Here is a 57,671-nt window from a genome sequence, read left to right on the forward strand (position 1 = left end):
ATGGATGAAAATTTAATGATGATATGGCAGAAATGCCTTCAGTTTATGCGGGATAATTTAAACGCTGCTGAAGATAATTCTGATCTGAAAAAACTTGAAAAATCTTTCGATATGTTATTTGATAAGGTTCAGCCAATTTCATTGGTGGCGAATAACCTTACACTGATCGTACCGAGTGATTTTTACAAGGAATACATTGAGGACAATTACCTGTCCCTGCTTTCTGCTGCCCTGAAGAAAAATATTGGAAAAGGAGTAAAACTATGGTATTCAGTAATGGAAAACAGACCGAAAGGTCAGGAAAAACCAGTTACCATGAACATCAAGGGACAAAGCGTTCCTACTCCTAAAACTCAGGAAACAATGCCACAAGGATTTTCAGCAAATATTGTAAACCCTTTTGTGGTCCCTGGAATAAGAAAAGTAAATATAGACTCTAATCTGAAACCGGATTATTCTTTTGATAGTTATGTAGAAGGAGAAAGCAATAAATTTGCTGCTACTGTAGCAAGATCTATCGCTAAAAGACCAGGAGCAACTGCTTTCAACCCATTATTTCTTTATGGAGGGTATGGAGTAGGGAAAACCCACTTAGGCCAGGCTGTTGGTCTTGAGGTGAAAAATCAGTTTCCGGATAAAGTTGTTCTTTACCTGTCTTCTGAAAAATTTATCCAGCAGTTTATTTCTGCTGCCAAAGCACATAAACAGACAGAATTTGCAAATTTCTACCAGATGGTAGATGTTCTGATCATTGACGATATCCAGTTCCTGTCCGGTAAATCTGCCACGCAGGACAGCTTCTTCCATATATTTGACCACCTTCACCAGAACGGAAAACAAATTATTCTTACTTCAGATAAAGCTCCGGCTGATATCATGGATATTCAGGACAGAATCGTTTCCCGTTTCAAATGGGGACTTTCTGCAGAGATTAAATCTCCTGATTTGTCTACAAGAAGACAGATCATTGAAGATAAATTAAGCAGAGACGGAATCGTTCTTCCGGGAGATATGCTTGATTTCCTTGCCGCTGAAGCAAAAACAAATGTAAGAGAGCTGATCGGGGTAATCAATTCCGTGATTGCTTATTCTACAGTATATAAGAGAGATCTGAGTCTTGAATTGCTGAAAGAAACAATCAACAGAATCGCTGCTAATCAGAAGAAAGTCATTAACATTCCTTATATTCAGGAAGTGGTATGTGACTATTTCGGAATCAAAAAAGAACAGCTTCTTTCTAAAACAAGAAAAAGAGAGATTGCTTTGCCAAGACAGCTGGCGATGTACTTCTCAAAAGAATTTACCAATTCTACTTTCACTAAGATCGGAGAAGAAATGGGCGGAAAAGATCATTCAACGGTAATGTATGCTTGTGACACGATCAAGGATGTATCAAAAATTGATAAAGAAGTTAAGAAATACGTAAAAGATCTTACAGAAAGAATCAAGCAGTAAAAAATAACTGAATTAAAAATAATAAAAATGAAGAATAGTTTTATTCTTCATTTTTTATTTAGTTTTGTTAAAAGAGGAATTTAGAATTTCTTTTTCATTTTTTAATTAAAGAATATATGAATATTTTGATGGTTTGCCTGGGGAATATCTGCAGAAGTCCTTTGGCAGAAGGAATTATGAAAGAAAAGCTCGGGAATGGGGTAATTGATTCCGCAGGAACAATATCACTTCACGAAGGAGAGCATCCTGATAAAAGGGCTGTTAAAACAGCGGCCAGTCATGGAATTGATATCTCAAAACAGAAGTCCAGGCCCATTACCAACGCAGATTTTGAAAACTTTGACAAGATCTACTGTATGGATATTGATGTGTATGAAGACGTAATTTCAAAAGCAGGAAATGAAGAGCAACGCCAAAAAGTTTCTCTGTTTCTGGAAGCTTTAGGTGACCACAAAAATGCAGAAGTTCCAGATCCTTACTGGGGCGGAATGGATGATTTTGAAAACGTTTTCCAGCTTTTGGATAAAGGATGTGACGCCATCTTAAAACAGATGAAATAAAAGGGGGAAATTGTATCTGTTGCTTAATATTGAACCACTATTTTTTTATTCCCTCACTTAAAAAACGAACTATAAAACAATAAAATGCTTTTTTTACTCCCAGCCTACCTTTCGGAAAATACTTCTATCACTCATTTCTCACCTGTGATAAAAGAATATATCATGCAAACCGATTATTTCTTTGTAGAAAATGAAAAAACAGCCAGAAAAGTCGTTAAATTCTTTGCTCCTGAAAAGAAACAGTCAGATCTGAAACTGTTTTTACTGGATAAGTACACCGAAAATGCAGATATTAAAGAAGCGCAAAATCTGATGTTGAAAGGACAGGATTTCGGGTTACTTTCCGAAGCCGGATTACCTTGTATTGCCGATCCGGGAAACCTGATCGTAAAATGGTGCCACGAGAAAAATATCAGAATAATTCCTATTTCCGGACCTTCATCTATTATCCTTGCGCTGATTTCAAGTGGATTCAACGGGCAGGAATTTACCTTCCACGGTTATCTGCCGATTGATAAAAGTGAAAAGAAAAAACAGATTCTTCATCTGGAAAGCCTGGTGCAGAAAACAGGGTATTCGCAGATCTTTATGGAAACCCCATACAGAAATAACCAGCTTTTTGAAGACCTGACAAAATTCCTTTCCCCCAATACCAAACTCTGTATTGCAGCCAATATCAATGATCCTGAACATGAATTTATTCAGACCAAAACCATAGCCAACTGGAAGAAAGCCCTGCCAGAACTGCATAAAGTTCCGGCTGTTTTTGTTCTCGGAAAATGATTTATGCTGTATGAAGTATAAGATGAAAGTTTGGTTTGAGATATAATCTGATGTGTTGCATGAAGTTGAAAATCTTTGACTTTTTGGCATCGTGATCTGAAAAACTTAGTTATCTTAGTTAAAAGGCTAACGCTCAAATTTCAAACCTCAAATCTCAAATCATTCAAAGCATGAATAACGTACAAAATTTACATACAGAGGAAGAAGATGCTGTACCATTTGGTACTTTGATTGCCAATGATGTTGCAGATCAGCTGCAGAACGGTCATTTTTTAGGTTATCGTCACCGTGATTACTGCGGAATGGGAATGCAGTCAGATGAAAACCAAAGGTTTTTCTACGGAGAAATATATGATGGTGATCTTAATAACCCGAAAATATTTGAAAATAGGGATCTGTTTGTTTCCTGGCTTTCCATGCAGTCCACAGCTTCATTGGCTCGGCTGGATGATGAAGAGTTTTATAAAGGGAATCAGGTAATCACAAGAAAACGCCTGTTGGAGTTCATTCAATAAAAATATATAACAATCTCTGCTATGGAAAAACTGACTACTTCAATGATTCTGCTAAGTGTTGCACTTTTCATGATTTCCTGCAGTCCTGATGCCGCAAAAAAGACAAAATCAGCAATATCCAATGATGTAAAGAAAACAGAACCTCTTTGCTGGAAGGATATCAGGGCCGGAGAACTTCCCCCGGCAGGTGCTTATGATGCCATCGACAGTCTCGTGAAAAAATGGGATCTATGTTACGAAAGGATAGAAACCGGATGCGATATAACCGACAGCACCCGGAAAATTCAAAAAGAAGCAGACCGTACCAATGAAGTCTATTTCAAAAGTCTTGAGAAAAAACTGGGCAAGAACTGGAAACAGCATTTTGATAAGGAACTGCGTGTATCAGACAGCATCAACTGGATAAAAATCAGTGAGCACATCAGGAGTATGAATGAATGATATCGTTAAAGTTAGTTTATCTTTATTGCTGCTTTTTAAAAACAGAATCTGCATGATTTATTTTTTTCTTCGTGCTTTCCATTTTCTCCAGAGAAATACTACTAAAGGAATAAACAAAAGGAAAGGCCAGAAAGAAACAATCCCCAGGAGGAAGCCTACAAAACTGTTCCAGCCTTCTGTAAGAGAATCGGAAAACCTGCTTCCAAATCCTATTTTTGAAGTGGTGGAGCTCCTTGCCTTTTCCTTATACAGAGAGAGCTCCAAAGTGCTGTAATTGACCCGGTCGTCAATAAAACGCAGTGTGCCTTCAGCCACATCAATTTCATCTTCCAGCCCACGGATTTTCTCCTGAATTTCAAGTATGTCTTTTGTAGTGGATGCATTTCTGAGCAGATCACGGTACTTTTCAAGATAGATTTTTTTATTGGCCAGTTTTATTGAAACATCAGTATATTCCTCAGTAACATCATTGGAGGAAATATTTTTAGACAGGATAGATCCCACACCGTCCGAGAAAGAATTGATAAGCTTATCAAAATTCTGATGGGGAACACGGATCATCATAGACAGGTTTTCGTCCGTATCGGTATTCCGAAACTGTTCCTGTTGAATATAGGCGTTACTTTTCTTTAGGATCTCTGCAGTTTGGTTTTGTGCTTTTTTCAGGTCACCTACTTGAATGGTCATTTTCCCGTTTTTAATGATCTTTTTAGAGATCGTATCTGTTTTATGATGGCTTAATGGTGGAGCAGGCATATTTTCGTCTGAATCTGTTTTCGCAGAAATAGTAAGATGATTGGTCATTTCTTTTTCCAGAGGAGGATCTGCCATTGTGACTGCTTGGGGATCAGATTGGCTGCAACTCATTAATATAATACTTAATGATAATGCTGAAAATATTTTTTTCATGGTTAAGTTTTTATGAATATTAACAAAAATCATACTTAAATGCTTTTTTTTATTGTAAGATGTTATTGTTTTTATAGAAATTGTTGCGTAATATGTATTGCGTGGTTGAGGTAAAAAATCTGCGCAATCCACGAGAAAAATAAAAAACACACCAATACTGTTTTCGTAAACGCAAAACCTGATTTATAGGCATTACTGATTAAATGATTAAAGAAACGCGACTTCATCATTCATGAAGCTTGCTGCTAAATGTCCGCTTCATGGAATCAATAGAGTTGATCCTACGTTTTGCGTGGTAAGTTTGCAATATATTGGTTACATTTGTGCTATGTCTGCACTAGAAAAATTCGGGGTTGAAATTTTTACCCAGCATAATATTTTCGAGAGAATTTCTGCGGATAAGCCTTTCCGTCCGGAAAATCCTGCCTTTATCTTTATCAAATCAGGATCTATAAAACTACGTCAGCATTTCAGTGACCTGGAGCTTTCTGCGAATATGTTTATGGTAACTGATCCACAGACTATTTATGAAATGGTTTCCGTGAGTGATGATTTCCAGTCCAGGATGGTTTCCTATAAAAGAGAATTTATTTCGGCATTATCATTGAAATTCAACAGACTGATCACCTACCGTTATTTCAGACAGCAGATGAATAAAGGAGTTCCTTTTCCGGAGGATGAAATGGAAGTGGTCTGGAAAAGTGTTAATTTCCTGAAATATATTTTAGATTCCGAAACGGAAATGCTGTATAAAAAAGAGATGGTGGAACATCTGTTCTCTGTTTTTTGCTACCAGATGGCCGGTATTATTTCTAAAGAAGACAACTATTCCATGAACCAGATGTCCAGGCAGGAGGAAATTGTTTTTGTTTTTCTTACCGATCTTGCAGAACATCATCTTACCGAAAGAACCGTGGAATTCTATGCCGAGCGCCAGTCGATTACAACCAGACATCTTTCATCAGTGGTAAAATCCATTACCGGAAAATCAGCAAGCCAGATCATTGCTTTGATCGTAATGAATGAGGCGAAAGTACTTTTAAACTCTTCCAAAAAACCGGTTTCTGAGGTGTCGTCTATTCTCGGATTCAGTGATCAGTACTCGTTTTCGCACTTTTTTAAAAAGCATATGGAAGTGAGCCCAAGCCAGTACAGACATCAGTTTGAAAATTAAAATCTTACATTTGAACATCTTTTTCCAATAATCAAACATTTGTTTGAATTATGAACTGCTGTAACTTTGTTCCCGTAAAACAAGGTACAATGACAAAGAATGTAAAAACGGCACTATCATTCGTGATAGCTCTATTCCCTGCGCTGTTTTTTTCACAACAGACGCGGGAAATGACGGCAGATGAAGTCGCCGAAATGGCAGTACAAAACCATCAGCAGTTAAAAGTTTCCGCTCAGAATATAGACATTGCCAAACAGAATACTAATGTGGCAAAGCTTCAAAAGCTTCCTACCGTTACGGCTTCTACGAGCCAGTTCTATTTAGGAAATGCGGTAGCTATTGATAAAGACTTTTCAAATTCCACCAAAGTTCCGATGCCTCACTACGGAAGTTCCTATGCGGTACAGGCTACCCAGCTGATCTTTAAAGGTGGATTGGTAACTAAATCTATTGAGGTAGCAGGTCTCCGTGAGCAGCTTTCTGAACTGGATCTGGAAAAAAACAGACAGGATGTGAAATTTCTCGTGATTTCCAATTATCTGGATGTGTATAAGATTATGAACCAGGAATCCGTATTTCAGAACAACAAAAAACTGGCTCAGGAACGTCTCAAAAATATTCAGAAATTCTATCAGCAGGGAATGGTAACCCGAAACGAGGTGATCCGTGGCGAATTGGCCATCAAAAACCTTGATCAGGGAATCCTTACGCTGGGCAATAACAGAAAAATCCTGAATTATAATCTAAATATTGCATTAGGACTTCCGTCTGACACAGAGATCATCCCCGTGGAAAGCTTAACGGATAAAGAATCGGGAATAGGAATGGATTACTACCTGAATCTAGCCCATGAAAGCAATCCCCAGCTTAAATCTGCCCAAAAGAATATTGATCTTGTCAGCAAAAATATTGAAATTATCAAAACAGATCAAATGCCGACCCTTGCCGGATTTGGAGGCTATACGCTGCAACGTCCAATCACCACAAGAAACCCAGTTCTGGATATGTATTCCGGAGGATGGCAGGCAGGAGTTTCTTTAAGCTATAATATCGATAACCTTTACAGAACAAAAGAAAAAGTGAAACTCGGTGAGCTTCAGAAAACCCAGGCCGGAGATGCAATGACCCTGGTACAGCAGAATGTGGATATGGCGATAAATGCAGCTTATGTGAAATACCAGGAAGCTATTCAGCAGGCGGAAATCCTTAACGATTCTAAAAGACTTGCAGAAGAAAACTATAAGATTACAGAAGCAAAATATCTGAACCAGCTGGCAGTACAGGCCGAAATGATTGATGCCCAGAACCAGAAACTTCAGTCTGAGCTGGATTATGCCAATGGAGAGATCAATGTACTTTATCAGTATTATAATCTTATCAAAGCTTCGGGAACACTTTAATCTTTTAAAACTGAAAAACAAAACAATGGAAAACAAGGAACAAACTACTCAAAATACACAGGCAGCTCCGGCACAATCGGCTGCTTCCGATAAAAAGAAAAAGAATAAAACCAATAAAATCCGCGCTATTATTTCGAATATTATCGTTTTTCTGGTGATAGGATTCGGGTTGTACTGGCTGGTACGTGAATATTTCCACATTGGAGATAAAACCTATACAGAGGCAGCTCAGGTGGAAGAGTTTATAAACCCTATCAATACCAGAGTTTCTGCTTATATCAAAGAAATAAAATTCATCGAACATCAAAGAGTAAAAAAAGGTGATACGCTGGTTATTCTGGACAAAAACGAAATTCTGACCCAGCTTGGGCAAGCAGAAGCAGCTTACCAGAATGCAATGGCACAAAGATCAGCAACAAGTTCATCCGTTAATACGGTTTCTAACAATGTTAATGTGATGGAATCCAATATTGCAGGTGCAAAAGCAAGATTATGGAATGCAGAGCAGAACCTGAACCGATATAAAAACCTTCTCGCTGCTGAGGCTGTAACAAGACAGCAGTATGACCAGGTAAAAACAGAATATGATGCCCAGAAAGCAGCTTACGAAACGCTGGTTAATCAAAAGCAGTCTGCCAATCTTTCTACAACAGAGGTAAAAAGCCGTCTGGGGATTAATGATGCAGAGATCAAAAGAACAAAATCAGCCTTGGATATGGCGAAAATCAACCTTTCCTATACCGTCATTACAGCTCCTTATGACGGAGTAATGGGAAGAAGAACAATTGCCGAGGGACAATTAATTCAACCCGGCCAACAGGTAGCCACGATCGTTCTGAACGGTCAGAAATGGGTAACCGCTAATTTCCTTGAAAGACAGATGCCGAACATAAAAATCGGAGAGAAAATGATGATGACTGCTGATGCTTTAGGCGGAAAACAATTTGAAGGTATAGTAACTGCGGTTTCAGCGGCTACCGGATCCAGATATTCGAGCGTTCCGACTGATAACTCTACCGGAAACTTCATCAAAGTACAGCAGAGAATTCCTGTAAGAATAGAATTTACGTCTTCCAATAAAAAAGAAGATCTGGATAAACTGAGCGCAGGGATGAACATGAACGTAAATATTAATAAAGACTAGAAGATGCAGGATATCAGATTCCAGACATGATGCGGTGCGAAATGCTAACGCTGAATATTGAAAGTCTGTCATCTGATATCTGAAATCAATGATCTAAAAAGTATGTACAACAAAGGACTATATAACGACTGGGTACCGAAACCCGTACAGCTGCTGCTGATCGTACTGCTTCTTGCAGTGGTGATGCCTCTTGGCGGTGTGTACACAGGGAATATCAGCTATCTGGTGAGCGGTACCGGAGCTCTTACAGAATATTTTATGTGGGCCAACTATGCGACCACAATCGGTATGGGAGCCTGTATGCCTATTGTTCTCAGAATGAAGATGAGATTCAAGGTGAGAGATAAAATGGTGCTCCTCTTGGTGCTTTTAGGGCTTATGAGCTATATCAATGCAACGACTTTACAGCCTATGATCTTTGTATTTACGTCTTTACTGATTGGATTTATGAAGATGATGGTCACCATAGAACTATTCTTGCCGTTGATGATGATGATTGGAAACCGTGGAATGTTTTACGGAGTATTCTATACATTTGTTCTGATCATGAACCAGGTAGCAGTTTATTATGCCGCAGAATTCTCCCTTTTGTATAACTGGCAGCAGTTTTATTTACTGACATCGGTTTTATGCTTTATATTGGCACTTATTCACTGGATTTTTATGCATAATAAATATTTCGCATTGAAAGTTCCTCTGCATTATATCGACTGGCTGAGTATTTTACTGTTCATCTCCACCTTTATGTTTTCGGCCTATGTATACTCTTTCGGGAGACAGCAGGACTGGCTGAATTCAAAAAATATCATTAATGCCAGTATAGCTGCTTTTGTAAGCTTTGCATTGCTGGCCATCCGTCAGTCAACGCTGAAACGGCCTTACCTGTCCTTTAAAATATTCACCAAAAATAATGTACAGCATGGTTTATTTATGTTGTTCTGGCTGGGAATGTTTTTAGGAACGGCATCTCTTCAGAATACTTTTGCGGTAGGAGTTTTAGGATATGATCAGCTCACGAATGCCAGACTCAGCATGCTGATGGTTCCGGGCATTATTCTAGCAGGCGCAATTGCTATATTCTGGTTCAAAAAAGAAAAACCGTTAAAAATGTACATTTTTTCAGGGTTTGCTGCGATGATAGGATATGCTATAATTATGTACTTTTCTATGGTATTAGAATTCAGTTATGACAACTGGTATCTTCCGATGTTCTTAAAAGGTTATGGAATGTGCTCATTATTTATTTCCGTTTGGTTCTATACGTTGGATAAACTTGAAATGGATGAAATGCTGGCCGCTATCGGATTGGTGCTGGTTTGGAGAACTTTCCTGGCGGTAGGTATTTTTTCAACCTTATATTCATGGTTTCAGTACAGATTTCAGGTGGCAGCTGTAGGAGATCTCGCGGTATATATGGATGGGATGACGGTGACCCCTCAGAATGTTGCAGCCAATATGAAGGGCATTCAGCTGAATGCCATTATTATTGCCACTAAAAAGATCTTCGGATATATTATCCTGACAGGTTTTGGGGTGTTGTTGTATGTAATTACCCATCATTTCGGGGCAAAACGTTTCCAGTATATGAGATTTGTGAGAGTTATCGGAGGTAAATCTGTCATTGCCAGAAGAAGACTAAAAGAAAGAAAAAAAATGTTAGAAGAAATAAAAGACGCAGCAGGACCTGCGGTTTAAAGATACCTTGTTTTTCACCAGTAAGATCCCGGACTTTGTTCAAAAGTCGGGATCTTACGTTTTTTATGAATGAGGTATTTTTAAGATCTGCATAATCTGCCAGATCAGCGAGCGAAAATATAAAAGGATTATGTATTGAAGTTGAGTTTTACCACACAAAATTTTCATTTCTAAAACTGCTGATTTTAATGTTTCATATAAATTTTAAACAGACTCTAAGGATGAACAATACCCTCTGGAAAATATGAAAAATTTCATACTGAATTGTTTTTATTTAGAAAGAATAAAAATTAAATTTGACGCATTATAAAACTTGAAATAAAAGAATGAAAAAGCAGTATGCGTTAATAGGATTATTAGCTTCGGGAATGATGTTTTCCCAGACCGTTAATGACTCTATAGCCTCTAAAGGTATTGATGATGTGGTGATTGTAGCCTCCCGAAAACCTACAAAAATCTCTGATATTCCGGGAACCGTTTGGGTGGTACAGAAAGAAAAAATTCAGGAGCAGGCCAAAAGCGGAGTTCCTATCAAAGAAATGCTTTCTATCCTGATTCCGAGTATGGATATTGGTCCTCAGGGAAGAACCAATTACGGACAGAATATGAGAGGACGCTCTGCGTTGGTTATGATAGACGGGGTTTCCCTGAACAGTATCCGCGCAATCAGCAGACAATTGGACGCTATTGACCCATTTAATATTGAAAGAATAGAAGTTCTTTCCGGAGCAAGCTCTATCTATGGAGGAAATGCTACAGGAGGAATTATCAATATCATCACCAAAGCTCCCTCTAAAAACGGAATTAGCGGAGAAACGGAAGTAGGGGTAAGAACCGGATTTATGGGGAAAGATGATCATGATTTCCGTGCGGCACAATCTATTGCAGGAAAAGGAGAGAAACTTTTCGGAAGGCTGGGAATCGCTTACCAGCAGAATGGAGGGGTGTACGGAGCAGACCAGAATCAGGTGATTACCGATATTACGCAAACCGATCTTCAGTATAACCAGTCCATTGATATTCTTGCTACAGGAGGTTATAAATTTAACAACAAGCATAAAATTACAGCGTCACTTCAGTATTATAATTCTAAATTTAATGGTGACAGAAGTCTTTATTTAGGACAGAGTCTGAGCGCTTTTACCACAAAAAATGCGTCCTTACTGGAAATGCGTGACGGTTTTTCATCAGACAAAAATGTAGGAACAGAACGTTTTATGGGAACCTTGGCTTATAATGCTAACGGTATTTTAGGTGGACAGGATCTTTATGTACAGCTGGCGGCAAGAGGAGAGAAGCTTGGGTTCTATCCTTTCCCGGGAACAGTAGCACTTCAAAGTGGGCCGATTGCCTATATGTCTTCTTCACAGCAGGATACGTATTATTCAGGGATCAAGGCATTATTGTCAAAATCCTGGAGAACCTTGAACGTAACGTATGGAGTAGATGTAGATCTGGAGAAATTCGAAGGAACACAATCTGTTTATGATCTGGCCAAAACCATGTCGAGCGGTGGTTTAATCAACGAAACAAAATACAGTCTGGGAAGATATCCTACCAATCATTCGCAGAGCTATGCAGGATATGTTCAGGCAAAATATGATATCCTTCCAAAACTTCAGATCAATGCGGGAATCCGTTACCAGAATATCAAAGTAAAAGTAGATGATTTCGTAGGTTCCGTACAGCAGACTCAGGTGGCTATGGGCTACGGAAATTCAGCATCTGCCATTCCGGGTGGTGAGAGTTCATATAATGTAACCCTGGCGAATGCAGGTCTGTTATATAAATTCAATGAGCAGCACCAGGCATGGGGAACATTTTCACAGGGAGTAAGCCTTGCAGACCCTTCCAAGTATTATGGAATCGGAACGTATAAACTGGTCAATAACAACTGGGACGTAGTTTCCAGTATCAATGTAAAGCAACAGCCTCTTCAGGCGATTAAAACCAATCAGTTTGAAGTAGGGTATCGTATGAACAAAGGCGGATTCAGAGGGCAGATCGCAGGTTTCCTGAGTAATTCTGATAAAACAGTGACGGTTGACAGAAAGACATTCCAGATCCTTGTTAATGATCTTAAGCTGAGAAATATGGGAATAGAAGCAGAAGTTTCCTATTCTATGAATAATGGAGTTTATTTCGGGGCCAGCGGCCTTTTAATCAAATCGGAAGTAGATAATCAGGGCGAATGGCAGAAGCAGGAAATTTATAATGCTTCCCCTTCAAAACTGGTCACTTATATAGGTTATAATGTTAAAAACTGGTCATTCAGATTCCAGTCGCTGCAAAACTTCAAGCTGACGGATGATCTGAAAAATGAAATTGACGGTTATAATACTTCAGACCTTATGGTAGGATACCGTTTCCCTTGGGGTAAATTCAATCTGGGAATCCAGAATGTATTCAATACAGATTATCAGACGATATGGAGCAAGCGTTCCCAGGTGTTGTATTCTACGTACGGACTTCCTGAGCTTTTTAATTATAAAGGAAGAGGAAGAACATTCAACCTTTCCTATACCTTTAATTTTTAGAAATTTAAATTAAGCTTCTTAGCCTTGATTTAAATTCATCAAATATGAATACAAATCCGGTTTCTGTGATCATCGGAAACCGGATTTTAACTTTTAAAATTTCAGTTATGGCTAAAATTCAAACAGGTCGCATTGTTGTAGAAATGACCAGAAAAGAGTATATCACAGACCATTTTATCAGGGTTTATCTGTATTCTCCGGATGTCCATCTGTTTAAGAATACTACGATTGGTGATAACAATAAGATTGCTGTTCCGCCGGCTGGTTTAAACGAAATCCATTTCCCGGAACTGGATGAGAGCAGACAATGGGTCTATCCGCCTAAAGAAGTTGCTCCTGCAGTGAGAACCTACACCCACAGCGGAATTGATCTCGAGAAAAATGAGCTGATCATTGATTTTGTGGATCATGGCGACGGCGGCCCTGCATCGAAATGGGCCCGTGAGGCAGAAGCCGGCTCAAAGCTGGGAATCATGATGAGAACAGAAGAAAAAGAGCTCTGCCCCAAAGCGGAATGGTATCTTCTGGTGGGTGACGCAACAGCGATTCCTGTTCTGAGTGCTATTCTGAACACCCTGCCGGAAACAGCGAAAGGCGTCTGTATCCTTGAAGTTCACGGAAAAGAGGATGAGCAGATCATTCAGACAAAAGCCGATATTGAATTCATATGGTTACACAACACAGAACCTCATAGCAGCAGCCAGATGGCCGATACCGTAAAAAGTATTGCCATTCCTGAAACTACAAAGTTTGGATACATAGCCACGGAATTTTCAAGTGTTAAAGAAATCCGTACCTATCTCAGAAAAGAAAAAAACTGGACTGCAAAGGAACTGAATGCTTATTCTTACTGGAAAGCAGGCGTTGCAGAAAATGAATCAGAGAAAGACAGACATAAGGAGAAAGATTCAATGGGATAGATGAATAGTGAATTTTGCTTTGCAATGAATGGTGAATTGCTGATGTTAAATTATTAGAACTGACCAATTGCTCATTACCCATTACTTATTTATCAATTACTCATTTCCAATAAACCCGTATCTTTGCCACTTTGAAAACGACTATGAAAGATTTAATGGGTAAAGCGGTCTGGGATTATTTTCATAATGAAGATCCCGAGGATCTGCAGACAGAAACATCAATTTCGGAACTGGATGAGCTCCCGGTAGCTTATCTTTTCAGGGATTTTGAGGTGATGAATGACATTGAGCAGAAAGCTTTGAAGCTGGCGGAAGGAAAAGTTCTGGATATTGGAGCTGGAGCAGGATCACACGCTCTTTATCTTCAGAATCTGAGAAACCTTGATGTGCTGGCATTGGATATTTCACCAAAATCTATTGAAGTTTGTAAACTGAGAGGTATAAAAAAAGCGGTTTGTGAAAATATGGTGGAGCTTTCCGGGGAAACATTTGATACAATTCTGATGCTGATGAACGGAACCGGAATTTTTGAAAGTCTCGCAAAAATTGACACGTATCTTCAGAAGCTCCATTCTCTACTGAATGAAAACGGGCAGATCCTGATTGACAGCACAGATATTCTTTATATGTTTGACCGTGATGAAGATGGCGGAGTATATATTCCGGCAGAAGGTTATTATGGCGAATTAGGATATACGGTTCATTACAAAGGAGAATCCGAAAACCCGATCACCTGGTTGTATCTTGATTTTAATACCCTTAAAAATGCTGCTGAGCATAATGGTTTTAGGATTGAAAAGGTATTGAAAGATGAAGATTCTTATCTGGCAAAGCTGACAAAAAATTAGAATACTGTTTTCAGCAGATATACATAAAAAAGACACATGAAAATCAAATTTCATGTGTCTTTATTTTTTATCTTAAATATTGATTATCCTATTTCAATACCGTTCTCTACATTGCTGTCATCCGGTGTTACAAAAGATAACTTTCCATCCGGTTTGGTCGTCAGTAACAACATTCCCTGAGACTCAATTCCTCTGATTTTTCTCGGAGCAAGGTTCAGAAGAATCATCACCTGTTTCCCGATTACTTCTTCAGGAGTAAAGCTTTCCGCGATCCCGGAAACTACCGTTCTTACATCCACACCTGTATCTACCGTCAGTTTTAAAAGTTTGTCTGCTTTTTCTACTTTTTCAGCTTCAAGGATGGTTGCTGTTCTCAGATCAATTTTGGTAAAATCATCAAATGTGATTTCTTCTTTCATAGGATTCGCGTTAGGGTTGGTCTTTTTATTGTTTTGTTTCGTTTGTTCCAGCTTTTGGATCTGGGCTTCAATCACATTGTCTTCAATTTTTGAGAAAAGAAGAGAAGCTTCGTTAATTTTGTGGCCAGTTTCTATTAAAACAGATGTGTTTTCAACATCACTCCAGCTAACCTGTTCAACATTGAACATCGTTAATAGCTTTTCAGAGCTGAAAGGCATGAACGGCTCACATAACTGTGCCAAAGCAACAGCGATTTGTGCTCCGACAAATAAAGATTGTGCTGCCTTTTCAGGGCTATCCTTAATTGTTTTCCATGGTTCTTCAGTCTGAAGGTACTGGTTTCCAAAACGGGCAAGATTCATTAAAGCAGATAATGCATTTCTGAACTCATAGTTTTCAAGGAATCCTGAAATCTCTCTGGCCGCTTTATTGATTTCCTGTAATTCAGGACTGTTTATATCGCCTTGCGGAACAACTCCATCATAATATTTATGAATCAAAACGGCAACTCTGTTAATAAAGTTTCCGAAAATTCCTACCAGTTCAGAATTATTCTTCGTCTGGAAATCTTTCCATGTGAAGTTATTATCTTTAGTTTCAGGAGCTGATGAAAGAAGGGCATACCTTAGCACATCCTGCTGTCCCGGGAAATCTTCTACATATTCATGAGCCCATACTGCCCAGTTTCTTGATGTGGAGATTTTATCGTTCTCAAGATTTAAGAATTCAAAAGCAGGAACATTTTTCGGCATAATGTAATCACCATGAGCCTTCATCATAGAAGGGAAGATGATGCAGTGGAAAACAATATTGTCTTTTCCAATGAAGTGAACCAGGTCACTGTTTTCACTCTGCCAGTAATCTTTCCAGTCTTTTCCGTTCTTTTCAGCCCATTCCTGGGTGAATGAAATATACCCGATAGGCGCATCAAACCATACATAAAGAACTTTTCCTTCAGCATTCGGAAGCGGTACCGGAACTCCCCAATTGAGGTCTCTGGTCATCGCACGGGGCTTTAAACCATCATTTAACCATGATTTTACCTGACCGTAAACATTAGGTTTCCAATCATCTTTGTGGCCTTCAATAATCCATTCATTCAGGAAATCTTCATATTCATTTAAAGGAAGATACCAGTTCTTGGTTTCTTTAAGAACCGGGATGTTTCCGCTTAACATTGATTTCGGATTGATGAGTTCTGAGGGTGAAAGGGTAGAACCACATTTTTCACACTGGTCTCCATAGGCATTTTCATTACCACAGTTCGGACATGTTCCTACAATATAACGGTCTGCAAGGAATTCTCCTGCCTGCTCATCAAAATACTGCTCAGAAATTTCTTCCGTGAATTTGCCTTTTTCATAAAGCACCTTGAAAAAATCTTGGCTGGTTTCATAGTGCTTTTTAGACGTTGTTCTGGAATATTCATCAAATGAGATCCCAAGATCTGAAAACGATTTTTTGATGATCTCATGATATTTGTCTACAATATCCTGAGGGGTTACTCCTTCTTTTTTGGCTCTGATGGTAATAGGAATACCGTGTTCATCCGACCCGCAGATAAACGCTACCTCTTTTCCTGATCTTCTCTGAAATCTTGCGTAGACATCCGCAGGAATATATACACCTGCCAAATGTCCTATATGAACCGGTCCGTTTGCATAGGGCAAAGCTGCCGTAATCATCTTCCTGTTTGACATTTATAGTAAAATTTTAACTGCAAAGATAAGGATTATCTCATGAATTCTGTTGAAGCTTCTATAATAATCCTTTTTTTGAGGTTTTGAAGGCGGAGTATGTTACATTTAGTTAAACAATTGTTTAACTTTTTGTTAATGAACGAAATATGTTATGCTACGCATAGAACGATATAAATAAATGAAATTCAGATTTTTAATTTGAAAACGACGGGTAATTTACATAAAATTATCTAAAATTCACATAAAATTATGGTAATTCTATTTTTTTTATAAATTGCAAGACTGGTTTGCCAGGCTTATTAGAAAAACGAAACTAAAAAAAAACGATATTGTGAGAAATTTTACAACGGTATTAAAAATAGCGCCCGCTTTTTTATTGGCCAGTACAATAATGCACGCGCAGGCACAAGACTCTCTGCCTAAGGAGAAAAAAATTGAAGAAGTTGTATTGATCGGATATGGTAAGCAGAAGAAAACAGATTTGACAGGGTCTATAACAGCTTTGTCTTCTGCAGACTTCAATAAAGGAGCGGTAACTACAGCTGAAGGTCTTATTAACGGACGATCTTCAGGTTTGGTGATTACACAATCAGGAACTCCCGGAAATGAAGCTACCATAAGAATTAGGGGAGGATCATCCTTAAACGCAAGTAATGACCCATTGTTGGTTGTAGATGGCTTACCATTGGATGGAGTATCTTTATCAACAATTAACCCGAATGATATTGAATCATTTTCAATTCTGAAAGATGCTGCATCTACAGCTATCTATGGGTCCAGAGGATCTAATGGGGTAATTCTCATCACTACAAAAAAAGGTGGCAAAAAACTTAGGGTTTCATTAAATGCTTTTACAACAGTAAATACGCTGGCTAAAAAAATTAAAGTATATTCTGGAGATGAATTCAGAAGTATTATTAACCAGTATGTTCCTGAAAAATCTAACCTTTTAGGTTCTGCAAATACTGATTGGCAAAATGAGATTTTCAGAACATCCGTTACTTCGGATATTAATGCTTCAGTTTCAGGAAGTTTATTTGGTAAGGTCCCTGCCCGTTTTTCCGTAGATAATATGGATAATTCAGGATTATTAATAACTTCAAGGTATAGAAGGTCAACAGCAAACATTGCACTAAGTCCGAGCTTCTTTGATGATCATTTAAAGTTCAATATTACAGGAACATATTCTTATACTTTCCAGAATAAAGGAAATGAAGATGCCATAAAAAATGCAATGTATTTTGATCCTACAAAACCAGTATACGATCCAAATTCACCATTCGGAGGTTACACCGAATGGACCCGGTATGATATGGAGAATGGTCAACAGGTTCTTAAATCTTATGGAGTTTCCAACCCGGTGAGTATGCTTAGGAATAAAAGTGATGTTCAGAACTTCAAAAGATTTTTCGGAAATATCAATATGGATTATAAATTCCACTTCCTTCCCGATTTAAGATTGATTGTAAATGCGGGATTGGATAGTAAGGAACTGGATGGTCATATTACAACCAACAAATATTCCAGAAACGGATATTATTCTGTTAAGAATGTATTCGGGTTTTATGGGGAGGATTCTTACACTGATGAAAGTATTCTTAATAAAAATGCTAATATTCAGTTGAATTATACTAAGACTTTCGGGAAGTTTAATCTTGAAGCAATGGGCGGATATGAATACCAAAACTATCATAAAGTAAGTTCTGCATCAGGAAATACTTTATTATACGGATTGGATCCAGATAACAACTTTTATAATCCGGATTCTAAACCGGATGTAAATTTACAGGCTTTCTTTGGAAGATTAAACTTAGGATTTGCTAATAAATATTTGCTAACCATCAACTATAGAAAAGATGGATCTTCCCGATTCAGTAAAGATAACAGATGGGGTGATTTTGGTGGAGTAGCTGCAGCCTGGAAAATTTCAGAAGAAAATTTCTTAAAAGGAAACAGCTCTATTTCAGATTTAAAATTACGAGCCAGTGTAGGAAAAACAGGACAGCAGGATATTGGCGTCTACAGATATGATTATTTTAAAACATACAATGTCTCATCAACCCTTTACTATCAGTTCGGGAACCAGTTCTATGAAATTGCAAAAGCAAACGGATACAATCAAAACCTTAAATGGGAAGAAAGTTTGAAATATAACTTAGGATTAGATTTTGGATTTTTAAATAACAGAATTAAAGGTACCTTAGACTTTTATCTTGCAGATACAAAAGACCTGTTATCAATTGTTCCTGAGGGACCTTTGGAGAATTTAAGAATTATTGGACCTAAGAACATAGGTAAACTTCAATCTAAAGGAATAGATCTGGGATTAGATGTAAAAGCCATCAGAAATGAAAACTTTACATTGAACTTTAACTATAATGTATCATACAATAAAGTTCAGATCAAAGAACTTGAAGTTAATGGGATTGATAAAGGAGGAGTTGGTTTAGGAGGATTTGTTCAGACTTTCAGAGAAGGATATTCCCCATACGCTTTCTGGGTATACCAACAGATTTATGATGGTAACGGAAGGCCAATTGAAGGAGCTTATGTAGATAGAAATGGAGATGGAGTAATTACTTCTGCTGATAAGTATAACTATAAAAAACCACAGGCGGATGTAACAATGGGGCTAATGACTAATGCTACTTTCGGTAAGAACTGGGATTTCTCTATGGGATGGAGGGCCAGCATAGGAAACTATGTTTATGACCAGATTTCTTCGGATAGAGCTCATTTGGGTAACATCAATAATACGGTAGATAATACGATCAATAATGCTCCTGTTGATTTTAGTTCAACACACTTCCTGACAGCAAACAAAATGTCTGATTACTATGTTAAAAACGGTAGTTTCTTAAAACTTGATAACGTTACACTAGGGTATACATTCAATAAATTCATTGGAAATTCTTCTTTGAGAGTGTATGGAGCTGCACAGAATGTCCTTATTATTACCAAATACAAAAATTTAGATCCGGAGGTATTCAATAATGGAATTGATAATTCAATTTATCCGAGAGCAAGAATGTTCACTTTAGGTATTAATGCTAACTTTTAATCCGTTTTTACAATGAAACTTAACAGAATAAAAATAATAAAATTAAGAAATATAGCCATTGCGGGTATTTTTCTTTTTACTACCTCATCATGTTTAAATGATCTTAATGTTGAAGTTAATGATGATGAGCTATATACATCGGAGCAATTCTATGCTAACCCTGCATCTTACAAACAATTTCTTGCAAAAATATATGCTGGATTGGCTGTAACCGGACAAAAAGCGGGAAATGGAGAGTCAGACTTGGGAGCTGAAGATGATGGAGGTCCAAATGAAGGGTTTTCCCAATATTTAAGAGCATATTGGCAGCTGCAGGAATTAACGACGGATGAAGCAATTATTGCTTGGGGAGAAAGTGATAACCCAACAATCAGAGATCTTAACTTCAATACATGGAATGCTGATAATGTCTTTAATGAAGCCTTTTTTGCCAGAATCTTTTTTCAGATAGGATTAGTGAATGAATATTTAAGAGAAACTACTGATGAAAAGCTTAACTCAAGAGGAGTTGCAGATAATTTGAAAGCACAAATCAAAACCTTCAGAGCTGAAGCAAGATTTTTAAGAGCTTTATCCTATTATCATGCGATAGATATTTATGGGAAAATGCCTTTTGCTACAGAAAATGATGCATTGCTCACCAAGCCGGTTATGCAGTCAAGAGATTTCATGTTCAACTATGTAATTAATGAACTTAATGAAATTGAAGGAGAATTACCAGCTCCCCGAATGAATGAATATGGAAGAGCTGATAAAGCAGCAGTCTGGATGCTAAAAGCTAAGCTATATCTTAATGCAAAAGTTTACATAGGTGCAGATAAAAGTACAGAAGCATTAGCAGAAGTTGAAAAAGTAACCGGATCTACTTATAAAATTGCTATGATCCCATATGCTAACTTATTCAAAGCAGATAACCATATCAATGGGGCACAGGATGAAATTATTTTTCCTATAGCTTTTGATGGAGTTAAAACAAGAACCTATGGTGGAACTACTTTTCTTGTTCATGCAAACTGTACCAATGAAGTTGGCGCAACCCTGGGGATCGATTTTGGATGGCAGGGATATAGAGTAAGACAAGAGTTTATGCAGTCGGTAGGTAATAGTGACCCTAGAGTTATGAAGGTTCCTGGAAACAATGATCCAGCCTCTATTACAGATTATTTAAAATTTGATCAGGGGACAAAACTTATTAAATTTTCTAATAAAACCTCAACTGGATCCAACGGAAGTGATGCCAACTTTGTGGATTCCGACTTCCCGCTATTCAGAATGGCAGATGCTTATCTGATGTATGCGGAACTTGCTGTAGTAAATGGAAAAGGTAATGTAGGTACTGCATTAAATTATATTAATGCACTTAGAACAAGAGCTGGAGCTCCAACTGTTCAGCAATCTGCCTTGACACCGGATTTTATATTGAATGAAAGAGCAAGAGAATTATATTGGGAAGGCTACAGACGCCAGGACTTAATTCGATTTGGAAAATTCCTTTCAGGATATACATGGCAATGGAAAGGAGGAGGTATGAATGGGTCTGACTTAACAAATAATAAATTGCTTTTCCCAATACCAAATAAATATCTTAATCTAAATAGCAATTTATCTCAAAATCCTGGGTACTAATATAAAATAACAAAAATGAAAAATTTCTTTAAAATATTCATAGCTCTTGTTATAGGAGTTTTCGCTGTATCTTGCGAAAAAGATGAAGACCAGGCTGTTTTGGGTGAAGGTACGAAGCCTTCTTTAACAGCTGATGCAACTGTGTTGGTTCTTGAGAAAGATCATGAAAATGATAAGGCCGTAAAATTTGAATGGGTTAATCCTAAATTCAATATTCAGGTTGCCTTTAATAATTCCCTTGAATTTGCTAAAGCAGGCACAAACTTTCAAAGTGTGAAAACTGTAGATGTATCTGCTCCCGATCTTAAAGTAACCTACACTGTACGGGATTTAAATAAAATAATTCTGGACGCAGGATTTCTTGCGAATGTAGCTAATCAGATTGAAGTAAGATTAAAATCTAAAATAGGGAATATTACGTTGTATTCTGAACCGGTTTCGATGACGGTAACACCGTATTTGGTAGAACTTCCGTCTTTCTATCTGGTAGGAGAAGCTTCTGCTGTGGGCTGGAATGCTTCAACAGCTCAGCTTCTTTATAAAAATGAGAACTTTTCAACCATCTATACATATTTGGAGAATGGTAAATCATTCAGATTTTTAGGACAGCAGGACTGGAACCCATTGAACTATAGTATGGACACTGCTGGAATGAATGATACCTATAAATATTTCAAAACATGGTCTTCAAATTTAGCTGCTGCACCAGCTGAAAATATTCAGTTTACCGGAGCTACAGGAATGTATAAGGTTGTTATAGATGCAGATCCTGCTCAGAAATCTATTACGGTATCCCCTTCAGCAATTAATACTTGGAATCCTGCCAATTTATATATGGTAGGAACAATAAACGGATGGAATGCCGGAGGAGCTATTGCCATGACCAATTTAGGAAATGGAAAATTTGAACATACCATTGCTCTTCCTGCCGGATCACAATTTAAGTTTTTAGGCCAGCAAAGCTGGGGAGATCTTGATTGGGGAAATATTTCAGCTGATGGAAATACAGGATATCTTGCGCCAAAAGGAAGTAATGGAAATATCACTTTTGACGGAACAGGAGGAAATTATAAAATTACTGTAGACGTGAAGCTGGGTGTTTACAAAATTCAGCCATTATAATAATTTAAGATGAAATAGTATAGTAAAGTGCTGTCTTCACGGCAGCACTTTATTTTTTTTAAGTTTATAAATAGTCATTATGAAGAAAATTACTGTTGGAGCTCTTTTGCTCTCCATGATGTTTGTAGGGGTAAAAGCCCAATCTTTAAAATCTCCGGATGGAAAATTTGAAATGAATTTCCAGCTGAAAGAAGGAGTGCCTTACTATAACCTGAAATACAACGGGGCTGTAGTAGTAGAAGATTCTAAATTAGGATTACGATTATTTAAAGACACAGCCATAAAATTCGCTTCTGAAATTGCCAAACCGGAAGATGCAAAATTCGATCTGAATAACGGTTTTGCGAAGGTAGATGAAAAAAGAGACTCCAAAAACGAAACCTGGCAGCCGGTTTTAGGAGAAAAGAAAAATTATATCAATCATTACAATGAACTGGCGGTTACGTTGAATCAGACGTCTACCGACAGAAGCATTGTAGTAAAGTTCAGACTGTTCAATGATGGGCTTGGATTCAGATATGAATTCCCGCAGCAGAAAAATCTGAACTATTTCGTGATCAGAGAAGAAGATTCCGAGATCGATTTCCCTACAGATATGAAAGCCTGGTGGATGGTTGCTGACTATGATTCTCAGGAATATCAGTATCAGGAAACAAAAGTATCTGAAATTCCTTCAAAATGGGCTCAGGCGGCAGATGCCAATGCATCCCAGAAGTTAGTCAAAAATGCTGTTCAGTCTCCGTTAATGCTTAAAAAAGAAGGCAAAGAACCTCTTTATCTAAACGTTGCTGAAGCTGCTGTATTGGATTATCCAGCTTCTCACCTTGAAGTAGATGCACAGAATTTTAAATTCAAAACCCATCTTACTGCCGACAGACAAGGCGCAAAAGGATATATTCAGACCCCTTCCGTTACCCCATGGAGAACGATTATCGTTTCCCCTAAAGCAGAAGAGGTAATGGATTCCAAAATGATCTTCAACCTGAACGAGCCGACCAAATATACCGATACCTCTTACATTCACCCTACCAAATACATGGGAGTATGGTGGGAAATGATTATTGGTAAATCTCAGTGGGCTTATTCTACAGCAGAAAACGTTCATTTGGATAAAACGGACTTTAAAAAGCTTACTCCGAACGGAAAACACGCCGCTAACAATACCAAAGTAAAGGAATATATTGATTTTGCAGCAGAAAATGGTTTTCAGGGACTTTTAATTGAAGGCTGGAACATCGGATGGGAAGACTGGTTCGGACATTCAAAAGAATTCGTTTTTGATTTCATTACCCCTTACCCGGATTTCGACATCAAAATGCTGAACGATTATGCTCATTCCAAAGGAATTAAACTGATCATGCACCATGAAACTTCAGGTTCTGCAACGAATTATGAAAGATGGTCCGATAAAGCATTCCAGTTAATGAACAAATACGGATATGATGCCGTGAAAACAGGATACGTAGGGGATATCATTCCAAGAGGAGAACATCATTATTCACAATGGACGATCAACCATTACTACAGAATTGCTGAAAAAGCAAACGAGTACAAAATCATGGTGAATTCTCACGAATCCGTACGTCCAACAGGAGAAAGCCGTACCTATCCAAACTATATTTCCGCAGAAGCAGCCAGAGGAACAGAATATGAAGCATTCGGAGGAAACAAGCCGGATCACCAGACCGTTCTTCCCTTTACAAGATGGATGGGAGGATCTATGGATTATACCCCGGGAATTTTCCAGACCAAACTGGATTATTATTTCCCTGGAGATAAACGTTTCGTAAAAACAACATTGGTAAAACAACTTGCTCTTTATGTAACCATGTATATGCCTCTTCAGATGGCTGCCGACCTTCCTGAAAACTATAAAAAGCACATGGATGCCTTCCAGTTTATCAAAGATGTGGCTGCTGATTGGGACGATACCAAGATCTTATCTGCAGAGCCGGGAGATTACGTAATCACCGCCAGAAAAGCCAAAGGAACGGAAAACTGGTTTGTAGGAGGGATTACCGATGAGAACAAACGTGAATACACGGTAGATTTCTCTTTCCTTGACAAGGGCAAAAAATATGAGGCTACAATTTATGAAGATGGAAAAGATGCGGATTATATAGACAACCCTCAAAGCTATAACATCTATAAAAAACAGATCACAAGCAAATCAAAAATTAATTTCAAAATGGCAAGAAGCGGAGGTTTCGCAATCTCTCTTAAGCCTGTAAATTAAATTTAAAATTCATATGTTTGTTATGCCCCGGCTCATTATACATTGGGAAATGGGCCGGGGTATTTATTTTAATTACTAATAACCGAATGAAAAAAAGTCTTTTGCTGATCCTTTTGCTCAGCTGTTGTTCCGTTTTTGGCCAGGAAAGAAAAAATATCGCTGCATTTGAATTGGCTGGGCATTCAGAAGCCCTGTTTTCCGCTAATTATGAGAGATTATTCTATCTGAGTGAAAGAAATAATCTTCTTTACTCTTTAAGGGCAGGAATAGGAAGAAGTCCCGGCCATGACGTGCATGGGGAACATTTTAAGGGAGTAACTACAGTACCTGTTGTGCTCAGTGTATTGTATGGAGAAAAGCATTTTCTGCAAATGGGTGTGGGATATACAGCTTTATTCAGTGAAGACTTTATTGATACCTCATTAAATCCGAATGTGGTATACAAGAAATTTCAGTCGGATGTTTCTTTAAGTCTCGGATACAGGCTTATGCTGGATACAGGATTGATATGTCAGGCTTATCCGATGATTGTTTTTAAAGATAATCCGCAAAAGAAATTTGCTTTTTCATTTGGGGTAGGAATAGGCTATTCCTTTTGATCTTTTATTTAATGATAAAGTTGTTTAAACTTTTACAGATGAGTCATACAAAATAAGGGATATGAAAATAAATCTGCTCAATCTGCCAGATCCGCGAGAAAATAAAAATTCGTGCAGCCGGGGCCATATAAATGATACAACAACCTGAATGGCTTATTGTTTAAAGAAAAATTAATATTAAATTGAATCCTCTTATGAAAAAAATATACATTGTTTCCGCACTTACCATTGCTGTTGCAGCATTTTCACAAAAACCGCTTGAAAAAGTAGAGCCTGCTTTCTGGTGGAAAGGAATGAAAAATCCTGAACTTCAGATCCTGGTATATGGAAAAGACATCGCTAAACATCAGATTGAATTGTCAGATGGTGTGCAGGTGAAAGATATTCAGAAGACTGACAATCCTAACTATGCCTTCGTTACCGTCAATACCAATGAAATTAATGTTCCGAAATTCACCCTCAATGTCAAAAACGGGAAACAGAATCTGGGTTCATACACTTATGAACTCAAACAGAGAAATCCCGGATCAGCAGACCGTGAATCCTTTACCTCAAAAGATGTAATGTATCTTATCATGCCTGACCGTTTTGCTAATGGTGATGAAACAAATGATTTTCAAGCGGATCTGACAGAAAAAGCAGACCGGAAACTTCCCAACGGAAGACATGGCGGCGACTTAAAAGGGATCATCAAAAATATTGATTATATCCAAAATCTTGGTGCTACAGCAGTATGGCTTACTCCTGTAAATGAAGATAACGAAAAAGTATATTCTTACCACGGATACGCTCAGACCGATCTGTATAAAATAGACGGAAGATTCGGGACCAACGAAGAATACAGAGAACTTTCCCGTGAACTGAATAAAAGGAAAATGATGTTGGTCATGGATTATGTTACCAATCACTGGGGGGTGTCCCATTGGATGATCAAAGATATGCCTTCCAAAGACTGGATCCACTGGTTTACCGATGGAGAAAACGGATTCAAACGTTCCAATTATAAAACAACTACGCAGTTTGATACCAATGCATCAGAAATTGATAAAAAATACGCTCTGGACGGCTGGTTTGACAAAACAATGCCGGATCTCAACCAGAAAAATCCTTTGGTACTAAAATATTTAACCCAGAACGCCATCTGGTGGATTGAATATGCTGAATTAGGAGGCTTCCGGGTAGATACCTATCCGTACAACGATAAAGAAGCAATGGCTGCATGGGCAAAAGCAATTACCGATGAATATCCTAAATTCAACATTGTAGGGGAATCATGGCTTTACACTGCTGGCCAGATCTCAGCATGGCAGAAGAATTCTAAAACAGGAGAAGCGGCGGGGTACAACTCCAATCTGCCTTCCGTTATGGATTTTATGCTTTTTAGTGATATGCCGAAAGCTTTTAACGAAAAAGAAAGCTGGGACAGCGGAATGATAAAGCTCTACAATTCCTTTACCAGCGATTTTTTATATCCTGATATCAACAATATCTTAGTCTTCTTTGAAAACCACGATACCGAACGTTGGAACGAGATTTTCAAAGGCGATCCTAAAATATACAAGATGGCGCTAGCTCTGATTTCTACCGCTCGTGGAATTCCACAGATCTATTACGGCTCAGAAATAGGAATGCGCGGAAACAAGAAAAAAGGAGGAGATGCTGACATCCGCAGAGACTTTCCGGGTGGCTGGAAATCTGATAAGCAGAATGCGTTCAATCCATCAGAACAGACCTCTGAACAAAAAGAGTTTTATCAGTTTACCCAGAAATTATTAAACTGGAGAAAAGGAAAAGAAGTCATCCACACCGGGAAAACTAAAAATTACGTTCCTAAAGATGGCGTTTTTACCTATTTCAGATATAATGATAAGGAAAGCGTAATGGTTATGATCAATAACAGTAAAAAAGAACAGGTCGTAGACTTAAGATATTTTGAAGAGTCCCTCAAAGGATTTTCCAAAGGGAAAGAAATTATTTCAGGAATGGAGCTGAGTTTAAAGCACACCACAACAATTCCTGCCAGAACTTCGTTTATTATTGAACTTGAAAAATAAATAATACCTATGAAAAAATTAATAGCAGCTTATACATTAATCCTTTTTTTATTTGGATTTTCGATGCTTTCGGCACAATCTGGTAAAACATTTGAGAAAGAAAAATCAGAGATCAGTACGATGCTTGATGGTTTTAACACCGCTGCTGCAAAATCTGATTTCAACACCTATTTCAATTATTTTGCCGATGAATCTACCTTTATCGGAACCGATGCTACCGAAGTCTGGGATAAAAAAGCCTTCATGGTTTGGGCAAAACCTTATTTTGACAAAAAGAAAACCTGGAACTTTACAGCTCTGAAAAGAAACATCTATTTCAGCAAAGACGGAAAGCTGGCATGGTTTGATGAATTGCTCAATACCCAGATGAAGATCTGCAGAGGATCTGGAGTGGTAGAAAAAATTAATGGCAGCTGGAAAGTAAAGCAATATGTACTTTCCATGACGGTCCCAAACGATGTAGTAGATAAAGTAGTTGCTGAAAAAACAGCTATTGAAGATCTGTTGATACAAGAATTAAAGAAATAAAGATGAAGGCTTCTAATACTGTTTCAAAAAAAATAAAACCCAATCTTTCCATGCTCCAGATCATCAATATGAGCATGGGATTTCTGGGAATCCAGATGGCATTCGGGCTGCAGAACGGTAATGCAAGCCGTATTCTGGCCAATCTGGGAGCAGATGTTCATGAATTATCATGGTTCTGGCTGGTAGCTCCAATTACAGGCCTTATTGTTCAGCCGATTATCGGGCATATGGGAGATAATACCTGGAGCCCGCTGGGAAGAAGAAAACCTTACTTTTTAATTGGAGCCATTCTTTGCGCCATAGGATTGGTATTGCTTCCCAATGCAGCATCTGTAACCACTATGTTTGCCGCCAGTGCACTTTTACTGGCTGTGGTTTTCCTTGCCATGATGGATGCTTCCGTCAATATTGCTATGGAACCTTTCAGAGCGTTGGTAGGAGATATGCTGCCAAAACACCAGGGAACTGTTGGATTTTCGGTGCAGACTATTCTGATAGGATTTGGTGCCGTACTCGGTTCCTATCTGCCGGATTGGCTGACTAAACTTGGAGTTTCCAATGTAGCTCCCGAAGGTTTTGTCGCTGATAATGTAATTTATTCCTTTTATGTAGGGGCGGTATTGCTTCTCATATCTATTCTGTATACCATTGTCACCACCAGAGAATATTCTCCGCAGGAATTCGCAGAATTTGAAGAAGAAGGTACAGAAACAGAGAAAGTACATTCTAAGTTTTCAGATATCTTTAAGGATTTTGCAGCTATCCCTGCGCAGATGAAAAAGCTTGGGATCGTTCAGTTTTTCTCATGGTTTGCCCTGTTCACCATGTGGGTATTTACCACGAGTGCCCTGGCAACCCATCATTTGGGGCTTTCTCCTGAAGATACGCATTCCAAAGCATTCAATGATGCCGGAGACCTTACCGGAAAATTATTCGGGATGTACAATCTATGGGCTATTCCATTTGCATTTTTACTGACCCCTATCGCAAAATGGATTGGTAAAAAACAAACCCATGCTTTAGCTTTATTATGCGGAGGATTAGGATTGATCTCAATGTATTTCATTAAAAATGTAGATCATCTGTGGATCTCCATGATTGGATTAGGATTTGCCTGGGCAAGTATCCTGGCGATGCCCTATGCGATGCTGATCGAAGTGATTCCGCAAAAGAAAATGGGGGTTTATATGGGGATCTTTAACTTCTTTATCGTTATACCGCAGATCATCAACGGATTATTGGGAGGTCCTATTGTAAGCGGTATCTTTGGAAAACAGGCAATGGATTATGTTGTTGTAGGGGGGGTATGCATGCTTATCGGTGCCTTGGTCACTATGATTTTTGTTAAATCAGAAGATGAAACCCCAAAGGAAATACAGGAAGAAATCCAACAGGTACATTTTTAAGAAGTCACAGGTTCAATAAATAATGAAACTGAAAAATGGGATTACAAAAACCACCTGCCATTTAAAAAAATGTAGACTTTATTCAATAGAAGCGGGCTTCAGCCCGCTTTGTTTTATTTAAACCAAAAAAGAACAAGAAGATCAACAGGAAAAAAAACAGATTGAATTGAAAAACGACATTATAAAAACCGTCTATCATTTAAAAGAATGCAGACTTTATTCAATAGAAGCGCGCTTCAGCCCGCCTCAAATTTAATCCCATCCCCCCTTCATCTCCTTTCTTAACCTACATCAACAATTTTCAATTCCCATATCCCGTACATTTGTACCATAAATAATCACAGAATGAAAACAGTATATCATAAAGCAGATTCAAGAGGCCATGCCGACCACGGATGGCTGAACAGTTACCACACATTCAGTTTTGCTAACTATCAGAACAAAGACCGAATGAATTTTGGGGTATTAAGAGTATTGAATGACGATACCGTTACACAAGGAATGGGATTCGGAACACACCCTCACAGGGATATGGAAATTATTTCAATTCCTCTGGAAGGAGATCTGGAACACAAAGATTCAATGGGAACTACGGCGGTTATTAAAAAAGGCGAGATTCAGGTGATGAGTGCCGGAACCGGAGTAATGCACAGTGAATACAACAAAAATAAAGATGTTCCGGTGAAATTTTTACAGATCTGGGTTTTTCCGAAAGAACTGAACGTGGAACCTAGATACGACCAGAAAAGCATCAAAGAGGGAGAAAAGATCAACGGATTCCAGCAAATCTTATCACCTAATAAAAATGATGACGGAGTATGGATTCATCAGGATGCATGGTTTAATATCGCCAACTTTAAAAAAGGAAACGGTAAAAACTATATGCTCAACAAAAAAGGAAATGGGGTTTATGCTTTCGTTTTAAAAGGGAGTGCCAAAGTAGGAGACAGGGTTCTCAATGAAAGAGACGGGCTTGGAATCTGGGATACCCAGAGTTTCAATATCGAAGCAACGGAAGATACTGAAATCCTGTTGATGGAAGTACCGATGGAGCTGCCGTCTTACTTAAAATAAACGTAATAATTACGGATCTTTTTCCAGGATAAATCTGTCTTGGAAAAAGGTCCATAATCATAAAAACTTCGCGATATTTGCGATACAATAATACATACCTTAAAAATATAGACAATAATGAAAGTTTTAGCAATAGCAGGAAGCAATTCAGAGGCTTCAATGAACAGACAGCTGGTAGCCTATGCAGCATCCATGTTTGAAAATGCAGAAGTAGAAGTAATAGACCTTAACCCTTTTGAAATGCCGATTTATAAGCATGAAAGAGAATTAGCGGGTGGTGTACCTCAGGAAGCTCATGATTTTGCATCGAAAATTGACGGAGCTAATTTACTTTTAGTAGCATTGCCGGAGCACAACGGAACATACTCTACAGCATTCAAAAACGTGTTCGACTGGGTGTCCAGAATTAAAGACAGAACCGTATGGAATGAAGTGCCGATGCTATTGATGTCAACATCCCCGGGCGGAAGAGGTGGAGCCGGAGTTTTGGAAGCAGCAACGAAGCGTTTCCCTTTCCACGGAGGGAATATTGTAGAAACTTTTTCACTTCCTTTTTTCAATGATAACTTCGATAAAGCAGAACAGAAAATTTCCAATGAAGAGAAAAACACTGAATTAAAGGAGAAAATCACAAAGATTGCGGCCATTGAAACCATCCTTGAAAAATAGAATTTGAAAATTCATTTAAAATTACTATTTTTGCAAAAAGAAAAGAGATGAAAATTCAGACCACTTTTAAAGAATGTTTTCCAAAGAAAGGGAAAACTGTGGGCTCTGAAATTCTGAGATAAAATAACGGCCGATAATCTACCAAGATTGTCGGCTTTTTTATTTTCTAAATCTGAAATAAAAAGTAATTGAAATATTAAAAGATAAGAAGACGTAAGACATCAGATGCAGGATAATTAGTCATCTGAAATCTGAAATCCGATATCTAAAAATCTAAGCAGACATGAGCAACACTTACAAATCAGCAGGAGTAGACAAAGAAGAAGGGTACAAAACGGTTGATAAGATCAAAAAAGCAGTAGGCGAGACCCACAATTCCAATGTACTGAACCATCTGGGAAGCTTTGGAGCTTTCTATGAGATCGGAGGATATAAAAATCCTGTACTGGTTTCAGGAACAGACGGAGTGGGAACAAAGCTGAAAGTAGCTTTGGATACCAAAAAGTATGACTCTATTGGAGTTGACTGCTTTGCCATGTGTGCCAATGATATTCTGTGCCACGGTGCAAAACCATTGTTCTTCTTAGATTATCTGGCTTGCGGTAAATTAGATTCTGAAATTGCTGCTGAGATTGTTTTAGGAATGGTAAAAGCTTGTAAAGACAATAACTGTGCATTAATTGGTGGAGAAACGGCTGAAATGCCGGGAATGTACCAGCCGGGAGATTATGATGTTGCCGGATTCTGCGTAGGAATTGTAGAAAAAGATGAGATCATCGACGGTTCCAAAATCAAAGCAGGAAATAAGATCATTGCCCTTCCAAGCTCAGGATTCCATTCCAATGGATTCTCTTTAGTAAGAAAAGTATTCCCGAACTTCGAAGAGGAGTTTGAAGGAAAACCATTATACGAAACCCTTTTAGTACCAACAAGACTTTATTTCCAGGACATTCACAAAGTAATTGAAGAAGTAAAAGTAAGCGGAATTGCCCACATCACAGGAGGTGGACTTTACGAAAACGTTCCAAGAATTATTCCTGAAGGTCTGTGTGCTTCCATTGATGCTTCCAAAATCAGAATTCCAAGTGTAATGCTTGAACTGGAGAAAAGAGGCGGGGTAGCCCGTGAAGAAATGTTCGGAACCTTCAATATGGGAGTAGGAATGATCATCGTAGTAGATGCTGAACACGCTGAAAAAGTACTTCACCTTTTAGATGATGCTTACGAAATCGGAGAGATCACAGAAGGCGCCGAGAAAATTGATTTGAAATTTTAAATGACATCAGATTTCAGATCCTAGACATCAGACTCTAAGTCTGTAATCTTAAATCTGACATCTAACATCTGAATAATGAAAAACATCGTTGTACTCGTTTCCGGCTCAGGAACCAATCTTCAGAGAATCATTGATACCATTGAAGCAGGTGAAATAGAAAATGCAAAAGTATCTTTGGTTGTTGCAGACAGAGAATGTTACGGACTGGAAAGAGCAAAGAATCATGCTATAGACCATATACTGATTCCAAGAGGAAAGAATTTCAGCAGTGAACTGGCGAAAGTAATTCCTGCAGATACAGACCTGATCGTTTTAGCAGGATTTTTATCCATTTTAAAACCTGAGTTCTGTGAAAACTGGAACGGAAAAATTATTAATATCCATCCTGCATTGCTTCCGAAATTCGGAGGAAAAGGAATGTGGGGAATGAATGTTCACAACGCGGTTATTGAAGCAGGAGAAAAAGAAAGCGGAGCTACCGTACATTTTGTAACCTCGGGAATTGATGAAGGAGAAGCTATTCTTCAGAAATCATTTGAAGTAACAGCAGAAGATACCCCGGAAACATTAGCTCAGAAAGTCCACCAGATTGAATATGAGATATTTCCATTAGCCATTAATAAGGTCCTGGGAAACTGATAATGTAACAATCTAACAATCTAACAATGTACCAGTTTACCAATCATTTATTGTTACATTGTTAAACTGATACATTGTTACATTAATAAAAGAATCTAAGTAAAATAAAAATAAGTCCGGAGGTGAAAGAACCGGCTACAGTTTGAAATAGCTGTAAAAAGTAAAAATTGAAAGTCCCGAAAGGGCGGTTGAAAACAAGCATAGGGTGAAATCCTATGAAAAAATCGAAAGTAAAATGAGTAAAAAGAGAGTTTTAATCAGTGTCTCAGACAAAAGCGGATTAATTGAATTTGCACAGTTTTTGGAAAACCAAAATTATGAATTGATCTCCACAGGAGGAACATTCAAGCATTTGAAAGACGCTGGCTTAAATCCCATTCAGATTGATGAGGTAACCAATTTCCCTGAAATGCTTGACGGAAGAGTGAAAACCCTTCACCCGAAAGTTCATGGAGGACTTTTAGCAGTCCGTGCCAACGAAGAGCATATGAAAACCGTTCAGGAACACGGAATTGGTCTGATTGACATGGTGATCGTAAACCTTTACCCTTTCTTCGAAAACGTAAACAAAGACATTTCTTTACACGAGAAAGTAGAATTTATCGACATTGGCGGTCCGTCAATGCTTCGTTCTGCTGCTAAGAATTTTGACTCTGTTACCGTAATCACGGATGTAGAAGACTATACGGCTGTAAAACTGGAAATGGAACAGAACGGAGATACGTATATTGAAACCCGTAAAAAGCTGGCAGGAAAAGTATTCAACCTTACCTCTGCTTATGATGCAGCTATTTCAAGAATGCTTTTAGAAGAAGACTATCCTGCTTACTTAAATGCTTCCTACAAAAAAGTCGCAGACCTTAGATACGGCGAAAACCCCCATCAGACGGCAGCTTACTACGTTTCTACTTTCGAGAACGGTGCTATGAAAGATTTCAAACAGCTTGGCGGAAAAGAACTTTCTTTCAACAACCTTCGTGATATGGATCTTTGCTGGAAAGTAGTGAATGAATTTAAAGAAGAAATGGCGTGTTGCGCTGTAAAACACTCAACCCCTTGCGGTGTAGCCATCGGAACTTCAGCACTGGAAACCTATCAGAAAACTTTCGAATGTGACCCGGTTTCCATCTTTGGCGGAATTGTTGCAATGAACTATACAATTGATGCTGCTACAGCTGAAGAATTAAATAAAACCTTCCTTGAGATTGTAATGGCTCCTAACTTTGATGAAGAAGCACTGGAAATTTTAAGAAAAAAGAAAAATCTTAGAATCATCAGGATTGTAAACCCTGTTTCCGATAAGCAGACATGGGTAAAAGTGGATGGAGGAATCCTGGTTCAGGATAACGACACTCATTTCTCTGATGACATCAAAGTAGTTACAGAAGTACAGCCTACGGAAGAACAGAAAAAAGCACTGCTTTTCTCCCAGAGAGTAGTAAAATACGTAAAATCAAATGCTATTGTGGTTTCCAACGGAATCCAGGCTTTCGGGATCGGTGGCGGACAGGTAAACAGAATATGGGCAACACAGCAGGCCATTGAAAGAGCAAAAGAGAAATTCTCCGGAGATCTTGTATTAGCTTCCGATGCGTTTTTCCCTTTCCGTGACGTAGTTGATTTCTGCGCACAGGAGGGTATCAAAGCAATCATCCAGCCGGGTGGAAGTGTAAAAGACCAGGACAGTATTGAGGCCGCCAATGAGCATGGTATCCCGATGATGTTCACAGGAGTCCGACACTTTTTTCACTAATTAAAATAGAATTAAAAAATAATTAGAGATTGTATTTATAGCATCCAAAATTATATATTTGTAGAATAAGACTAGATAATAAATAAAGTATGAGAATATTAATCATAGGTGAAGGCGGTAGAGAATCTGCTCTAGCAGCAAAGCTTCAGAATGACCCGAGAATTTCTAAAATGTTTTTTGCCAACGGGAATGCTACTACCGATGTAATAGGGAAAAATGTTCATTTATCAGAAATCAAAGAACTTAGAGATTTCGCGATCAAAGAAAAGGTAGATCTTACGATTGTAGGTCCGGAAGCACCTCTGGTAGCAGGTTTGAAGGATGAATTTAAAAAGCACGATCTGAAAGTTTTCGGTCCGACTCAAAAAGTGGCGAGCCTGGAAGGAAGTAAAGCTTTCTCTAAGAAGTTTATGCAGACCTATGATATCAAAACAGCTAAAGCTGTAGTATTTGATTCATACAACGATGCTAAAGAATACGTTCAGAAACAGCAGTTTCCTTTAGTAATCAAGGCCAGCGGTCTTGCAGGAGGAAAAGGAGTGGTGATCTGTGATACGCTGGAAGAAGCAGAAGCAACCATCCACGACTTCATGATCAGAAGAATCTATGGTGACGCGGGAATCCGTTTAGTTATTGAAGAATATCTGCAAGGTTTTGAAGCTTCCATCATTGCATTCTCAAACGGTGAAAAGCTTTTCCCGTGTATCGCAGCAAAAGATTATAAAAAAGCCGGAAACGGTGATACAGGTCCAAATACAGGAGGTATGGGATCAGTAGCTCCAAGCCCGGAATTTACGCAGGAACACTACGCTGATTTCGAGAAAAATATTTTAGAACCTACCATTAAAGGTCTTAAAGGAGAAGGTTTCAGCTTCAAAGGAATCATTTTCTTCGGATTAATGGTTACCAAAAACGGAACTTACCTTCTTGAATACAACATGAGATTTGGAGATCCAGAAACTCAGGTACTGATGGCCCTTATGGAAAACAATCTTTTGGACGTGATCCAGGATTGTATGGACGGAAAAGATATCGAGCTTAAATTCAAAGACGAAAAAGCAGTATGTCTTGTCATGTGTTCAGGAGGATACCCAAGAAACATCGAAACCGGTTTTGAAATCTCCGGTGAAGATAAAATGAAACACAGCAAACTTTTATATGCGGGAGCTATCAGAAGAGGAGACAAAGTAGTTTCAAACGGTGGAAGAGTGCTGAACATTGTAGCTACAGGAGCTACTTACGATGAAGCCCGCAAGAAAGTTTACGAAGACGCAGGTCACGTACACTTCGACTACGGTTTCTATAGAGAAGACATCGGAAAGTTTTAATAAAAATCACGAAAAAAGATTTGGATCACCTCCAAGTCTTTTTTTGTAAAACAGTTAAATAAGCAATAAGCTTTAGGCTACAGGCAGTATGCTTATTGCGGTATGGAAAGCTTATAGCCTGAAGCCTATTGCTTAAAGCTTTTAAATTAATCATCATTTATCAATTATCAAAAATGAACAACGGTATTATTATCTTAGACTTCGGATCCCAGTACAACCAGCTTATCGGAAGAAGAATCCGTGAAATGGGAGTATACTCTGAAATCTTACCTTACAATACACCTTTACAAGATATTTTAGCAAAACAGCCTAAAGGAATCATTCTTTCCGGAGGACCAAGCTCTGTAAACGCAGAAAATGCCCATCTGGTAGAAAAAGCATTATACGAACAGGGAATTCCCGTTCTTGGAATTTGCTACGGAATGCAGATGACTGCCCATCTTTTGGGAGGTAAGGTAAACAAAGGAGAAAAAGGAGAATATGGTAAAGCAAACCTAGAGATCGTTAAAGAAAGCTCTTTACTGAAAGGAGTCACTCAAAACTCTGTAGTATGGATGAGCCACTTTGATGAAGTAGGAGAACTACCGGCAGGCTTTAAACTGAATGCAAAATCAGGAGTAATTGCTTCCATCTCTAATGAAGAAAGTAAAATTTACTGTGTTCAGTTCCACCCGGAAGTTTCCCATACCGAAGAAGGCGGAAAAATGTTGGAAAATTTCGTTTTCGGAATCTGTAATGCAGAAAAAAACTGGAAACTAACCAATTATATCGAAAAAACAGTTGAAGAAATCCGTGAGAAAGTTGGAGACAACAAAGTAATCCTTGGACTTTCAGGAGGAGTAGATTCTTCTGTAGCAGCTGTTTTGATCCATAAAGCAATTGGCGATCAATTGACTTGTATCTTCGTAGATACAGGATTATTGAGAAAAGATGAGGGGAAGAAAGTAATGGATCAATATGGAGAGCATTTCCATATGAACATTAAAATGGTAGATGCTAAAGAAAGATTCCTTTCCAAATTAGCCGGAGTAGATGATCCTGAGGCGAAAAGAAAGATCATCGGAAACGAATTCATCCACGTATTTGACGAAGAGTCCCATAAAATTGAAGGCGCTAAATTCTTAGCTCAGGGAACCATTTATCCTGATGTAATCGAAAGCCAGTCTGTAAACGGACCATCTGCAGTAATTAAGTCTCACCACAACGTTGGAGGACTTCCTGAAGATATGGAATTCGAGTTATTAGAGCCATTAAGAGAGCTTTTCAAGGATGAAGTAAGAAGAGTTGGAGAAGAATTAGGCATTCCTCACCATATGGTATACAGACACCCGTTCCCTGGTCCGGGACTAGGAATCAGAGTATTGGGAGCTGTAGATGCAGAAAAAGTAAGAATCCTTCAGGAAGCGGACGATATTTTCATCGAAGAACTGTATAAAAACGATCTTTATGAAAAAGTATCCCAGGCTTTCGTAGTCCTTCTTCCCGTAAAATCTGTAGGAGTTATGGGAGACGAAAGAACTTACGAATACACCGCAGTCGTTCGTTCAGCCAACACTATCGACTTTATGACGGCAACGTGGAGCAGACTTCCTTACGAGTTCCTGGATACCGTTTCCAGCAGAATCATCAACGAAGTAAGAGGAATCAACAGAGTAGCTTACGATATTTCAAGCAAACCACCAGCAACCATTGAGTGGGAATAATTTAAACTTGAATTGAGAATATAAATCCTGCCCATTTGGGTAGGATTTTTTATTGGATATTATTGAAATAAATAAAATAGAATCAGTCACAAAATTTGAGAATAATATATTTTATAATTATGGAACATCCTCATTTACTTTAAAATAAGACTTTGTTAAGTTTATGATTTTAGCAAAAGAGTTCAACTAAGAGCAATAGGTTTGCCGGATTGACCCAGGAAGCAGTCTCAATTTTTAGCGAATGATTCCGGTCTTGAATTTTGTATACTTTTTTTGACTACGTCGAAGCTTCGATTTCAAGAAAAAGTATAATAAGAAAAAAATAATCCTAAGCTTATGTTCATCCTGGTCGTTTGTTGATTCCAGCTTTTGAGCCTGAATCATAAAATGTACAATATGGCAGTTAAATTTATATAAATGATGGAAGAAGTACCTTTATATAAAGATTTAAATAAAATATTTTCCCTAAATTTAAGTAAAATTACATCAAATGCAAATAGAAACAAGGCCCCTGAGTGTTCAGGATTATGAAGAACTGGCAGAAACGATGAAAAGGGCTTACCCGCAGATGTCGGAGTCTATATGGTCTAAAAAAAGCATTGAAAAGCTTACCCGGATGTTTCCGAAAGGGCAGATCTGTATTACGGTAGACGGAAAACTGGCCGCCGTGGCGCTTTCAATTATTGTTAACTATGAAGAATTCGGGGACGATCATACCTACAGCGATATTACAGGAAATTATACCTTCAATACCCATTCAGATACCGGAAATGTACTGTACGGAATAGAAGTGTTTGTAGACCCTGAATTCCGTGAACTGCGTCTCGGAAGGAGATTGTATGATGCCCGGAAAGAGCTTTGCGAATTATTAAACTTAAAATCCATTATCCTTGGCGGCAGAATCCCGAATTACAACAAATACAGCCATGAATTTTCTCCAAGAGAATATATACGTAAGGTAAGAGATAAAGAGATTTATGATCCCGTATTGTCTTTCCAGCTTTCCAATAATTTCCTGCCGATCAGGGTTCTGAGAAAATACCTTCCCGAAGATGAAGCATCAAGAGAAAATGCGGTTCTTCTTCAGTGGAATAATATTTATTACAGCAAGCGCCCGAATACCATGCAGGACAGCATTATCCGTTTGGGATTGGTACAGTGGCAGATGAGGCATTTCAAAGATATTGAAGCGTTTTATGAGCAGGTAGAATTTTTCGTGAATGTAATGGGAGATTACAAATCAGACTTTGTCCTGTTTCCGGAATTGTTCAATACTCCTTTGCTGGCTCCCTTTAATAAACTTTCAGAAAGAGACAGTATGATCGAACTGGCCAAGCTTACCGATCAGATAAAAGAAAAGATCTCAGAACTGGCCATCAGCTATAACGTGAATATTATTTCCGGTAGCATGCCTGTTTTTGAAAACAATGAACTGTATAATGTAAGCTATCTTCTTCATCGTGACGGACGTATGGATGAATACAGAAAAATTCATATCACCCCGAATGAAAAGAGATACTACGGAATGAAAGGAGGCAGTGAGATAAAAGTATTTGATACCGACTGCGGAAAAATAGGATTGGTCATCTGTTATGACGTAGAATTTCCGGAATTGCCAAGGATTTTGGCAGATCAGGGAATGAAAATCCTTTTCGTTCCTTACCTTACCGATACACAGAACGCCTATATGAGAGTCCGCCACTGTGCGGCAGCGAGAGCTATAGAAAATGAATGTTACGTAGCCATTGCAGGTTGTGTAGGAAACCTTCCAAAGGTGAACAATATGGATATTCAGTTTGGACAGGCAGCCGTATTTACCCCGTCTGATTTTGCGTTTCCATCCAATGCCGTGAAAGGAGAAGCAACTCCCAATACAGAAATGACCCTGATTGTGGATGTAGACCTCAATCTGCTGAAAGACCTTCATCACCACGGTTCCGTTCAGGTAATGAAAGACAGAAGGAAAGACCTTTACGATACCTATCTGAAATAACAACAACTATTATATTACTTAAAACCACCCCGGCAGAGGTGGTTTTTGTTATGGCATAAATCTGCTTCCTAAATTGCACTAGCGAACCTATTAATTTATTTCGCCTTTAGCCAGTATAATTTCAGTTCTCAAAAATGTAGATCTAGATAAAATCTTGTATTTCAAAAATAAGCGAAGCGGCTTTGTTTATCTTAAACACACAGCTGTTAATTATCTTTGTCTGCCTTTGCGATTAATAAAAAAAACGTCCCAACTTGTAAGATTCTTAACTGCATTATACAATGAAAATTAGAGGAAGAAATATTAATGGGTACTTTAGACTTTAAAATTAATGTAGTTAATCCAGATCTGCTCACGATCCCTGTTTCTCTCAAAATTCTTCAGCATAAATTCACAGTCATATTTTACTTTTTCATTGAAATATAATTTTTCATTGATAAAAACTTTAACCTTTTTATCAACATCAATCATTTCCGGAGAAATATTAATAGAAAAAGATCCGATACGGGAAGTCTCTATCCGGAAAACATTCTGAGCATATTCAGCCTTTATTTTTCCTGATTTTCTTGGAAAGTCAAAAGCATTTTTATCTGTATTTTCAACAACTAAACTGTCATTTTTATCATATTTCAGCCATTTTGTGATTTTGAAGTTCAGTTTTTTATGCCAAACAGCTGCAGATCGTAGCGTATCCCTTTTTATATCGGATAACCAGTCAATAGTTCCATATCTTTCATCATCAGATTCCCACGAAATTTCTTTAGGAAACGGATTTCTTTCCCGGTTTTTCATATCATTAAAAATAATCTGATAAGCAGGTTCGGAGGCATTGTACATAGGAAATGAATGCGGAAATCCATTATAACGGTACTCCTTATAATCGGCCTTTATTCCATGCATCATTTTTGTGAGATCGTCATTAGCATTAGTTGGATAATAGTAATCCTGATCCGTAGAAAAATTAATGAACGAACGGTTTTTTATATTTTCGATAAAAGTTCCGCCGGTAAAAACTTTAGGATAGGTATTCAGGCCGTAAAAGCCGGTAAACGGAGAAGGCTGCTTCATCAGATAGGAAAATGATCCGGTTGCTCCATTGGAATGGCCTGAAATAAAAACCTTGTTGTCATCAACGTTAATTGTTCTTTTGATCTGTTTCAGAATTTCGGGAACCATGAAAAAACCGTCATCAGAGGTCATCCAGTTGTAGGCTTTGCTGGCTTGTGGGAAAACCAGGATGACATCATTTAAGTCGGCATACTTGGTATAATACCTGTTCCAGCTTCCAAGATTTTGCTGAGGGATCTGAAAGTCTGCTAAAGTACTGAAACGTACGGCTCCATGTAGAAAAAATAAAAGTGGATACTTTTTTTTCGGATTATAGTCTTTCGGTAAATGAACAAGATAAGAAGTTGTGGCAGAATCATTTATTTTGAATGAAACAGAATAATTCCGCTGTGCTTTGGGTAGAAACGGAGCATAGTTTTTTATATGATTGTACAATACATCAGCATTTTCCTTCTCATTAAAAGAATATTCTTTCATCTGGAAAAACTCGTCCTGAATTTTCTTTAAATTATTGTAAAACTCTTCTTTATAAGGCACTGTACTTTGCTTCAGGGCTTTCCATCTTGGATCAGCCAGCAGGTTTTTATAGTCACTTTCTGAAGATTCATCTTCAATATAGCTCCATCCCGGATAAGTGCTTTCTGTAGCTTTTATTTTAATAAGTGGAGTAAGATATTGGAAAGCCTTATCATAGTTTTTCAGTTCTGAAGCTAAAACAGACGCATTATAAAGCCCCGTTCCGTCGATGCTGTCGGGATACATTCTGAAAGCCTCTTCATATAGGTTGAAGGCCTTCTGATAATCGGCTCCGTTTTCCGTTTCCTCCATGAGGTCCGATGCCTTTTGGGTCAGGACTGAATAACTTTGCTGCCCACTTATAAGAGATGCTGCCCAAATGAAACCTATTGTTAAATAATTCCTCATACATTAAAATCTGATGAGGCAAAACTAGAGATAAAAAGCCGAGGAAAATTGTAAAAATGGAACACATCAGGGAAGTAAACGCCAGAAAGTATCCTGGCTGCCTAAAACGGTTCCTTGGTCAAAGAAACTTTTTGGAGAGTTTTCTGTAAGGTTTTTATAGGCCTTGTTAAAATGTGACTGGTCATTAAAATTAAATTCATAAGCCAGTTCTGTAAAACTTCTGTCCGGATTTTCAAACAGTTTTTCATTTACTGTTTTTCTGAAGAGAACAATTTCATGAAACTTTTTAACCGAGACGCCTAAATGAGCTTGAAAGTTTCTGTTCAGATGCTGTCTGCTGATTCCTATGGTGTCAGAAAGTTCAGTCACGGTAAAACTTTCACAATGATTGAATATATACTGAATGGACTTTTCCAGAATAGAATTTTCGAAGGGAATGAATCTTTTTTTCAGAGAAGCATCCAGTAAATGAGTAAGCAGTTGCGTATCTGTCGTCGAAAAAACTTTATTTAGTTCGTCCGGACTTAAGAACTCAAGGTGGTTAAGACTCTTCGTAAAAGATAGGTTTCTGTAAAATTGCTGAACTCCCAAAGGATGAAATACAATCACGATTCTGTAAACTTCTCCATATTGTACAACGTTGAGAACCTTTTCGCGAATAGGAGTGAAGATCTGAAGTGCCTGAGCGGCCTCATCAAAAGCAACATCCCCTTTTTCTGTTTGAATATGGGATTTATGAAAAGAAATGGTATTGTTAAAGTGCGGAAAACACTGAAATGTATGGATGCTGTTATGCGGTTTCAGGTCCAGGTAATAATAATCAATATACTTTTTGATTGTCGGGTTTTTCGGTTGGAATGTTTCAAATCTTTCTCTCATAGGCAAGCTTCATTCTTATTCTGAAATATGTGCAATTTACAAAATAAACCAATAAAAAAGAGCAGATCAAAGTCTGCTCTGTATTTAAAATATTCTCAAATTTTATACATATTTAGGGCACACCACAGCCGGACAAATCATTCCCGGGCATCTTGGTCTTCCGTCATCAGGACAGCACTTATTAGAACAGTTTCCGATAATGATACCGCTTCCTGAAATAGTTTTTAATTGTTCTCTTGACAGTTTGCTGTTACGTAAATTTTTCATGTTGTAATATTTTATGGATTTGTTTTAATATTTGTACATGTAAATATATCAAATTTATTATAAATGATGCTTTTTCTTAATATGATTGAATTTAATTATGCAAAATACTGGTTTTGTGTTGAAATTTTTATTTGAGTGTTTCTGAACATTTTGCTTTAAGAATAACATCATCAATACCATTATTTCCTAATTGCTTGCTTTTCAACAGACTTTTACAAGCCTTTTCTTTTTGGCCTGTGGATAATAAAACTTCACCTTGATAATAAAGGATAAGAGGGTCATTAGGATTGTATTCCAGAGCCTTTTCAAAATCCTGCAATGCGGCATCATGTTTTCTTAATAAAGCATAGGCTGTTCCTCTGTACTCATAACCTTTTTTTGATTTTTCCAGACTTAATGACGTGTTGAGGTCGTCTATCGCTTCAGCAAACTTATCCATACGCATTTTGATATAGCCCCGGTTCAAATAACCTCTATAATTTTGAGGCTGTTTTTGTACAGAAATATCAGCATCAGCCAGAGCTTCATGATACATGCCAAGTTCAGCTTTGGAAGCTCCTCTTTCACTATACAGCCTGTAATCTGTGGGAGTTCTTTCCAATGCAATAGTATAACTCTCCACCGCTTTTGCAAACTGATTGGTTAATGCGTAATATTTTCCATAAAAAGCATAAACTTTGGAGTTTTGTGGGTCTAACTCAAGAACTTTATCAAAATCCTCTTTGGATTTTTTACCATCATAGGAGTAGAGATATGACATTCCTCTGTATAAATAAGAATCAAAAATATTTTCCCTGGCGCTGATCGCTTTATCAAAATAAGAAATAGCTTTTTGAAAATTTTGCTGGTCATATTCTTTGTAGCCCAGATCATAGTTAGATTGCCCGAAAAGAATATGAAAATTAAAGAGTGAGAATAATAATAGTATTGTTTTTCTCATAATTAAGGTATTATAGTTTTCTGTCTTCGAATGTAATAAAAAATGGGAATACTTTTTGACGTAAATTGCACCTACTATTTAAAATTTATGTTTGACAAGCAGCAAAGAAAACTGAAAAGGTCGGCCAGGCTTATTTCCGTATTGAGTAAATATGGATTTAAAGATATGCTGGCAAGGATGAATACAGGAAATAAACAGGAGCAGATTTCTTCAGATCCTGATGAGGTGATATCAAAAGGAACGGTCTACGAAAGAATCAGGCTTGTATTGGAAGAGCTGGGTCCCACGTTTGTAAAACTTGGCCAGACATTCAGCAACCGGGAAGATTTGCTGCCTCCGGAACTGATTCAGGAATTGCAGAAGCTTCAGGATAAAGTGGAAACAGTGGATATGAACGTAGAAGAAGCATTGGAAAATGAATTCAATATTTCGGTTAGAGATCACTTTCTGGAAATCACTAAAGATCCTTTAGCCACAGCTTCCATAGCTCAGGTGTATAAAGCCGTTCTGCTTGATGGCAGTCCTGTCATTTTAAAGCTCAAAAAACCGGATGTACAATCTGTTATTGAAGATGATCTGTTGCTGATCAAAGATATGGAAAAACTGGTATCTGCCTATTCGGAAATAGGAGAGAAGCTTAACCTGAAACAGGCTATTTCCACCTTCGAAAGATCCCTGTTGGAAGAAGTTTCCCTCATCAATGAGAAAAACAATATCCTGCAGTTCCGTCTGAATTTTAAGAACAACAAAGAAACCTATGTTCCGAAAGTCTATGAAGAATTTTCCAACAACAATATTCTTTGTATGGAATTCATCGATGGGATTAAGGTAACCGATAAATCAGTGCTTTTAGCTAATGGTATTGATCCGGTAAAAGTTTCGGAAGTAGGATTGAGACTGTTCGTTTCCCAGATCCTGGATTATGGTTTTTTCCATGCTGATCCCCATGCCGGAAATATCCTCGTGAAAAAGAACGGGAAAGTAGTCTTCATTGATTTTGGTGCCGTAGGAAAGATTCAGCCCAATGATAAGGAGATCCTTGAAAACCTTATTGTGAGTTTTGTGGCTAAAAATCCACACAAAATAGTCCGTTATCTCAAAAAAATGGCGGTCAGTTATGAAATTCCCGATGAGAGAAGATTTGAAAATGATGTGGAAGATATTCTCAATTTTGTCCACAGTTCTTCGCTGCAGAATATTGATGTACAGGTAATCATTAATAAAATGAAAGATATCCTGGCTCATAACAGGTTGTATATGCCGGATTATTTTTATCTGTTGTTTAAAGGGATCAGTCTGATAGAAGGAGTAGGAAGAAATATCAATCCCGATCTGGATATTGTGAAAAGCCTTCACCCGTACAGCCGGAAAATATTTACCAAAAAGATCAGTCCCAAAAATCTGTTAAAAACCGGAATGGACAGGATGATGAATTTCACCGATAATGTAGATGAAATCCCGAAAGAACTCCGTTCTGTTTTACAGAAACTGGATGAAAATAAATTCACCGTATCCACTGAAATCAAAAACATTGAAAAAACCAACCAGCTGATCAAATCAAGCGTGGTTAATCTGGTTTTAGCCATGATCCTGGGGGCCAATATCATTGCTACGGCGATTGTTTTTGTTTCCGAAACAGGACCCAGAATAGGAGAGCTGTCTCTGATAGCGATATTGGGTTTTATTTTTTCCGTATTATTAGTCATTATATTGTTGTTGAGAGTAGCCAGGAAATAACCATCACTTATAAAAAATATGAAAACATTTATTTTAACCGTCCTAACGTTTTGCAGTTCATTATTCATGGCTCAGGAAGTTGGAGAAAAGCTTCAGGGTGATTTTGACGGAAACGGAACAAAAGAATATGCCTATGTAAAAGTAAGCGATTGTGGAGACGAATGCGAAGGAAAGTGTGAGACCACTGTTTATTTCAGTGATAAAAACATGAAACCATTCGTTATTGCAACGGCGAATAGTGGAACCTTATACAATTTGGGAGACCTTAATAATGACGGTAAAGATGATCTGGGCTTTTATCCTAACTGGTGTACCAGCTGCTGGCATGCATTTTATGTATATACGTTAAGTAAAACAGGCTGGAAACCTTTGGTACCTTCTATTTCCACACACTGTTCCCAATGGGAGGAAGACAAATTCCCGATTAAAAAAGATCCGAAGAAGAAAGGATATGTAATTATTACCTCAAGCAAATTCGAGGACGATGATATTAAAATAAGCAGTAAAAGTGTTAAACTGTAGTAGGAGTTTTTGCCATTTAGCGGATGGCTTCCGACTCTTGTGGTGAACTTCCTGTCTCTGATTTCTGACTTCTAATTAAATGCCTATCTTTGCACCATGGAAAAACTCACTTTTGCAGATTTTGACCTGCCGGTTAAAATTCTTGATGTTTTAGCGGATCTGGAATTATTTGAGCCTACCCCTATTCAGGAGAAGAGCTTAAAGCCTATACTTTCCGGAAGAGATGTAATGGGAATTGCGCAGACCGGAACAGGAAAAACATTAGCTTACCTTTTACCCGTTCTTAAGACATGGAAATACAGTAAAACAGGAAATCCAACTGTTTTGGTACTTGTTCCTACAAGAGAATTAGTGGTTCAGGTAACTGAAATTCTTGAAAAACTGACAGAAAACATTACCGCAAGAGTGATCGGAATATATGGCGGGAAAAATATCAATACTCAGAAATTATTATTCAATGACGGTTGTGATATTTTAGTGGGAACACCGGGAAGGGTGATGGATCTTTCCATAGACAACGCTATTTCCCTGAAAGAAGTACAGAAGCTGATCATTGATGAATTTGATGAAATGCTTAATTTAGGTTTCAGACCGCAGCTGACCCATATTTTTGAAATGATGAAAGAGAAGAGACAGAATATCCTTTTCTCTGCAACGATGACAGAAGCCGTAGATGAGATGCTGGATCAGTATTTCGCAAGTCCGGTGGAAATTTCATTGGCAAAATCAGGAACACCCCTTGAAAAGATCGAACAGTCTGCTTATAAAGTTGAAAATTTCAATACTAAGATTAACCTTCTTGAACATTTACTGAAGAATAATGATGAAATGTCTAAGGTGTTGATTTTTAATAATAATAAAAAGAACGCCGATCTCCTATTTACCAAAATTGATGAACTTTTCCCGGAGCAGTTTGATGTGATCCACTCTAACAAATCCCAGAACTACAGGCTTAAGGCTATGAAAAGATTTGAAAAGGAAGAGGTCAGAGGATTGATTACCACCGATGTTATGGCAAGAGGTCTTGATATTTCAGATATTACCCATGTGATCAATTTTGAAACACCGGATATTCCGGAACAGTATATTCACAGAATTGGTAGAACGGGTAGAGCGGATAAAGATGGAAAGGCTATTACTTTTGTGACTAAAAAGGAAGAACCTTTAATTCTTGATATAGAGCTTTTAATGGATAAAGATCTTCAGTTTAATGATTTCCCTGAAGAAGTAAAGATCAATCCTAAGAAAATAGCTTCTGAAGAAGAGGTTGTTGCGATGAAAAATCCAGCCTCTGTAAAACTGAATGAAGGAGGTGGAGCATTTCACGAAAAGAAAGCCAAAAATACAAAAGAAAACTGGGGAGGCCCATCCAAAAGAAAAGCACCTAAAAAGTTTGGGGCCAACAGAGCTCAGCAAAAAGCGATTTCAAAATCTAAGAAAAAGAAATAAAAAAAGCTTCGTTTTAAACTGCCCCCAAAAAGTTAGACACTTTTTGGGGGCAGTCTATTTTTGGAGTTTTTATTAATTTATTTCATATAAGGTTTCATTTCCTTAGCCCAGATTTGGTATCCTTCCGGCTTAAAATGAAGCATATCTTCCACGAAGATCTCTTTTCTTACCTTTCCGTTAGAATCTTCCATAGCCTTGGTAACATCAATAAATTCAGCATTGGATTCTTTCTTCATAAAAGCGGCGATCTTTTTATTGGCTATTTTCATCTGAGGCCATAGCTTTTCTCTGCTTGGAGAGTACTTGATGGAAATATAATCGATTTCAATATTGGGAAACCTCTCACGTATTTTCCTGTAAAAAGCTTTATATCTGTTGACTACTTTTTGTGCTTTCAGCTTATGATTATCAGCAAAATCATTCTCACCACAATAAATGATGATCTGTTTTGGTTGATAAGGTGCTAAAAGGTCATCAGCAAAATCATTGAGATCAGTCAGGCGTGAGCCTCCGAAACCTCGGTTAATAATTGTTTTGTCTGGAAAATAATCAGCAACATCAGTCCATTTGGTGAAAGATGAGCTTCCTATGAGAAGAATGGCATCTTTGGGAGGTGGGTTTTCCTGATCGGCTTTTTTGAAATTCTGAATGTCCTGCCAGAACATCGGCTTTTTTTCCTGTGAAAAGAAAAGGGCAAAATACAGCAGCAGAAATGCTGAAAGAATCTTCTTCATTATAATCAGTTTTAAAATACAGGTAAAAATAATGAAAAACTCCCGATAAAACCGGGAGCTTGTCTATTATCTTTTATAAGTAATGTAGGTAACATCATCTACTTCGTCATCATTTTGATCGGAGGCCCCAAAAAGCTGTGCAACTTTCAGGTCCTGGCTGGTTAGTACTTCTACTCTGTACCATTTTTCATCGTCATTTTTAAATTTGGTACTCAGGAGTTTGGATTCCTGGTTGTAAGTAAATTCTCCATCATTTTTTGCATTGGGTGTACATTCAAGCCCCGTCCCTGAATAAGCAGTATAGCTGATGTAGTGATCACTTCTGAAATAAAGTGTATTATTGGCCATACAACCTGTAGGAACTTCAGTTTTAATAACAGTTTTATTATCCTTTCCAGAAATAATCTCTATTTTGCTGACTTTCCAATCCCCGCTCATCATCTCCAGTTCATAGGCTTCCATATTGTCATCGTTACAGGAAGTAAGTGCCAGCGCTGAAAAGGCAAATAAAAGTAGTCGTTTTTTCATTTTCACAAATTTAAGAATATGCTAAAATATAAATAAATTTGAAATATCTATAATGAAATAAAGCTTTTTTAAACAAATGTTTATAAATAAAACGATTCTTGGGTTAATATATGAGTTTTTTAACACGGAAACACACAGAAAAGAATAATAATGACGAAAAAAAATAAAATCTAACACAAGTGAATCTCAGTATGCCTTGAAAAATAAATATCACTGGGAGGCCTTTAGCCCGCCTGCTTCTCTCATTATACTTTCCAAGTATCACCATTGTTTAAAAATACAAATTAATGATGAATTTCAACTCGCTTTTTAGGTATTATAATGACAAGACTGCCATATTCAATAGGAGCGGACTAAAGTCCGCTTACTTTGTATTATTAATCACATTTTAGGCTTTAGCCCAACGCAAAATTTAATAAATTAATAGCTCATTTCTACAATCTTATAAGCATCCTGAGGAGTCAGTTTTTTGTGTTCACCCAATCCTACCCAGTTTCTTTCCGTAAAGGCTTTCTCAACTCTTTCGGCGGTTCCGTTATAATCTTCTGTGTATTCGGAAAGTCTGGTTTTAATATGCAGGCTGTGGAAGAATTCTTCCAGTTTTTTAATTCCCTGTTCGGCTTTTTCTTCTAAGGTTCCGTCTTTAATTCCCCAAACTCTTTCCGCGTATTGTGCTAATTTACCTTTTTTCGTTTCAAAATTATATCGGTAATGAGAAGGCGCAATAACGGCTAATGTCCTTGCGTGATCAATTCCGAAGTATGCTGTAAGCTCATGTCCCATAGCATGTACAGCCCAGTCTGTGATCACTCCTTTCTGAATAAGCCCGTTTAAAGCCATTGTGCAGCACCACATGAAATTTCCGGCAGCATCATAGTTGAAATCATCTGCCAGTACTTTGGGAGCTGTTTCCTGAAGGCTGATCAGGATACTTTCTGCAATTCTTTCCTGCAAGTCTGCAGAAGAAGGAGCCGTCATATACTGTTCAAGAACGTGGGTATAAGCGTCTGTAATACCGTTTACGATCTGGTTTTTAGGAATGGTTCTGATTACTTCAGGATCCAAGACAGAAAACAGAGGGAAAAGTCCCGGTCCGCCAGAGGATAATTTTTCATCGGTTTCTCTTCTTGAGATTACGTAGCCTGAGTTCATTTCAGAACCTGTAGCAGGAAGGGTAAGAATACTTCCGAAAGGCATTCCTTCACCTTCGAAAGTTCTCACGGATTTTCTCAGAATATCCCAAGGTTCACCGTCGTAGTTGGCAGCAGCAGAAAGGAACTTGGTCCCGTCGATGACAGATCCGCCTCCAACGGCCAATAAAAAGTTGATGTTTTTTTCTTTGATAAAACGTAAAGCATCCATCAGAACCTCATACTCAGGATTGGCAGGAACCCCTCCGAATTCATACAGCTCATGGCCCTTCAAGGCCTCTTTTACCTGATCATACACTCCGTTATTTTTGATGCTTCCGCCTCCATAGATCATGAGTATTCTGGCGTCTTGAGGAACTTCTTTGGAGATTTTAGCGATTTCTCCTTTCCCGAAAAGTATTTTAGTTGGATTTTTAAACTCGAAATTAAGCATTGTTCTAAATTTATTTTATCCAAATTTACGGAAAGACTAATGAAAACTGCGTTAATGAAATTTTAAAATTCTTATCATGGCCTTTCATAAAAACTATGGAAGTTTTTTTGTGAAACGGAGGAAATTAATTTTTCAGTACGATTTTATAATAACCCTTTTCATCAGTTGCATTAATAACATTCTTAAAAACCAGACTTTTGATCTGGTATCCTTCACATCCCGCTGTAAACTTTGATGATTTGATGGAAAAATCAAATACATTGACATTGGAATAGAATTTATAATTTTTTTCTCCGTCAAAGGCACCTACCTTTTCTAAAATAACTTTATGATCACTGGTTTTGGTAAGCTCTACTCCGATATAGTTTCCGTTTCCGGCATCTTCCTGAACCGTCATATTGGTCAGTTCTCCGTTTTCTATAAGATTTTCCCCGGATTTGTTAACGAATTCAAAAACTATAGGCTGCGGAGGATTGTAGCAGTCTTTTTCACAGGAACTGAAAAATAAAATAATTGAAAATAAAAGGAGCAGTTGTTTCATATTCAGAGGTTAGAATTAAGATATACCGCCAAGTTACAAATTATTATCAGAACTTTTTATATGAAGTTCAAACTCAGTTTTTGGAAGAAATACATTCTTTATCAGGTCCATAAATTCCGTTACTTTTGAACTCTGCCTTTCCTGTTTTCCTATTGATTTTAACCCGGTAAGATTCTTTAACTTCCGGACAGTTCTTCGGTTTGGAAACGTAAAGATCAATATGACGATTGTCTATTTTATAAGAACTGCTCAGTGTATTGCTGAAATCTACCGAAAAACCATAGGTTTTGGCCAATAAGAGGGCTTCCGGAAGATTATCTACCGTTCCAATAAAATCTCTTAACTGCTGTTCATTGGAGAAGTAGATGGTACGGCTGTTTTTACAGGCTAGAATGTATGAAAAACATGCATTTCCCAAGCACTGCTGGAAAAAGCCTTTTTCAGGAGCAGGATCATTGATGGTCATTGATTCAGGCATCTGACTGTCGTAAATGATTGCTTTATCCGGATCGGGATCATTTCGGAGGACCCGCCAGTATTCATAACTTTTGTCTGGAATAATGAAAGGATAGAGGAGATCAGCATTATCCATGATATCCGGGATCTTTTTAAAATCATCAGGAACTGTAACCTGTGCAAAGAACAGATTGGATAGCAGCAGAGAAACAGCAAAGATCATTTTCATGAAGAGAGGTTTCCTGCAAATTTACGAAATGCCCGCTGAAGTTGAAATACAAGATGTTTACAAAAACTTCATTGCATAACCGGGACTTGTAGCTCCACTCATAATTCTCTTCAGTTTCGATTCCACCGGCTTTCTGGTCATTGGCTTCAGATGATTTCCGGCTGTAAATCTTGCAAAAGTTTTATAACAAAATACAGGTCAGAATATTCAATGCAATAAAAGCCCATTCTGATTCCTGAAGAGGCAGGATCTGTTCGTAATATGCCCTGATGTAGCCCATAATTAATTGTATTGGTTTACCATTTACGCCATTGTTCCGTAATGTCTTCGTCTATAGTGTTGTAACCTTTGTCTGCACTTGCGGAAATAATGATATTTGTGATGATTTCTCTTTCATTGGTTTCTATTAAAGTCGAACTGCATCTCTCATTGAGACTGTTTAATTTTTCGATAGTGGATTGTACAAGATTCATACCTTCATTTTTGGATGTTGAAGCTGATATATTCTTCAGATATAGCTTAAGAATATGAATACATTCCTCAACATCTTTCTTTTTATATGAAGGATTTCCCATCTCCATATAAGTTAGCATTGATTCTTGTAAAAGATCCAACTCAGTGTTAAACTTATTATGATCAATGGTATTGATTTCCTTTTTTATATCTTTCGGTATAGACCTGTGAGGTGAACAGGAGTTCATTAAAGTTACTACTGAAATTATTGTTAAAAATTGTGTGATATTCATTACTTCCTTATTTAATTTCTATACTTTTAATTTTCCCTGCAAAATCCAGCTTTGAAATTTTATCAATACATTCTTTTAAATAAAGCATGTTCTTATTATAAATATTGTCCGTAAAATTTAGGCTGTCAATCTGAAAATCCAACATGATGAAATTATCAGATAATTCAGAAACATAAACATCCTTTCTTACTTTAAAGATATTCTCGATGATTTTAGCTTCAGGGAGACTAAGCTCTTTTTCTGTTTTTAAAATAATAGAAAGGTCCGGATAATACATAGGATTAATGATATAATGCAATCCGTTGGTTACTTCATATATCTTTTCACGGGTGATGATCTCAATCAATTCCTTCTTTGGAAAATCATCGCCCCAATTGAAAATAACCTGCTTGCCGGAAATGTCACTTTTCTGAATTCTCTTTACATCGCTGAACGAATCAGATTTCCAGTTTATTGTTACAGGATAAGAAGAACCATCTTCTTTAGTAATAATAGTAGCATTGATGGACAAACCTCCATTTAGAAGTTTATATTCTGTTTTCTCCAGGCCGATGGCCAGAGTTACAGGGTTTTCACTGTTTTTATCGAGATTAATCAAACTGAAAAGACTTTCTTTAAGCTGCTTTGATAGCTCAGTTTTGAAAGAATTTGAAAAATCAGAAGGATTCACAAATACAATCCAGCTGCTTACGTTTTGTTCCGTGTGTTGAGCTTTAAAACATAAAAAAATAAAAGAAAAGGATATTACCAGTATTTGTTTTATAAAGTCTTTCATCATTAGTTCGTTTTTATTCTGCAAAAATAATGATTACCAGAGAATAACCAAAAGATCTGTAGGCAGGTAGAAATTAATTGTTTTTTGAAAAAAAAACACGCGTAAATTAAAAGCAAATCCACTACATTTGTTAATATGATACACGACCAACGCGCAGAAAAATTCAGGCAGATCGTGGAGAATAAATTCCAGATCTACAATTCATTATTTATGAGCCTGCCCTATGATAAAATGACGAATATCGGGATGCTCCTACCGTTCCTTTACGAAGAAAGCCGGAATGGCTATGAAGCAGGAAAGACCCCCGAAGAAATCGTTGAAGAATTCTTTAAAAACCATACAGATCTCCAGTCAGAAGAACAGAAACTGGAACTGCTTTTCAAGATTATTCAGTATATCGAAAGGCAGGTAGTTCTTTTTGACAGTATTGAAGATGCGGCATTTCCCAACCTTCACTCCGAAAGTGATAACGGAACGGTAACCAATATGTTTGAACGCTCTTATCAGGATCATAAGCTTGAAAAAGTACGTGAAAAACTGAAGGATTTCACCGTAAAAGTTGTGTTTACAGCACACCCGACTCAGTTTTATCCGAGTTCTGTACAGCGGATCATTCAGGATCTGAGAGGAGCGATCACCAGCGATTCCGTTACTCAGATCGATATGCTGTTGCAGCAGCTGGGAAAAACTCCTTTTGTTAACAAAGAAAAACCTACCCCGATTGATGAGGCTTTGAGCATTATCTCCTATTTGAGGTATGTGTATTACGACACCATCGGGGAACTCTTTACCAAGATTAAAAAGACCTTTGGAAACGGGCATTTCCATCTTCATGAAGATATTATACAGCTTGGATTCTGGCCAGGCGGAGACCGGGACGGAAATCCTTTTGTAACGGCTGATGTTACCAAAAGAGTAGCCGGAGAACTCCGTTCTGCAATTCTTAAATCTTACTATAGCCATCTGAAATTTATCAGAAGAAGATTAAGCTTCAGAGGAGTTTCAGAAGTTCTGTCGCAACTGAATGATGAATTATATGATGCCATTTTTAATGGAAAAGATATTACCGCAGATAATATTCTGAAAAGAGCTGACGAAGCAGAGAAAATACTCGTCAATGAACACAATTCCCTGTTTTTAGATCTGCTGGTTAATTTCAGAGACCGGGTGATGATTTTCGGGACTCACTTTGCCACATTGGATATCCGCCAGGACAGCAGGATCCATCAGAAAGTAATTGATGAGGTTTTTGCAAAAGTGTACAATGATATTCAGGCCGATGAGACAGAAAAGTTCAGTAAACTTATTGAGATTTCAGAGCAGGTAAATCCGGATGATTTTGAAGATATTGTGAAAGATACCTTATTGACGGTTTCACAGGTGGCAGAAATTCAGAAGCTGAACGGCAACAGAGGAATGAACCGCTATATCATTTCCAATTCTGATGCTGTAAAAGATGTGATGAATGTATACGCATTTTTCAAAATCTGCGGGTATAAAGAGGAAGAAATTCATATGGATATTGTTCCACTGTTCGAAACTATGGAAGGGCTTGCCAACGCAGAGCAGGTGATGAACGAACTTTATCAGCACCCTGTTTACAAAAAGCATCTTGAAAGAAGAGGCAATCAGCAGACTATTATGCTCGGCTTTTCAGACGGAACCAAAGATGGAGGCTATCTGAAGGCCAACTGGGAAATTTACAAAGCCAAAGAAGTTTTAACGAAACTTTCCGTTCAGAATGGAATTAAGGTGGTATTCTTTGATGGCAGAGGAGGTCCGCCTGCAAGAGGAGGAGGGAAAACCCACGATTTCTATGCTTCGCAGGGAAATACCATTGCCAACAACAAAATAGAGCTGACGATTCAGGGACAGACCATCACCAGCATCTTCGGAAATAAAGAACAGGCAAAATACAATTTTGAACAGCTTCTGACCGCCGGAGTAGAAAACGATGTCTTTAAAAACTCCAAAAAGGATCTTACGGAAAAAGAGAGAAAGCTTATCATTGAGCTGGCGGACATCAGCTATAAAAAATATTCCGATCTGAAAGCGCATCCTATGTTTGTACCGTATCTTCAGGAGATGAGTACCCTGGAATATTACGGAAAGACCAATATCGGAAGCCGCCCATCCAAAAGAGGAAACGGCAGTGAACTGAAGTTTGAAGACTTGAGAGCCATTCCGTTTGTAGGCTCATGGTCACAGTTGAAGCAGAACGTTCCCGGATTTTTCGGATTTGGTTTTGCCATGCAGCAGATGAAAGAGCAGGGAAGGTTTGAGGAAGTCAGAGAACTGTATAAAGGTTCCGATTTCTTTAAAACTTTAGTTCTGAATTCGATGATGAGTATGAATAAATCCTATTTCCCACTGACATATTACATCAAAAATAATCCGAAATTCGGTGCATTCTGGAATGTTTTGTTTGATGAATATACGCTTTCCAGAGATATTATGCTGGAGCTTACCGGATTCAAAATGCTTCAGGAAGAAGACCCGCTTTCCAGAAAATCGGTGAAAATCCGTGAAAAAATTGTACTCCCGCTGCTCAGTATTCAGCAATATGCACTGATGAAGATCCAGAAAGGGGAAGGCAATAAGGAAGCCTATGAAAAACTGGTTACCAGATCCTTATTCGGGAACATTAATGCAAGCCGGAATTCGGCGTAATTCGATACAGAAATGCCTTTCGTCAGAGAGGCATTTTTATTTAAAAATGTATAAATCCTGAGGCTATTTTGTTCTACATATATCAATTTTAAAAACCGCTGTCCTTCAGGCTGAGTATTTTTGTAGCTAATCTCTCCAATACAGATTCTTTAGCGATCAGATTGAAACTCCAGATATCATCAGAGATAAAGACATAATTTCCTTCAAAGCTGTAAATATAATCTCCACCTTCAATTCCCACAAGCCACCTTTCTTTCTTCAGATCCGGATAGGTTTGTAAAATAAGCCAGCAGTACTTTCTGATCTCATCTTCATTCATGAAATCAGGAAGTTTAGATAAAATTGAGTTTTCAGCGTTCAATTCATACTGTGACAGCATTTCATCAATTATATTCATTAATAGGGGTATACTATTTTGTATGGACTAATTTAGTAACTTTAATGAATATTTCAATTGAATTCATTATGTATTCTGAAGGTAAGCTGCTGAAAATTGGTATACAGCAAACTTTCATTAAAGAAAAATAAAAGACTGGATCACTAAAAAATGGTATTATTACAGTATGAAACAGATCCTGACTGAAGAGATTTTTTCCGCACCTCAATGGATGAAAATAGTGTGTTATATTCTGAGCATTGCTGTATTGTTAATGGGGGTAGGCTTATTTACGGTGAAAGACCTGCCACAGGAGATTTTTTTTGTTATGCCTTTCATTTTTCTCATTGCTATTTCTATGTTGATGTATACCCAGCTGCAACTTATTATTTCTGATTCCGGCATCCGTTTCATTGGTGGTCTGAAGAGCCATCATTTCACTTGGGAAGATATTACCATGATAGATATGCGCAGATTGGGAAAATATAAAACTCCAACAGCTACCATATATTATTCAGATAAGAAGTTTGACCTGCAAAAAGGGTTCTATCTTCAGCCAAAATTTAACCGTATTTTATCTCTTTTAGAAATGAAAGCAGCTCCGGAATTATTCACGGAGAACTACAAGAATATCCGCCAGCAGATTAAACAGAGCAGTTGAATCCGGTGTTGATCAAAAAATATTGTCATGACTGATAATTTCAAAATACAATTACAGGAAAATATCCCGCTGAGTACTGAAGAAATAGAACGTATTGAAGCCGGGTTAAAAGGTTTTAGAAAAATAATTCCCGTTATTTTAGCTTTTGCAACATTACTGGTTATGGGATTTATTGTTTTTCTCATGAGGGACAGCCAGACCCAGTTCAAATACTATGATTATTTCTTATTTGTGGCAGCTGGTTTTGTATTGTTTGGGTTTTGTTATCTTATTGCTCTGTTGGTGGTATGGTATGATACAGCTAACTGGAAAAAGGATAAGGTGGTTGGAAAAAATAAATTATTAAGCATCGTCATCAATAAGGATGCGACAGAGTATGGAGAATATTTAACTTTTGCAGGAGTAACCCAAAATGATAAAATAAGATTAAAGGTTAAACCTGAAGAATATTCCCTTTATCCCATAGGAACAAAGTTATCCGTTACCTATTTGAAATTCAGTAAGGAAGCATTGTGTATTGTTGATGCAGTATAATTGTTGAAGTTTGTAATCTCTCATCAATACAAATGATGAGAGATACGTAAGGTGCTATGCTTGTGTATCAGATCACAGCAATTAGTGTTTATTCCTTCAGGAACTTCTCATAATAGACTTTATCCTTAGTCTGAATTTTCAGATAATAGGTTCCTTTTGCAAAATCTTCAACTTTTATAGATTTTATTCCGATGTTTTTTCTGACCAGCCTTCCCAGATTGTCATAAACTTCCAGTGACTGCACTTCATGATCGGTAGCAACATTTAAGATGTTTTTAACCGGATTCGGGAAAATGGCAAACTTTTCTTTTTTTACGATTTCAGAAGTATTCAGGACAGTATTGTAAAGTCCCCCGAAATTGAGGATTCCGTATCCCATCTGATCGGTATGGGCCGGGTAAAGGGAAGCCGTCTGTCTTAATTTTGTCCTGATCTGCTCTCTGTTCATCGATGGGAAAGCCTGTATGAAACACGCTGCTCCGC

General features: G+C 37.8%; 49 protein-coding genes (1 of these 49 running past the window's edge). 34 read left to right on the forward strand and 15 right to left on the reverse strand.

The features are described from left to right. The 5 genes from dnaA to FW768_RS00025 form a co-directional block, all read left to right on the forward strand. Positions 1-1,455, forward strand: a 1,455-nt coding sequence (gene dnaA / locus FW768_RS00005) for a chromosomal replication initiator protein DnaA (RefSeq protein WP_062697090.1), incomplete at its 5' end; no start/stop codon positions are given. Positions 1,456-1,571: 116 nt separating this feature from the next. Further along, positions 1,572-2,015 carry a low molecular weight protein-tyrosine-phosphatase gene (locus FW768_RS00010; protein WP_153391210.1) on the forward strand — a complete coding sequence of 148 codons (444 nt, stop codon included), beginning with the start codon at positions 1,572-1,574 and terminating at the stop codon, positions 2,013-2,015. An 84-nt stretch (positions 2,016-2,099) separates the two neighbouring features. Further along, entirely contained in the window at positions 2,100-2,798 is a 699-nt protein-coding gene (locus FW768_RS00015) for an SAM-dependent methyltransferase (RefSeq protein WP_153391211.1), read from the forward strand. A gap of 170 nt (positions 2,799-2,968) precedes the next feature. Then, a complete protein-coding gene (locus FW768_RS00020; protein WP_153391213.1) occupies positions 2,969-3,313 on the forward strand; it encodes a hypothetical protein in 345 nt (114 codons plus the stop codon). Positions 3,314-3,334: 21 nt separating this feature from the next. After that, complete coding sequence (locus FW768_RS00025; protein ID WP_153391215.1) at positions 3,335-3,754, forward strand: hypothetical protein; 420 nt, start codon at positions 3,335-3,337, stop codon at positions 3,752-3,754. 57 nt (positions 3,755-3,811) lie between these two features. Here the strand turns inward: FW768_RS00025 and FW768_RS00030 are convergent, their stop codons facing one another. Next, complete coding sequence (locus FW768_RS00030; RefSeq protein WP_153391217.1) at positions 3,812-4,663, reverse strand: DUF4349 domain-containing protein; 852 nt, start codon at positions 4,661-4,663, stop codon at positions 3,812-3,814. Between the two features lie 328 nt (positions 4,664-4,991). On the opposite strand from FW768_RS00030, the gene FW768_RS00035 reads away from it, so the two are divergent. The 7 genes from FW768_RS00035 to FW768_RS00065 all read left to right on the forward strand — a co-directional run bounded on the left by FW768_RS00035 (position 4,992) and on the right by FW768_RS00065 (position 14,381). Beyond that, positions 4,992-5,837 (forward strand): helix-turn-helix domain-containing protein, encoded by an 846-nt coding sequence (locus tag FW768_RS00035; protein WP_153391219.1) that lies wholly within the window; start codon positions 4,992-4,994, stop codon positions 5,835-5,837. Between the two features lie 89 nt (positions 5,838-5,926). Further along, entirely contained in the window at positions 5,927-7,237 is a 1,311-nt protein-coding gene (locus tag FW768_RS00040) for a TolC family protein (protein ID WP_153391221.1), read from the forward strand. Between the two features lie 25 nt (positions 7,238-7,262). Beyond that, positions 7,263-8,381 carry an HlyD family secretion protein gene (locus tag FW768_RS00045; RefSeq protein WP_153391223.1) on the forward strand — a complete coding sequence of 373 codons (1,119 nt, stop codon included), beginning with the start codon at positions 7,263-7,265 and terminating at the stop codon, positions 8,379-8,381. Positions 8,382-8,483: 102 nt separating this feature from the next. Then, the gene (locus tag FW768_RS00050) at positions 8,484-10,076 is read left to right on the forward strand and encodes an MFS transporter (protein WP_153391225.1); all 1,593 of its coding nucleotides are present in this window, start codon (positions 8,484-8,486) and stop codon (positions 10,074-10,076) included. Positions 10,077-10,402: 326 nt separating this feature from the next. Further along, positions 10,403-12,613: a TonB-dependent receptor gene (locus tag FW768_RS00055; protein ID WP_153391227.1), complete on the forward strand. Its 2,211-nt coding sequence runs from the start codon at positions 10,403-10,405 to the stop codon at positions 12,611-12,613. A gap of 44 nt (positions 12,614-12,657) precedes the next feature. Further along, positions 12,658-13,533 (forward strand): siderophore-interacting protein, encoded by an 876-nt coding sequence (locus FW768_RS00060; protein WP_394349955.1) that lies wholly within the window; start codon positions 12,658-12,660, stop codon positions 13,531-13,533. Positions 13,534-13,676: 143 nt separating this feature from the next. Beyond that, positions 13,677-14,381: a class I SAM-dependent methyltransferase gene (locus FW768_RS00065; protein ID WP_153391229.1), complete on the forward strand. Its 705-nt coding sequence runs from the start codon at positions 13,677-13,679 to the stop codon at positions 14,379-14,381. Positions 14,382-14,464: 83 nt separating this feature from the next. Here the strand turns inward: FW768_RS00065 and metG are convergent, their stop codons facing one another. Then, positions 14,465-16,501 carry a methionine--tRNA ligase gene (metG, locus tag FW768_RS00070; protein ID WP_153391231.1) on the reverse strand — a complete coding sequence of 679 codons (2,037 nt, stop codon included), beginning with the start codon at positions 16,499-16,501 and terminating at the stop codon, positions 14,465-14,467. Between the two features lie 331 nt (positions 16,502-16,832). On the opposite strand from metG, the gene FW768_RS00075 reads away from it, so the two are divergent. The 16 genes from FW768_RS00075 to FW768_RS00150 all read left to right on the forward strand — a co-directional run bounded on the left by FW768_RS00075 (position 16,833) and on the right by FW768_RS00150 (position 39,568). Then, positions 16,833-19,562 (forward strand): SusC/RagA family TonB-linked outer membrane protein, encoded by a 2,730-nt coding sequence (locus FW768_RS00075; protein WP_153391232.1) that lies wholly within the window; start codon positions 16,833-16,835, stop codon positions 19,560-19,562. Positions 19,563-19,574: 12 nt separating this feature from the next. Continuing rightward, the gene (locus FW768_RS00080) at positions 19,575-21,188 is read left to right on the forward strand and encodes a RagB/SusD family nutrient uptake outer membrane protein (RefSeq protein WP_153391234.1); all 1,614 of its coding nucleotides are present in this window, start codon (positions 19,575-19,577) and stop codon (positions 21,186-21,188) included. Positions 21,189-21,203: 15 nt separating this feature from the next. Continuing rightward, positions 21,204-22,310: a SusE domain-containing protein gene (locus tag FW768_RS00085; RefSeq protein ID WP_153391236.1), complete on the forward strand. Its 1,107-nt coding sequence runs from the start codon at positions 21,204-21,206 to the stop codon at positions 22,308-22,310. Between the two features lie 79 nt (positions 22,311-22,389). After that, positions 22,390-24,546, forward strand: a complete 2,157-nt coding sequence (locus tag FW768_RS00090; RefSeq protein ID WP_153391238.1) for a glycoside hydrolase family 97 protein — start codon at positions 22,390-22,392, stop codon at positions 24,544-24,546. A gap of 86 nt (positions 24,547-24,632) precedes the next feature. Then, the gene (locus FW768_RS00095; RefSeq protein WP_153391240.1) at positions 24,633-25,145 is read left to right on the forward strand and encodes a hypothetical protein; all 513 of its coding nucleotides are present in this window, start codon (positions 24,633-24,635) and stop codon (positions 25,143-25,145) included. Positions 25,146-25,339: 194 nt separating this feature from the next. Further along, positions 25,340-27,199, forward strand: a complete 1,860-nt coding sequence (locus FW768_RS00100) for a glycoside hydrolase family 13 protein (protein ID WP_153391242.1) — start codon at positions 25,340-25,342, stop codon at positions 27,197-27,199. A gap of 9 nt (positions 27,200-27,208) precedes the next feature. Next, the gene (locus FW768_RS00105) at positions 27,209-27,727 is read left to right on the forward strand and encodes a nuclear transport factor 2 family protein (RefSeq protein WP_153391244.1); all 519 of its coding nucleotides are present in this window, start codon (positions 27,209-27,211) and stop codon (positions 27,725-27,727) included. Between the two features lie 2 nt (positions 27,728-27,729). Further along, positions 27,730-29,133, forward strand: coding sequence for an MFS transporter (locus tag FW768_RS00110; RefSeq protein WP_153391245.1), 1,404 nt, complete (start codon positions 27,730-27,732; stop codon positions 29,131-29,133). 345 nt (positions 29,134-29,478) lie between these two features. After that, positions 29,479-30,207 carry a pirin family protein gene (locus FW768_RS00115; RefSeq protein ID WP_153391247.1) on the forward strand — a complete coding sequence of 243 codons (729 nt, stop codon included), beginning with the start codon at positions 29,479-29,481 and terminating at the stop codon, positions 30,205-30,207. 117 nt (positions 30,208-30,324) lie between these two features. Beyond that, positions 30,325-30,876 (forward strand): NADPH-dependent FMN reductase, encoded by a 552-nt coding sequence (locus tag FW768_RS00120; RefSeq protein WP_153391249.1) that lies wholly within the window; start codon positions 30,325-30,327, stop codon positions 30,874-30,876. Positions 30,877-31,159: 283 nt separating this feature from the next. Next, positions 31,160-32,152 (forward strand): phosphoribosylformylglycinamidine cyclo-ligase, encoded by a 993-nt coding sequence (gene purM, locus FW768_RS00125; RefSeq protein WP_153391251.1) that lies wholly within the window; start codon positions 31,160-31,162, stop codon positions 32,150-32,152. 75 nt (positions 32,153-32,227) lie between these two features. Then, positions 32,228-32,791 carry a phosphoribosylglycinamide formyltransferase gene (purN, locus tag FW768_RS00130; protein WP_153391253.1) on the forward strand — a complete coding sequence of 188 codons (564 nt, stop codon included), beginning with the start codon at positions 32,228-32,230 and terminating at the stop codon, positions 32,789-32,791. 235 nt (positions 32,792-33,026) lie between these two features. Then, complete coding sequence (gene purH / locus FW768_RS00135) at positions 33,027-34,544, forward strand: bifunctional phosphoribosylaminoimidazolecarboxamide formyltransferase/IMP cyclohydrolase (protein WP_153391255.1); 1,518 nt, start codon at positions 33,027-33,029, stop codon at positions 34,542-34,544. Positions 34,545-34,633: 89 nt separating this feature from the next. Then, complete coding sequence (purD, locus tag FW768_RS00140) at positions 34,634-35,872, forward strand: phosphoribosylamine--glycine ligase (RefSeq protein WP_153391257.1); 1,239 nt, start codon at positions 34,634-34,636, stop codon at positions 35,870-35,872. Positions 35,873-36,045: 173 nt separating this feature from the next. Further along, entirely contained in the window at positions 36,046-37,575 is a 1,530-nt protein-coding gene (guaA, locus tag FW768_RS00145) for a glutamine-hydrolyzing GMP synthase (protein WP_153391259.1), read from the forward strand. A gap of 490 nt (positions 37,576-38,065) precedes the next feature. Then, positions 38,066-39,568 (forward strand): carbon-nitrogen hydrolase family protein, encoded by a 1,503-nt coding sequence (locus tag FW768_RS00150; protein WP_153391261.1) that lies wholly within the window; start codon positions 38,066-38,068, stop codon positions 39,566-39,568. Positions 39,569-39,883: 315 nt separating this feature from the next. Here the strand turns inward: FW768_RS00150 and FW768_RS00155 are convergent, their stop codons facing one another. The 4 genes from FW768_RS00155 to FW768_RS00165 form a co-directional block, all read right to left on the reverse strand. Beyond that, on the reverse strand, positions 39,884-41,560 hold the full coding sequence (locus FW768_RS00155; protein ID WP_153391263.1) for an alpha/beta hydrolase-fold protein: 1,677 nt from the start codon (positions 41,558-41,560) through the stop codon (positions 39,884-39,886). A gap of 66 nt (positions 41,561-41,626) precedes the next feature. Next, positions 41,627-42,439: an AraC family transcriptional regulator gene (locus FW768_RS00160; protein WP_153391265.1), complete on the reverse strand. Its 813-nt coding sequence runs from the start codon at positions 42,437-42,439 to the stop codon at positions 41,627-41,629. A 102-nt stretch (positions 42,440-42,541) separates the two neighbouring features. Beyond that, a complete protein-coding gene (locus tag FW768_RS23455; RefSeq protein WP_185113845.1) occupies positions 42,542-42,706 on the reverse strand; it encodes a hypothetical protein in 165 nt (54 codons plus the stop codon). 127 nt (positions 42,707-42,833) lie between these two features. After that, the gene (locus FW768_RS00165) at positions 42,834-43,646 is read right to left on the reverse strand and encodes a tetratricopeptide repeat protein (protein WP_153391267.1); all 813 of its coding nucleotides are present in this window, start codon (positions 43,644-43,646) and stop codon (positions 42,834-42,836) included. Positions 43,647-43,733: 87 nt separating this feature from the next. Here FW768_RS00165 and FW768_RS00170 point away from each other — a divergent pair, with 87 nt between their 5' ends. The 3 genes from FW768_RS00170 to FW768_RS00180 all read left to right on the forward strand — a co-directional run bounded on the left by FW768_RS00170 (position 43,734) and on the right by FW768_RS00180 (position 47,354). Further along, positions 43,734-45,383 (forward strand): ABC1 kinase family protein, encoded by a 1,650-nt coding sequence (locus tag FW768_RS00170; RefSeq protein WP_153391269.1) that lies wholly within the window; start codon positions 43,734-43,736, stop codon positions 45,381-45,383. Between the two features lie 18 nt (positions 45,384-45,401). After that, the gene (locus FW768_RS00175) at positions 45,402-45,905 is read left to right on the forward strand and encodes a hypothetical protein (RefSeq protein WP_231128601.1); all 504 of its coding nucleotides are present in this window, start codon (positions 45,402-45,404) and stop codon (positions 45,903-45,905) included. 96 nt (positions 45,906-46,001) lie between these two features. Then, positions 46,002-47,354 carry a DEAD/DEAH box helicase gene (locus FW768_RS00180; protein WP_153391271.1) on the forward strand — a complete coding sequence of 451 codons (1,353 nt, stop codon included), beginning with the start codon at positions 46,002-46,004 and terminating at the stop codon, positions 47,352-47,354. Positions 47,355-47,431: 77 nt separating this feature from the next. On the opposite strand, the gene FW768_RS00185 is transcribed toward FW768_RS00180, so the two are convergent. The 7 genes from FW768_RS00185 to FW768_RS00215 all read right to left on the reverse strand — a co-directional run bounded on the left by FW768_RS00185 (position 47,432) and on the right by FW768_RS00215 (position 52,950). Continuing rightward, positions 47,432-48,088 (reverse strand): GDSL-type esterase/lipase family protein, encoded by a 657-nt coding sequence (locus FW768_RS00185; RefSeq protein ID WP_153391273.1) that lies wholly within the window; start codon positions 48,086-48,088, stop codon positions 47,432-47,434. Between the two features lie 66 nt (positions 48,089-48,154). Continuing rightward, complete coding sequence (locus FW768_RS00190; RefSeq protein ID WP_153391275.1) at positions 48,155-48,616, reverse strand: lipocalin family protein; 462 nt, start codon at positions 48,614-48,616, stop codon at positions 48,155-48,157. Positions 48,617-49,036: 420 nt separating this feature from the next. Further along, entirely contained in the window at positions 49,037-50,200 is a 1,164-nt protein-coding gene (locus FW768_RS00195) for an iron-containing alcohol dehydrogenase (RefSeq protein WP_153391277.1), read from the reverse strand. Between the two features lie 124 nt (positions 50,201-50,324). After that, positions 50,325-50,741, reverse strand: a complete 417-nt coding sequence (locus tag FW768_RS00200) for a hypothetical protein (protein WP_153391278.1) — start codon at positions 50,739-50,741, stop codon at positions 50,325-50,327. A 73-nt stretch (positions 50,742-50,814) separates the two neighbouring features. Further along, positions 50,815-51,426: a hypothetical protein gene (locus FW768_RS00205; protein ID WP_153391280.1), complete on the reverse strand. Its 612-nt coding sequence runs from the start codon at positions 51,424-51,426 to the stop codon at positions 50,815-50,817. 296 nt (positions 51,427-51,722) lie between these two features. Then, on the reverse strand, positions 51,723-52,001 hold the full coding sequence (locus FW768_RS00210) for a hypothetical protein (protein WP_153391282.1): 279 nt from the start codon (positions 51,999-52,001) through the stop codon (positions 51,723-51,725). Positions 52,002-52,179: 178 nt separating this feature from the next. Continuing rightward, on the reverse strand, positions 52,180-52,950 hold the full coding sequence (locus FW768_RS00215) for a hypothetical protein (RefSeq protein ID WP_153391284.1): 771 nt from the start codon (positions 52,948-52,950) through the stop codon (positions 52,180-52,182). 132 nt (positions 52,951-53,082) lie between these two features. Between FW768_RS00215 and FW768_RS00220 the strand changes: the two genes are divergently transcribed. After that, a complete protein-coding gene (locus tag FW768_RS00220; protein WP_153391286.1) occupies positions 53,083-55,617 on the forward strand; it encodes a phosphoenolpyruvate carboxylase in 2,535 nt (844 codons plus the stop codon). A gap of 88 nt (positions 55,618-55,705) precedes the next feature. Here FW768_RS00220 and FW768_RS00225 read toward each other — a convergent pair whose 3' ends face one another. Next, a complete protein-coding gene (locus FW768_RS00225; RefSeq protein WP_153391288.1) occupies positions 55,706-56,014 on the reverse strand; it encodes a hypothetical protein in 309 nt (102 codons plus the stop codon). Positions 56,015-56,180: 166 nt separating this feature from the next. Between FW768_RS00225 and FW768_RS00230 the strand changes: the two genes are divergently transcribed. Beyond that, positions 56,181-56,654: a hypothetical protein gene (locus FW768_RS00230; RefSeq protein ID WP_153391290.1), complete on the forward strand. Its 474-nt coding sequence runs from the start codon at positions 56,181-56,183 to the stop codon at positions 56,652-56,654. A gap of 27 nt (positions 56,655-56,681) precedes the next feature. After that, positions 56,682-57,188, forward strand: a complete 507-nt coding sequence (locus FW768_RS00235) for a hypothetical protein (protein ID WP_153391292.1) — start codon at positions 56,682-56,684, stop codon at positions 57,186-57,188. Positions 57,189-57,276: 88 nt separating this feature from the next. Here FW768_RS00235 and FW768_RS00240 read toward each other — a convergent pair whose 3' ends face one another. After that, positions 57,277-57,671, reverse strand: the 3' portion of a protein-coding gene (locus tag FW768_RS00240; RefSeq protein ID WP_153391294.1) for a S8 family peptidase. It continues 1,210 nt past the right edge of the window; the window shows 395 of its 1,605 coding nt (coding positions 1,211-1,605); its start codon lies off the right edge, out of view; it ends in the stop codon at positions 57,277-57,279.

Source organism: Chryseobacterium vaccae, assembly GCF_009602705.1.
Classification (GTDB): domain Bacteria; phylum Bacteroidota; class Bacteroidia; order Flavobacteriales; family Weeksellaceae; genus Chryseobacterium; species Chryseobacterium vaccae.

What these genes read in the sequence shown, in the direction of transcription:
- FW768_RS00010 (WP_153391210.1), top strand. Translation starts at nt 1,572, where the DNA reads ATGAATATTTTGATGGTTTGCCTGGGGAATATCTGCAGAAGTCCTTTG.
- FW768_RS00015 (WP_153391211.1), top strand. Translation starts at nt 2,100, where the DNA reads ATGCTTTTTTTACTCCCAGCCTACCTTTCGGAAAATACTTCTATCACT.
- FW768_RS00020 (WP_153391213.1), top strand. Translation starts at nt 2,969, where the DNA reads ATGAATAACGTACAAAATTTACATACAGAGGAAGAAGATGCTGTACCA.
- FW768_RS00025 (WP_153391215.1), top strand. Translation starts at nt 3,335, where the DNA reads ATGGAAAAACTGACTACTTCAATGATTCTGCTAAGTGTTGCACTTTTC.
- FW768_RS00030 (WP_153391217.1), bottom strand. Translation starts at nt 4,663, where the DNA reads ATGAAAAAAATATTTTCAGCATTATCATTAAGTATTATATTAATGAGT.
- FW768_RS00035 (WP_153391219.1), top strand. Translation starts at nt 4,992, where the DNA reads ATGTCTGCACTAGAAAAATTCGGGGTTGAAATTTTTACCCAGCATAAT.
- FW768_RS00040 (WP_153391221.1), top strand. Translation starts at nt 5,927, where the DNA reads ATGACAAAGAATGTAAAAACGGCACTATCATTCGTGATAGCTCTATTC.
- FW768_RS00045 (WP_153391223.1), top strand. Translation starts at nt 7,263, where the DNA reads ATGGAAAACAAGGAACAAACTACTCAAAATACACAGGCAGCTCCGGCA.
- FW768_RS00050 (WP_153391225.1), top strand. Translation starts at nt 8,484, where the DNA reads ATGTACAACAAAGGACTATATAACGACTGGGTACCGAAACCCGTACAG.
- FW768_RS00055 (WP_153391227.1), top strand. Translation starts at nt 10,403, where the DNA reads ATGAAAAAGCAGTATGCGTTAATAGGATTATTAGCTTCGGGAATGATG.
- FW768_RS00060 (WP_394349955.1), top strand. Translation starts at nt 12,658, where the DNA reads ATGAATACAAATCCGGTTTCTGTGATCATCGGAAACCGGATTTTAACT.
- FW768_RS00065 (WP_153391229.1), top strand. Translation starts at nt 13,677, where the DNA reads ATGAAAGATTTAATGGGTAAAGCGGTCTGGGATTATTTTCATAATGAA.
- metG (WP_153391231.1), bottom strand. Translation starts at nt 16,501, where the DNA reads ATGTCAAACAGGAAGATGATTACGGCAGCTTTGCCCTATGCAAACGGA.
- FW768_RS00080 (WP_153391234.1), top strand. Translation starts at nt 19,575, where the DNA reads ATGAAACTTAACAGAATAAAAATAATAAAATTAAGAAATATAGCCATT.
- FW768_RS00085 (WP_153391236.1), top strand. Translation starts at nt 21,204, where the DNA reads ATGAAAAATTTCTTTAAAATATTCATAGCTCTTGTTATAGGAGTTTTC.
- FW768_RS00090 (WP_153391238.1), top strand. Translation starts at nt 22,390, where the DNA reads ATGAAGAAAATTACTGTTGGAGCTCTTTTGCTCTCCATGATGTTTGTA.
- FW768_RS00095 (WP_153391240.1), top strand. Translation starts at nt 24,633, where the DNA reads ATGAAAAAAAGTCTTTTGCTGATCCTTTTGCTCAGCTGTTGTTCCGTT.
- FW768_RS00100 (WP_153391242.1), top strand. Translation starts at nt 25,340, where the DNA reads ATGAAAAAAATATACATTGTTTCCGCACTTACCATTGCTGTTGCAGCA.
- FW768_RS00105 (WP_153391244.1), top strand. Translation starts at nt 27,209, where the DNA reads ATGAAAAAATTAATAGCAGCTTATACATTAATCCTTTTTTTATTTGGA.
- FW768_RS00110 (WP_153391245.1), top strand. Translation starts at nt 27,730, where the DNA reads ATGAAGGCTTCTAATACTGTTTCAAAAAAAATAAAACCCAATCTTTCC.
- FW768_RS00115 (WP_153391247.1), top strand. Translation starts at nt 29,479, where the DNA reads ATGAAAACAGTATATCATAAAGCAGATTCAAGAGGCCATGCCGACCAC.
- FW768_RS00120 (WP_153391249.1), top strand. Translation starts at nt 30,325, where the DNA reads ATGAAAGTTTTAGCAATAGCAGGAAGCAATTCAGAGGCTTCAATGAAC.
- purM (WP_153391251.1), top strand. Translation starts at nt 31,160, where the DNA reads ATGAGCAACACTTACAAATCAGCAGGAGTAGACAAAGAAGAAGGGTAC.
- purN (WP_153391253.1), top strand. Translation starts at nt 32,228, where the DNA reads ATGAAAAACATCGTTGTACTCGTTTCCGGCTCAGGAACCAATCTTCAG.
- purH (WP_153391255.1), top strand. Translation starts at nt 33,027, where the DNA reads ATGAGTAAAAAGAGAGTTTTAATCAGTGTCTCAGACAAAAGCGGATTA.
- purD (WP_153391257.1), top strand. Translation starts at nt 34,634, where the DNA reads ATGAGAATATTAATCATAGGTGAAGGCGGTAGAGAATCTGCTCTAGCA.
- guaA (WP_153391259.1), top strand. Translation starts at nt 36,046, where the DNA reads ATGAACAACGGTATTATTATCTTAGACTTCGGATCCCAGTACAACCAG.
- FW768_RS00150 (WP_153391261.1), top strand. Translation starts at nt 38,066, where the DNA reads ATGCAAATAGAAACAAGGCCCCTGAGTGTTCAGGATTATGAAGAACTG.
- FW768_RS00155 (WP_153391263.1), bottom strand. Translation starts at nt 41,560, where the DNA reads ATGAGGAATTATTTAACAATAGGTTTCATTTGGGCAGCATCTCTTATA.
- FW768_RS00160 (WP_153391265.1), bottom strand. Translation starts at nt 42,439, where the DNA reads ATGAGAGAAAGATTTGAAACATTCCAACCGAAAAACCCGACAATCAAA.
- FW768_RS23455 (WP_185113845.1), bottom strand. Translation starts at nt 42,706, where the DNA reads ATGAAAAATTTACGTAACAGCAAACTGTCAAGAGAACAATTAAAAACT.
- FW768_RS00165 (WP_153391267.1), bottom strand. Translation starts at nt 43,646, where the DNA reads ATGAGAAAAACAATACTATTATTATTCTCACTCTTTAATTTTCATATT.
- FW768_RS00170 (WP_153391269.1), top strand. Translation starts at nt 43,734, where the DNA reads ATGTTTGACAAGCAGCAAAGAAAACTGAAAAGGTCGGCCAGGCTTATT.
- FW768_RS00175 (WP_231128601.1), top strand. Translation starts at nt 45,402, where the DNA reads ATGAAAACATTTATTTTAACCGTCCTAACGTTTTGCAGTTCATTATTC.
- FW768_RS00180 (WP_153391271.1), top strand. Translation starts at nt 46,002, where the DNA reads ATGGAAAAACTCACTTTTGCAGATTTTGACCTGCCGGTTAAAATTCTT.
- FW768_RS00185 (WP_153391273.1), bottom strand. Translation starts at nt 48,088, where the DNA reads ATGAAGAAGATTCTTTCAGCATTTCTGCTGCTGTATTTTGCCCTTTTC.
- FW768_RS00190 (WP_153391275.1), bottom strand. Translation starts at nt 48,616, where the DNA reads ATGAAAAAACGACTACTTTTATTTGCCTTTTCAGCGCTGGCACTTACT.
- FW768_RS00195 (WP_153391277.1), bottom strand. Translation starts at nt 50,200, where the DNA reads ATGCTTAATTTCGAGTTTAAAAATCCAACTAAAATACTTTTCGGGAAA.
- FW768_RS00200 (WP_153391278.1), bottom strand. Translation starts at nt 50,741, where the DNA reads ATGAAACAACTGCTCCTTTTATTTTCAATTATTTTATTTTTCAGTTCC.
- FW768_RS00205 (WP_153391280.1), bottom strand. Translation starts at nt 51,426, where the DNA reads ATGAAAATGATCTTTGCTGTTTCTCTGCTGCTATCCAATCTGTTCTTT.
- FW768_RS00210 (WP_153391282.1), bottom strand. Translation starts at nt 52,001, where the DNA reads ATGGGAAATCCTTCATATAAAAAGAAAGATGTTGAGGAATGTATTCAT.
- FW768_RS00215 (WP_153391284.1), bottom strand. Translation starts at nt 52,950, where the DNA reads ATGATGAAAGACTTTATAAAACAAATACTGGTAATATCCTTTTCTTTT.
- FW768_RS00220 (WP_153391286.1), top strand. Translation starts at nt 53,083, where the DNA reads ATGATACACGACCAACGCGCAGAAAAATTCAGGCAGATCGTGGAGAAT.
- FW768_RS00225 (WP_153391288.1), bottom strand. Translation starts at nt 56,014, where the DNA reads ATGAATATAATTGATGAAATGCTGTCACAGTATGAATTGAACGCTGAA.
- FW768_RS00230 (WP_153391290.1), top strand. Translation starts at nt 56,181, where the DNA reads ATGAAACAGATCCTGACTGAAGAGATTTTTTCCGCACCTCAATGGATG.
- FW768_RS00235 (WP_153391292.1), top strand. Translation starts at nt 56,682, where the DNA reads ATGACTGATAATTTCAAAATACAATTACAGGAAAATATCCCGCTGAGT.